Raw genomic sequence first — 56,590 nt, 5'->3', positions numbered from 1 at the left:
GAGCGTGCCGAGGCAACAACACGCGTGTCAGTCGTCTTGTTCGAGTTCCGCGAGCACTTCGTCGCTGATGTCGACGTTGGAGTAGACCTCTTGCACGTCGTCGGAGTCCTCGAGGGCGTCGATCAGGCGGAACACCTTGCGCGCTCCGTCTGCGTCGACCGCGACCTCGACAGATGCGCGGAAACTCGCGTCCGCGGACTCGTAGTCGATGCCGGCCTCCTGCAGGGCGGTCCGAACGGCCACGAGATCCGTTGGCTCACTGAGGATCTCGAAGGTGTCACCGAGATCGGTGACGTCTTCGGCGCCGGCGTCGAGGACTGCCATCAGGATGTCGTCCTCGGTCTGGCCGGCCTTTTCGAGGGTCACGACACCCTTGCGGTGGAACAGGTACGACACCGAACCCGGATCGGCCATGTTGCCGCCGTTGCGGCTCATCGCGGTGCGCACCTCGGTGGCCGCGCGGTTGCGGTTGTCGGTGAGGCACTCGATCAGGATCGCGACACCGTTCGGGCCATAGCCCTCGTAGGTGATGTTCTGCCAGTCGGCACCGCCGGCCTCTTCGCCGCCGCCACGTTTCCGGGCGCGTTCGATGTTGTCGTTGGGCACCGACGACTTCTTTGCCTTCTGAATGGCGTCGTACAACGTGGGGTTACCAACCGGGTCGCCGCCACCGGTGCGTGCGGCAACCTCGATGTTCTTGACGAGCTTGGCAAACATCTTGCCGCGCTTGGCATCGACCACCGCCTTCTTGTGCTTGGTGGTCGCCCATTTGGAGTGGCCGCTCATTGGCGCAAGCCCCTTTCGTACAACTCTGGTCATCTGGCATGAAGGTGCGGATCGATCCTACTCGCAGTGCTACCGGGCAGATCTGACCATCTCGGCAAAGTATTCGTGGACCCGTAGATCGCCCGTCACCTCGGGATGGAAGGACGTCGCGAGGACGTTGCCCTCACGCACCGCCACCACCCGGCCGGCGGCCGGACCGTCGGGCACCGTTCCGAGCACCTGCACGTCCGGCCCAGTCGACTCCACCCACGGTGCGCGGATGAAGACCGCCCGCATCGGGCCACCGGCGACGCCCTCGAGTTCGAGGTCGGTCTCGAATGAGGCCACCTGGCGTCCGAATGCGTTGCGGCGCACCGTTATATCGAGTGCATCTAGATGCTGGGCATCGGGCCGGGTGTCGAGGATGTTGCTGGCCAGCATGATCATCCCGGCGCAGGACCCGTAGGCCGGCAGGCCTTCGGCAAGTGCCTTGCGCAGCGGGTCGAGGAGATCGAGGATCACCAGCAGCTTGCTCATCGTCGTCGACTCGCCGCCCGGGATGACGATCCCGTCGATCTCGTCGAGTTCACTCGGACGGCGGATCGAGCAGGCCTCGGCCCCGGCCTTGGTCAGCGCATGGTGATGTTCACGAACATCACCTTGTAGTGCGAGGATGCCGATCCGTGGCGCCCTGCTCAACTCGGCCGCTTCGCGTGCTGATCTTTCGGAACCGGACGTCCGGTGCGGGTCAGACCCTCCTGGGTCACGGCGGCCACCATCACGCCATTCTGGTCGTAGATCCGGCCTTGGGTCAGCGACCGACCGCCACCGGCCGACGGCGAGGTCTGGTCGTACAGCAGCCACTCGTCGGCGCGGAACGGACGCAGGAACCACATCGCATGATCGAGGGAGGCGAATTGTGCATCCTCGTCGGGATGCGGGACCTTGGCCGAACCGAGCAGCGTCATGTCGCTCATGTACGCGAGCGTGCAGACGTGGAATACCTGGTCATCGGGCAACCGGGTGCGGTACTTGAACCACACCTGCTGCTGGGCGGCGAGGACCTTGCTGCCGATCATCTCGTCCTGCGGCACGATCCGGACATCGAAGTTCTGCCATTCCCGATATGGCGCCTTGAGTTCGGGGTCCTCTTCGGTCAGCAGGTCGACGAGCTCATCGGGTTGCTTGACCTTCGGCATCGTGTCCTGATGCTCGTACCCTTGGTCGTCGACGTGGAAGGACGCCGACATCGTGAAGATCGGAAGCCCGTCCTGCACGGCGGTCACCCGGCGGGTGCAGAACGACCGTCCGTCGCGGATCCGATCGACGAGATACACGGTCGGTTCCGTCGGATTGCCGCCCCGCAAGAAGTAGCCGTGAAGGGAGTGGACGCGGAAATCGTCGTCCACGCTCCTCGTGGCCGATACCAGCGCCTGCCCGGCGACCTGCCCGCCAAAGGTGCGTTCGAGAAAGCTCGGGTACACCTTGCCCCGGTAGATGTCCTTCTCGATCTGCTCGAGTTGGAGGATCTCTTCGATCATCGCCATGAGGTTGACCCCTTTCTGACGACGATTATTGCCCACGTGTCGTCAGGGGCCGATCCCAACACCCGGTCGTGGTGTTCTACAGGTCGTCGATGGAGACGATCCCGTCCTGGATGGCGCGCGCGACCAGTGCCGCCTTGGTGGAGGCTCCGCGCCCGACCTCGTTGTACTTCACGCGGATTCGCGCGAGGTGCGTGTTGACGGTGCCCAGCGAGATGAAGAGTGACTCGGCCACAGCGGATTTCGAGTCGAGGTTCAGCCAGGCCCGCAGGACCTCGACCTCGCGCTGCGACAGCTTCGGCTTCGGGTATGACCGCGTCACAACCGAATCAACCGGGGCCGAGACCGACGGCCGGGGTGACGTCGGAGCGCCGGGTGTGGTGCAGACCCCTACCGGCCGGCCGGGAAGTGGCATCGTGCGCTGAGCCAGCCGGGCCAACGCCTCTTCACGGGTCATCCTCGCCGGAGGAGCCTGGCGATAGCCGCCGCGGGAACGGGTCGGCGCGTGAAAGGTGTTGTGCAGTACGGTCATCACGGTCTCCTACTAAGTGTTGGGCCAACTCGCTGCGCTGCGGCGTGCTGTGGAATGTCACAACACTAAAACCGCCGCGAACCGGTGTCGATGGGGAGAACTACCCACCCCATCTGCGCAGGTAAGACCACTTTTTCACGGGAGCACACAAATATCGTGCCCCATCGGGCACACTTGCGGACTTTCAGTTGCTCGCAGCACCATTCAGACGGGCCTCGGCGTCGATCATCGGAAGATCGGCGCGGGTCACCACGCGCGAGGCGACGGCGTATTCGACGAGTTTGACCCGACGGTTGCTGGCGAGACGACCTGATCCGCCCCGCATTCCGGTGACACCGATCTGATCGAACTTGTCGCAGACGTTGTCGAGTTTGCGATTGAACTTCGTGATCGACCAGCCCAGCCTGGCCGCGGCCTGCGCGGACGACGGAATGGAACTCGCACCGGTGCCGCTGCGTCGCAGCACCTCTTCGGCCAGCACCACGATGAGTAGCTTCTGACTCTCGGTCAGCGACACCACACCGATGGTGGCCTCCCCGCCGGCCGTCGGTTCGCCCGGCGGATCGAGGGCGACCAAAGGTGCTGTGCTCGAATGGATGTCGAGTTCATAAGTGGTGGGTCCCGCGGAGAAGACCACCGCGGTCACACCGGATATCAACGGAATGCTCGCGCCGGGTGCCAGCGTCGCCTGAAACCCGGCGTCGCCGGCCACCACACCCGCCGACAGGTGGGACCCGACGTTGGACAGCCACCACAGATCCTTTTCGAAATGGATCATCAGGAACTTGCGGTGCAGATACGGGTTGTCGTCGACATCCAGATCGGCGTCACGACCGATGTGAAAGGGCTTCTCCGGGTCGAGCGGGTATCGCTCACCGCAGTAGTCGACGAACGACTGCTGCGGCGCAACCATCGGCACGCTCACCGAACGGGGGGTTCGACAAGTTCCGGAACCGCCGTGACATCGGCGATCGCGACGGTCACGTTGTCGCGGCCGCCCGCTTCCAACGCGGCCGCGACCAGCGTCGTGGCAGCTTGCGTCGGATCGGCGTATTCGGCGAGGATCTGGGCGATCACGATGTCGGCGAGTTCCCCGGTCAAACCATCCGAACACACCAGGATGCGGTCGCCGACGGCCACCGGGAAGGTGAAAAAGTCGGCTTCTTGTTCCATGCCGGCGCCCAGCGCCCGCGTGATCACGTTGCGCCGGGGGTCGACCCGGGCCTGCTCGGCGGTCAGATAGCCGGCATCGACGAGCTCCTGCACCTGCGAATGGTCCACGGTGACCTGTTCGAGGCGGCCCGCGGCAAACCGATAAGTGCGCGAATCGCCGATGTTCAGCACCAGCCAGTGCGGCACGCCGTCGTTGTCGGCCAGCAGTGCACCGGTGATGGTTGTGCCCGCATGTCGTGAGGACTCGGTGTCGATGCGTTCGATCTGCTGCTGCGCTTCGTTGAGCAATTCGACCACGGAATCACGGGTTCGGTTGATTCCACTGATCGCGGTCGCCGACAAAGCCATCAGCGCGGCCTCACTGGCGAGCTCGCCACAGTCGTGACCACCCATACCGTCGGCGACGAGGATCATCCCGGGCGCGACCAGCGCCGCATCCTCATTGGTCTCACGCAAGAGGCCGACATCACTGACGAGTGCCCAGGCGATCGAGACCTGACCGAACTCACCTGTACCGCTGCGGGTTTCATTCCGAACCGCCCCGGTTGTCTCCATGCTCATCGAGCTCCGCCTTCAGGTCTTTTGGTCAAGTGCGCCAACAAGTATCAATCTGCCACGTCAAAGCTCGTCTGCGCGGCCCAGAAACGTGCTGGTCTGATCATCCACAATCGACCCGCGTCACGCAGTGAATTGGTACGCGTGTCGGCAGAAACAGGTGCCACCGGGCCGCCGTGTGGCGGACCGGTGGCACCTGGTCCGGTACTCGATCGAACTGATGCAGTGGCTACCAGCCGCGCTCGGCGAGGCGGTGCGGCTCCGGGATGTCGTCGACGTTGATGCCGACCATCGCCTCACCCAGTCCGCGCGAGACCTTGGCCAGCACGTCGGGATCGTCGAAGAAGGTGGTGGCCTGCACGATGGCCGCCGCACGCTGGACCGGGTTGCCGGACTTGAAGATGCCCGAACCGACGAACACACCCTCGGCACCGAGCTGCATCATCATCGCGGCGTCGGCCGGGGTGGCGATACCGCCGGCGGTGAACAGGGTGACCGGCAACTTGCCGGCCTCGGCGATCTCGACAACGAGGTCGTACGGTGCCTGCAACTCCTTGGCCGCCACGAACAGTTCGTCCTTGGGCAGCGAAGTCAGCCAACGGATCTGATCGCGGAGCTTGCGCATGTGGGTGGTGGCGTTCGAGACATCGCCGGTTCCGGCCTCACCCTTGGACCGGATCATCCCGGCCCCCTCGGTGATACGGCGAAGCGCCTCACCCAGATTGGTGGCACCACAGACGAACGGGACGGTGAACTGCCACTTGTCGATGTGGTTGGCGTAGTCGGCCGGGGTGAGCACCTCGGACTCGTCGATGTAGTCGACACCGAGGCTCTGCAGGATCTGTGCCTCGACGAAGTGTCCGATGCGGGCCTTGGCCATCACCGGGATGGACACGGCCGCGATGATCTCGTCGATCATGTCCGGGTCGCTCATCCGGGAGACGCCACCCTGGGCGCGGATGTCGGCGGGCACGCGCTCGAGTGCCATGACTGCGACAGCACCGGCATCCTCGGCGATCTTGGCCTGCTCAGCATTGACCACATCCATGATCACGCCGCCTTTGAGCATCTCGGCCATCCCGCGCTTCACCCGCGCGGTGCCGGTGCCGGAAGCTTCCGGGCTCACCGCGGAACCAAGGTCTGGGGCACTGCTCACGTCAAATACTCCTACATTGCTAGTAGCTACACAGTCACAAATAATCCTGGACTTCCAGTCTAGGCTTCGTCGGGTCCAGGTGGACTTTCGGTCTGTCGATCAGACCGCTGCGCGCTCCACGATCTCGAAGTACATCGGGACCGGTGCGGTACCACCGAGGTGAAGCCATCGCACCGGGCGGCGATTGCGCAGGGCGAGGGTATCGCGGACGGCATCGTTGTGGAATCGACGGGCGATCATCACCCGGGTCTCGGCGTCGGCGAGTTCGGTGACCAGTTGCGAGCGCAGCGAACCGCTGTCGACCTGCGCCAATGCTGCCGACACCACGTTCTCGGCATCCTCGCGCTCGGCCGGCGGTGCACCTTCGGCCCGGTCGGCCGCCGCGATCAGGGTCTTGCCGTCGCCGCCCAGACCGGCACCGATCGACCGTGCCACGACGGCCCGACGAGCCAATGCCGCGTCGAGGCTCTGCCAGGAGAGGTCGACCCGCACGTGCAGGCGATCGAGCCGGTTGGCAGTCTTGTAGGCCCAGCCGAGACCGGCGAGCACCACCACTGCGACGATCCCCAGGATCAGGACTGTCAGTGCTGAAATGGTCATTCTTCGACTACCACCTTGCCCGCCGCCACTGTGACCGCGTCGTAGACCCGCAGGATCTGATCGGCCACCTGCGACCAGTCGTATCGCGCAGCACGCTGCTCGGCCCGCTCGACCATGGCGCAGCGACTGGCATCGTCACCGAGCGCCGCGATGATCCCGAAGGCAAGCTCTTCCGAATCGCCGATTTCGACCAGGACTCCCGAACGCCCGTCGTCCAGGACCCGGCGGAACGCGTCGAGTTTGCTCGCGACGACGGCCGCACCGGCGGCCATCGCCTCGACCAGGACGATGCCGAAACTCTCGCCGCCCAGGTTGGGTGCGCAGTACACATCCGCCGACCGCAGTGCGCGCGCCTTGGTCTCGTCGTCGACCTGACCGAGGAACACCAGATGCTTCGCGAGTTTCCCGGCCTTGCCGCGCAGGGTGCGTTCGTGACCGCCGCCGACCACCAGGACCTGGACGTCGGGGTACCGGGCGACCACCGCGGGAAGGGCACCGATCAGGACATCCATCCCCTTTCGGGGTTCGTCGTACCGGCCGAGGAACAGGACCGTCTTACCCCGGCGCGGGTAGCCCTCGAATGGTTCGGCGTCGGAGAAAGACCGGACGTGAACCCCGTTCGGGATCTCCACCGCATCGGAGCCGAGCGATTCCATCTGCCATCGGCGAGCGAGTTCGGACACGGCGATCTTGCCGGCGATACGCTCGTGATAGGGCCGCAGAATTCCCTGGAAAAGGCTGAGCCACAACGACTTTGTGGTCGCCGCGTGGAATGTGGTGACGATCGGACCCTGCGCGACCATGAGGGAGAGCATCGAGATACTGGGCGAATTGGGTTCGTGGACGTGCAGGACGTCGAACTCCTCTTCCCGCAACCAGCGCCGCAGGCGCCCGTAGGCATGGGGGCTGAAGTTCAGGCGGGCGACAGAGCCGTTGTACGGGATCGCCAGCGCCTCACCGACCGAGACGACGTAGTCGGGCAGTTCGGTCCCCTTGCCCGCCGGAGCGAGCACGCTGACGGTGTGGCCACGGTTGATGAACACCTGCGCGAGTTCCATCACGTGGGCCTGCACACCGCCGGGGATATCGAACGAATACGGGCAGATCATGCCGATCTTCATTGGCTTCCACCCTCCTCGATGAGGCGACGTCGGCTCTGCGACCAGTCTGCCTCCCACAGCGGCTGAAGCATGTGCCAGTCCGATGGGTGCGCGGCGATGTTGGTCTCGAACACATCTGCCAGTGCCTGTGTGGTCGCCTCGATGCCGCCGGAGGTGTCGAGAGGCTCGCCGCACGAGATCTGAGAAGTCTCGGGGCCGGTGAACCAGTGATGCACCGGGATCAGCGCGGCACCGGTCTCGATGGCCAGTTTGGCCGGCCCGGCGGGCATCCGGGTCTGTTCTCCGAAGAACGTCACCGGGACACCGTGTTTGGCGAGATCGCGCTCACCCAGCAAGCACACCACACCTCCGGACCGAAGGCGCGCCGTCAGCTGTTGGTAGGGCGGCGTCTGGCCACCGCTGAGCGGGAAGATCTCGAAGCCCAGGCTCTCCCGGTAGCGGACGAAACGCTCGAACAACGTGTCCGGCTTCAGGCGTTCGGCAACAGTCGAGAACTCCCCCACGTTCTGGACGAGCCACACGCCCGCCGCATCCCAGTTGCCGGAATGGGGCAACGCGAAGATCAGTCCCTTGCCCTTGTCGAGGGCCGTCCGGAAACGGTCCTGGTCGGCATCGGGCATGCATACGCGCGACGCCGCGGTGGCCATGTCCATCGACGGCAGGCGAAACGCCTCCCGCCAGTAGCGGGCATACGAACGCATCGCCTCACGCATCAAGTCGTCGGGCACCTCGGCGGGATCGCAGCGCAGGACCCGGGCCAGATTCTTCCGGAGCTGGTCAGGACCGCCGCCGCGGCTACCCGCCACGGTGCCGACGCCATCGAAGATCCCGCGGGCGAGGCCTTCGGGCAGATGCCGGACCAGCGACCAGCCGGCGGCGTAGCCGACATCGGCCAGCCGTTCGACGGCACCGCTCACTCCGTCGGCCCGCCGGTTTTCGGAGCCGGGGCCGGGATCGGAATCAGATCGGTGGCACCGGGCGACTTGTACACCGACCACATCCGCTGGAAGACGGTGATCACGCTGCCGACGGCCAGTGCCCACATCGCGATGTGAATGGCCCACGGCAGTCCGAGGCCGGTCAGCCCGGTACCGACCAGGACGATGACCAGACGGTCGGGACGCTCGATGAGGCCACCGTCGCCGTTGAGGCCAATGGCCTCGGCGCGCGCTTTGGCATACGAGATCACCTGCGAGGTGACCAGGCAGATCATCGTCGCGATGAACAGCGGTTTGCTCGGTTCCTCCACGAGGCACCACCAGCCCAGGCCGGCGAAGATAGCGCCGTCCGCGAGACGGTCGCAGGTCGAGTCGAGCACGGCACCGAACTTCGTGCCGCCGCCCCGGGCCCGTGCCATCGCGCCGTCGAGCATGTCGAACATCACGAAGAACCAGATCACCAACGTGCCGACGAACAGGTAACCCATCGGCATCAGCGTGACCGCGGCCGCGATGGTCGCGGCGGTACCGAACATCGTCATGGCATCGGGCGTCAGGCCGGTCTTGATCAGCGCCCGGCCCAGCGGAAGGGTGACCTTCGACACCGACGCGCGTCCCAGCACACTCAACATAAACTCTGCACGCTCTCCATCTGAAAGTTCTTCATCGGATTCCGGCCGTCAATCCTGCAGCTTCAGCCAGGCTTCCGCCAGCAGCGCCCTGGTGTCGCGGAGCAGCTGCGGCATCACCTTGGTCTCACCGATCACGGTGATGAAGTTGGCGTCGCCACCCCACCGGGGCACCACGTGCTGATGCAGGTGTTCGGCGAGCGAACCGCCTGCGGCGGTCCCGAGATTGAGGCCGACGTTGAACGCATCGGGATTGGAGACCGACTTGATGGCGCGAATCATCTTCTGGGTGAAGACCATCAGCTCGCGGCTCTCGGCCTCGGTGAGATCCTCGAGGTCGGCGACCTGCCGGTACGGCACGATCATCGCGTGTCCGGGGTTGTACGGATAAAGGTTCAGGACCGCGTACACCGTATCGCCGCGGGCGACCATGAGACCGGCCTCGTCCGACATCCGGGGGATGTCGATGAACGGATGCACCGACTTCGCCGAGGATTCGGAGTCGTCACCGCTGCCGGACGCGGCGCGCGGTGCCGCGGTGATGTAGGACATGCGGTGTGGGCTCCACAGCCGCTGCAGGCGATCGGGTTGCCCCGGCCCTTCGTCGCGGATCACGCGGGCGCCTCGCTGCGCCCTGAATCGTCGATCAGAGCTGCGGTCGGTGACTCGTTGCGACGGGCACGGACCCACTCGGTGATGGTGCGGACCGCATCGGCCACCGGTATGCCGTTGACCTGGGTGCCGTCGCGGAAGCGGAAACTCACCGCATCCGCCTCGACGTCGCGCTCGCCGGCCAGCAGCATGAACGGGACCTTGCCCGTGGTGTGGTTGCGGATCTTCTTCTGCATCCGGTCGTCGGAGTCATCGACCTCGGCCCTGATACCATTCGACTTGAGCTGTCCCACAACATCTTCCAGATGCGGAACGAAGGCGTCGGCCACCGGGATCCCGACGACCTGCACGGGCGACAGCCAGGCCGGGAAGGCACCCGCGTAGTGCTCGGTCAGCACCCCGAAGAACCGTTCGATGGATCCGAACAGTGCACGGTGGATCATCACCGGGCGGTGCTTGGAACCGTCGGATCCGGTGTACTCCATCTCGAACCGCTCGGGCAGGTTGAAGTCGAGCTGAATCGTCGACATCTGCCAGTTGCGGCCGAGCGCGTCCTTGACCTGGACGGAGATCTTCGGGCCGTAGAAGGCGGCGCCGCCCGGGTCGGGCACCAGACGCAGTCCGGAGGCTTCGCCGACCTCGGCGAGGGTGGCTGTCGCCTCGTCCCAGATCTCATCCGAACCGACGAACTTGTCGGGGTTGCGGGTCGAGAGTTCGAGGTAGAAGTCGTCGAGGCCGTAGTCCTTGAGCAGACCGAGTACGAAGTTCAGCGTGGAGGTCAGCTCGCCGCGCATCTGCTCTTTGGTGCAGTAGATGTGGGCGTCGTCCTGCGTCATGCCGCGCACACGGGTCAGGCCGTGGACGACACCCGACTTCTCGTAGCGGTACACCGAACCGAACTCGAACAGCCGCAACGGCAGTTCCCGGTAGGAGCGACCCCGCGCGTTGAAGATCAGGTTGTGCATCGGGCAGTTCATCGGCTTCAGGTAGTAATCCTGGCCGGGTTTGCGCACCTCACCGTTCTCGTCGAGCTCGGCGTCGAGGTGCATCGCCGGGTACATCCCGTCGCGGTACCAGTCGAGGTGGCCGGAGATCTCGTAGAGGTGGCTCTTGGTGATGTGCGGCGTGTTGACGAACTCGTAGCCCTCATCGGTGTGACGCTGCCGGGAGTAATCCTCGAGTTCCTTGCGGATGATGCCGCCCTTGGGGTGGAACACCGGCAGGCCGGAACCGAGCGCGTCGGGGAAGCTGAAGAGATCGAGTTCGGCACCCAGCCGGCGGTGGTCGCGCTTCTCGGCCTCGGCGAGCAGTTCGAGATAGGCGTCCTGCGCCTCGGCGGACTCCCAGGCGGTGCCGTAGACACGCTGCAGGTCGGCGTTGTCCTGGCTGCCGCGCCAGTAGGCGGCCGAGCTGCGGGTCAGTTTGAAGGCGGTGATGTATTTGGTGGTCGGCACATGCGGGCCGCGGCACAGATCGCCCCAGATCTTTTCGCCGGTCCGCGGGTTGAGGTTGTCGTAGGCGGTGAGTTCTCCCCCGCCGACCTCCATGATCTCGGGGTCGTCGGCCGAACCCTTGTCGTCGACCAGTTCGAGCTTGTACGGCTCGTCGGCGAGCTCTTCCTTGGCCTGGTCCAGCGAGTCGTACACCCGACGCGAGAAGCGCTGACCGGACTTGATGATCTGCTTCATCTTCTTCTCGAGCGCCGTCAGGTTCTCGGGCGTGAAGGGCTCCTCGACGTCGAAGTCGTAGTAGAAGCCGTTCTCGATCGGTGGGCCGATGCCCAGCTTGGCCTTCGGGTTCAGGTCCTGCACGGCCTGGGCCAGCACGTGGGCCGCCGAATGCCGGATGACACTGCGGCCGTCTTCGGTGTTGGCGGCAACGGGTTCGACCACGGCGTCGGCCTCGGGAGCCCAGGACAGGTCACGCAGGGTGCCGTCGGCATCACGCACGACGACAATGGCGTCGGGACCCTTGTTGGGGTGTCCACTGTCGCGCAGTGCCGCACCCGCAGTGGTCCCGGCCGCCACTGTGATCGTGGCTGATGGACCGGCAACGGGAATTTCTGGCACCTGGACACTCCTTGTCGAATCAAACCCCACCCGGCCGATTCGAACCGGGTTCCATGTCAATCCATGATCGTAATGCCGACCACCCGGCGGACCCACCTCCGGTGCCGGGAGGCGGAAGATGTGTCACAGAATCGGGCTCTGCAACCACGCCCACTCGATACCGACCCAGCCGGCGGCCAACTCCAGGGCACCGAGCAACCACATGGTGCCGAGGACGATCGCAAAGGTCGCCAGCGCCAGTAGTGCCTGGACCGACCAGTGCTGCTCCTTGACCCAGACCATCCACGCGTCGTACTTGCCCTTGGCGAACGTCAGCAACCGGTGCGCCCACGCGAACTCTGTTGCCAGGATGCCCAGGCCGGCGAACACGATCAGCCAGCCCGGCCCCGGATATGGAATCGCCAGGATCCCCACGGCCAGCACCAGGGTCCCGACGACGCCGACAATGATGCGGTAGGTCAGGTTGAGTGTGCGCCGGTGCCGAATCTCGTTGCGCTTGTTCGAAATCGCGTGCAGGATTCCGCCACGTTCGGCTTCACCTTGATCCACATTGCCTCCACTTCGGGATCGCTGGTGACAACCTTACGGAATCCGGCAACCGCGGTCTCAGCTTCCGGATCGGCCTCTCGGAACATCCCGGAACGCCAGGTTCACGTCGTGGGTGTGCTCACGCGGCATCCCCAGCAGACGTTCACTGATCGCGTTGCGCGCCATCTCGGTGGTTCCGCCGGCGATCGTGGAGACCTGACGCATCAAGTTGTCCACGGCGCGGTCGGCCACCGCACCGTCGTCGCTGTCCCAGGCGGCGCCGTTGGCTTCGGTGAGCTCGTAGCCGATCGACGTCCAGCGGACGGCGGCGACCCCGGCCATCAATCGCGCGAGGCTGGCCGCCTGGTCGGAGATGGTCCTCTTGGCGATGCCCTGCGAAACACGCTGCTGAAGTGCGTCTTTCACGATGTCGAACATCCGGGCCTCACCGATCAGGTCACGGCCGATCGGATCGTCGGTCCGACCGGAATCGCCGAGCACCTCGATCAGTTCGGGCACACGTGAACCACCGCGGGCCGAACCCGCCGGCATCGTCGTATACGGCGAGTGATGGGCCATCCGTTCATGGAACATCCAGCCGGTGCCGACCTTCCAGCCGTTGTCGATCTCACCGACCCGATCGCTGTCCGGAACCCGCACGTCGGTCATGTATTCCTGGCAGAACTCCCGTGAACCGTTGAGGAGTTCGATGCGATGCACCTCGATGCCGGGCTGGCGCAGCGGCAGCATGAACACCGTGAGGCCGCGATGCTTCGGCACATCCCAGTTGGTGCGGGCCAGGCACAACGCCCAGTCCGACCACCAGGCGCCGGTGGTCCAGATCTTCGATCCGTTGAGCACCCACTCGTCGCCGTCCCTCACCGCGGTGGTGAGAGCGCCGGCCACGTCGGAACCACCGCTGGGCTCGGAGAGGAACTGCATCCAGATCTCCTCGCCCTTCAAGATGGCGGGAATGTGCTGCTTCTTCTGCTCTTCGGTGCCATAGTCGAGCAGCACTCCCACGCAGGGGGCAAAAGTCGGCGACTGCAGTCGGGCAGGATATTCGTAACCGCCGAGCGCATCGTCGAACGCTTTGAGGTGCGCCCGGGTCAGGCCCTGGCCGCCGTACTCGCGCGGGATGCAGATACCGGCGAATCCGGCGTCGTAGAACATCCGCTGGACCTCGCGCTCGCGAGCGACGAGCGCGACTTCCTCCTCGTCACTGCCCTCGATACGCATCACACCGATGTGCGCCTTGGGGTCGGACCGTTTCAGGTTGTCCTGGACCCAGGCGCGGGCGCGGGCGCCGAAGGCCTCGACGGATTCGATGTCGTTGTCGGTACTGGACTTCGGGGCGGTCATACCGTGGCCTCCTGGCGCAGGGCGATATCGGCAAGGCGTTGCCGGTGATCGGCAGGTGTTCCAAAGGTGGATCGATTGGCGCTCGCGCGCCGGCTGTACAGGTGCAGGTCGTGTTCGAACGTGACACCGATTCCACCGTGGATCTGCACGCAGTCCTGCATGAGCTCTTCGCCGTAGTGACCGATGTAAGCCTTTGCGGCACTGACGACTTCGGCGGAGTTCGGCGTTTGCGCAGCGACCGCCGCAGCGGCGGCGTCGGCGGCGGCATGGCTGGCTTCGAGCCACATCTTCATGTCGGCGAAACGATGCTTGATCTCCTGGTAGGAGGCCAGCGCGCGCCCGAAGGAGTAGCGGTCGAACGCCCACTCGAGGGTCATGTCGAACGCCGATTGCATGGCGCCCACCGACTCGGCAAGGCTGATCACGATCGCGAGTTCGCATCCGCGGGTGACATCGGCGCGAGCCTGGCCCGGTTCACCGACCAGCGCCGAGAGCGGCAGCCGAACGTTGTCGAAGTCGACGGCGGCGTAGCGACGGGTGAGGTCGACCGACTGCAGGGGCTTGACCGTCACTCCGGCGGTGCTGCGCGGGACGAGCACCTGCGACAGACCTTCTCCGGTACGGCCGACCACCAGCAGATAGTCCGCGGACGCGGCGGCTTCGACGGGTCGCTTGGTCCCGTGGACGACCACCTCGTCACCGTCGATGGTGATCTCGACGGCCGGCACGGCCAGCAGTGACTTGGGGTTCGGCCGGGCCAGCGCCCAGGCCGCGGTCGCGGTGCCCGCCAAGAGTTCTTCGAGCACCGCGTCGTGCTCGGCGGAACCGTAGGTGTTCAGCAGCGAGGCGACAACGTTGGTGGGTAGCAACGGTCCGGGCGCGGCGTGCCGACCGAACTCGAATGCCACCAGTGTGAGATCGGCGAGGCCGGACCCGCTGATGGATCCACCGCCATGTGCTTCGTCGACCAGCAAGCTGGTCCAGCCGAGCTCGGCGCCCTGACGCCAGTAGTCCGACGGATACCCGGTCGGGTCATCCCGAAGACGACGGAGTTCGGCAACCGGCACCTTGGCCGAGAGGAACCGGTCCGTGGTGTCCCGGAAGAACTCTTGATCGTCAGTCAGCTCCAACAACATGGGCGTGCACGTCCTTACCTCGGTCGCACCCTGCGAATACATAAATCTCTTTCAGCGAGAACGCGATTCTCGCCAGAATTCAATTAGTAGCCTCTCAGGGCCTGTGGAGGCAAGTGAAACCGACCACGCGACCCCCGTAACATCTGGTGATGAGCTTTCAGGGATTCCCCGAGGCCGCGCTGGACTTCTACGACGACTTGGAGCAGGACAACTCCAGAACGTTCTGGGATGCGCACAAAGAGCAGTACCAGCAGGCCGTCGCAGGCCCGATGAACCAGCTCGCCGAAGCCCTGAGCGACGAATTCGGTCAGCCCAAGGTGTTCCGCCCCCACCGGGATGTTCGATTCGCCAAGGACAAGACCCCGTACAAGACACATCAGGGCTTGTTTGTCGCCGTCGGACCGGCGACCGGCTACTACGTGCAGATCAGCGCGCCCGGCGTGAAGGTCGCCGTCGGCTACTACGACGCCTCGCCCGAACGACTGGCGAATCTGCGCGCCGCGATCGACCACGACCTCCACGGCCCCGAACTGGAGGAAATCATCGACACACTGCAGGCGGACGGATGGGAGATCGGCGGCAGTGCACTCAAGACCGCGCCCCGCGGGTGGGACGTCAACCATCCACGGATCGCGTTGCTGCGGCACAAAACCCTCACCGCGACCCGCGACTTCGGGTTTGCCGACTTCATCCACACACCAGAACTCGTCGATCGCGTGCGCACCGAGTGGAGAGCGGGTACACCCCTCATCGAGTGGGCGATTCGTCACGGATGAGCCGGTCGCTCCAGCTCGTCAGTTGAACGAACCCACCCCCGGCCACGCGGTGTCCCGGCGACAATATTCAGGTGAACATGCTGATCCGAACCGCACTACGGGTCCTGGCCGTCCTGGTCGTCGCGATGATGGGATCCGCCACCGCAGATGCCGCGCCGACACCACCGGGCACCGCGCCCGGTCCGGTGTGCGCATGGCAGTTCATGACCGATTCCTCCGTGCGCAATGTGGCGTTCCCAGACGTCAACGCCACGTACTGGGTGATGCCGTACGTCCTCGGAGCCGGCGATTCCCTGACCCTGACCGGGCAGTATCCCGAGGCCAGATACTTCTCCCTGAACACCTACGGCACCAACCTCGACACCGTCGACACATTGCGAGATGACCAGATCAGACCGGATCCCGGGAGTTCGAACCCCTACGTCGCCGGCGGGCCGTCGTCGCCCGGCCGGAGCTGGCAGGCGACGGTGGTCAATCGGGAGGCCGATCACTCACGCAACGAGATCCGCGGCCTGCCGCCGGCCGGTGGGCAGCGAGTTCCCGTGGGCTTCATCATCATCCGCATCTATGTCCCCGACGATCCGGGCTCACCCAACGGGAGCGTGGCACTCCCCACCGTGACGATGCATCTCGGTGGCGCGACGATCCCGCTGAGCCCGTGCGCCGTCCCCGACGGCTCGAGGAACGACTCCCGGCCGGGGGCCGGGATCTTGAATCGGGTGTTCGAGGGTGCTGCCGCAGACGCAGTTCCGCCCGGAACGCCGGAGGCAACCTTCGTCAACCCGACCACAACGGCCGGTCTCTTCCCGAACGGCGACACCAAGTACTTGACCGCGGGGCTGACCTACCGCCCGGGCCGGGTTGCCGTGATCCGCGGAAAAGCACCGTCGTTCCCGAACACGCGCGCAGGCGTCGCGCCCGGTGAACCCGGTGCGGCGCTGCGGTATTGGTCGATGTGCCAGAACGACAAAGTGGCGCCTTTTCCAGTGGTCGCCTGCGCTGCCGACTACCGGACCGGCCTCGACGCCGACGGTTACTACACCTATGTCATCGCCGCGCCGTCCGACTTGGCCGCGACCGCCGACCCGGCGGTGACCGTCATCCCCTGGGGCGACACCGCGGTGCCGAACAAGGTGGTCATCCTGCGGAACATGCTGCCGTCACCGGCCTTCTACCCGTACTCGGTGCAGGCCTCCCAGGATGCGGACACCGATCCGGCAGCGACGATGGGTGCGTACTACCCGCGGGCGATCTACTGCGAGGTGTCCGTGCTGGAGAATCTCGGCTGGCAGGGTTGCTACCACCACAAATAAAACCGAGCCCGCGTGTGCGGGCTCGGTTCCAGGGATTGATTGTGGTCCCGGCTGGGATCGAACCAGCGACCTTCCCGGTGTGAACGGGACGCTCTTCCACTGAGCCACGGGACCAGATTGTCTTGACCGGAATCCTTCGGTCGCGACCGGACGACATTAACACGATCACCCCGGCGTGACCCAAATCGGCCCACTCAACCCCAACTCCCCCATCGGCACCACGCGAAACGTGGACTTCTGACGGCTCTACACCGCAAATATCGCCCTGACCAGACGATTTGTGACTTTGCGGGCACGTCCGATAATGTTCACATCGTTGCCAGAGCGGATCGCCCCGAGCGGGAGATTCCGAGACTGGTGGCGAAATGCGGATGTAGCGCAGCTGGTAGCGCATCACCTTGCCAAGGTGAGGGTCGCGGGTTCGAATCCCGTCATCCGCTCGGAGATAGTTTTCACTGTGGCGGTGTGGCCGAGTGGTGAGGCAACGGCCTGCAAAGCCGTGCACACGGGTTCGATTCCCGTCGCCGCCTCCACGAAGTTCAAGGCTTACAACTCAACAAGATCTAGCGCGATTAGCTCAGCGGGAGAGCGCTTCCCTGACACGGAAGAGGTCACAGGTTCAATCCCTGTATCGCGCACCATAGTTCGACAGGAACAACCCGGCCCAGGCTGGGTTTTTTCTGTGTCCGGGTCGATCCACCAGCATCAGGAAGCACCATGAACGACACTCGCGATCGCGACGCCCTCCGCTACACGCTCGACTGGGTCAGCAGTAACCACTACCCGCTGAGCGGCAGCGACGTGCTGATCGCGCTTCTCCCGATCACGCGCCAAATCAGCGATCTGTCACAGCGCGAGCAGGCCCTGCACGACGCAGCACGGCGGATCAGCATCGGTTCGCCGGTCCTGGTCTGACGGGAGACCCCCGAACACCTTCCCAAAACACTTCCCCACACCGAGCCGCCGATGCGGCTCGGTCTTTTTGTGCATTCATCGGCTGAATTCACTTGACTGCCGCTCAAACCAGTGTTTGAGTGATAGTCAAATGAAAACGACCCGCACCTACATCCAATCCGGCCGCGCCGAGACAAAGGTCGCCACGCGAGCCCGGATCATCGCCGCCGCGAAGGACCTCTTCCTGGAAAAGGCTTTCGAGGATGTGACGCTCGTCTCGATCGCCAAGGCGTCCGGCGTCTCACACCAGACCGTGCTCAACCACTTCGAATCCAAGACCGGTGTGGTTCTCGGTGTCGCCGAGCTGATGGCCGAGCAGACCACCGCTGCCCGTTACGCCGCGCAGCCCGGAGACGTCAGCGGCACCATCTGCGCGCTGGTCGGCGAGTACGAGGTGATGGGCGATGCCAACGTCCGCTGGGCGATGTCCGCAGATCGCTTTCCCGAGCTGGCAGCCGAGATGGACAAGGCACGTGCCTTTCACCAGGAATGGTTGGCGGCGATGTTCGGCGATGAGCTGCCCACCGAAAGATCGGATCGCGAACAGATGGTGCATGCGCTGCACGCGGCCACCGACGTCTACGTCTGGAAGCTGCTCCGGCGAGATCTTCGGCTCAGCCGTGCCGAAACCGAGAAGACCATGACCGACCTGGTGGTCGGTGTACTGAAAGGACCCCGGACATGAATGCTCGCACGTATCTTTTTGCGCTGGTCGACGGCGGCGGCACCGTGCCGCCGGAACTCGGTGCGGCCCGACGGCTCCTCGAACGTGGCCATCACGTCACGATTCTCGGCGAGGACTCGATGGAATTGGACGTCCGGGCGACCGGTGCCGCCTTTGTGCCGTGGACCACCGCACCCAACCGCGCCTCCCGGCGCCCCGAGGACGATCCGTACCGGGACTGGGAATGCTCCAATCCCCTGGCGCTGTTCGCCCGGCTCCTCGATCGGCAACTGGTCGGCCCGGCGCCGGGCTATGCGAAGGACATGACCGCCGCCATCGACACGGTGAAACCAGACCTGGCGGTCTGCTCGTTCTTTGCGATCGGAGCGATGGTCGCGGCGCAGGCCCGCGAGGTTCCGTTCGACGTGTTCTTCCCCAACATGTATCTACTGCCCGCCGACGGGATGCCGCCGATCGGCCTGGGCCTGAAGCCGGCGCGCAATCCGCTGGCCCGGGTGCGCGATCGCGCTGTCCGCTCACTGACGCAGCGTCAGTGGAACAAGGGTGTTCCGGCGCTGAACGCCTTGCGCGCGTCGTATGGCCTGGCTCCGGTACGGGAACTCTTCGATCAACTGAGGTCGGCCCGCAAGCATCTAGTCCTCACCTCGGCCGAGTTCGATTTCCCTGCCAGGCTTCCGAATCACGTCCGTTATGTCGGGGCCGTCCTCGACGATCCGGCGTGGGCCACCGGCACCGCCTGGACGCCTCCCCCCGGCGAGGATCCCCTGGTCCTGGTGGCCCTGTCATCGACATTTCAGGATCAGGTGGCCTGTCTACAGCGGGTCATCGACGCGCTCGCGCAGATGCCGGTTCGTGGCTATGTGACCACCGGACCCGCGATCGATCCCGCGGCGCTCGATGCACCCGACAACGTCACCGTGGTCGCGGCCGCACCACATTCGCAGGTTCTGCCGCACGCTCACGCCGTGATCACCCACGCCGGCCACGGAACGGTTGTCCGGGCGCTGGCCGCAGGAATACCGATCCTGAGCCTGCCCCACGGACGGGACCAGGCCGACAACGCCGTCCGCGTCAGCACCCGAGGGGCCGGAATCACGCTGTCCCGCAACGCAACACCACAGAAGATCGTCGCCGCCACAGCGCGCCTCCTCGACGATCCCACCTACGCCGCGGCGGCCACCGAACTCGGCGCGATCATCAACCGCGATGCCGCGTCCGGCGCACTCGTCCACGAGCTCGAGGAGATCGGCGTCACCGGAACCGTCGACTCCGGGACGCGGCGTGATGAACTGAAGGTATGCCCGAGACCGATGCGGCAGCGATCCTGACCGCACTTGCATCAGATGCCGAGGAGCTCGCGGCCGTGGCGGCCGTGACCTTCCCTCTCGCCTGCCCGCCGGAACTCACCATCGCCGACATCGAGCACTTCGTGGCCGACAACCTCACCGCCGACCATTTCCGGGCCTTCATCGCGAATCCCACACATCACGTGTTCAAGGCGGTCGACCCGGCGACGTCGTCGATCGCCGGCTACGCGCTGGTGATCGACGAAGAACCCACCGATCCCGATGTGCTCGCCGCGATCACCACGCGCCCGCTCACGATGGTGTCGAAAATGTATGTGCTGCCCGGCTTTCACGGCCGGCACGCCTCGACCGGGCTCATGTCCGCGGCACTGGGCCATGCCGCAGGGGTGGGTAGCGAACTGGTCTGGCTCGGCGTCAACCAGAAGAACCCACGCGCCCAGCGGTTCTACCAGAAGATGGGCTTTGAGGTAGTGGGCCACAAGACGTTTCAGGTCAACGACTCGGTGTGCAACGACTTCATCTACGCGCGGACACCCAGAGACGACACGACCAGAGACGATACGACCTGAGCGTCAGGGCCGTTCACCTCGGGCCGCCTTCTCGACGATCGAGGTGATGCGCTTCGTCTTGGTCTCGGGTTGTTTGGCCATTGCGATCTGCGTCAGCCCGAACTTCCGCACGCTGGGCGGGAACCCGTCCCAGTTGCGGCGCGCCGCCGGATCGGCATCGAGCGCGGTCGCCAGTTCCGCCGACTCGATGAGCGCCTCGGCGTCGTCGAGAAGGTTCCACAGGCCCCTGGCCTTGGCATCGTCGATCACGGTCTGGCCCGGCGGCCGCATCCGGCCCTCCTCGATGAGATCGGCGACCCGCGCCTTGTTCGATGCCGCCCACATGCTGTTGCGTCCCCTGCGGGTGAACCACATTCCACGACGGTCGTCGTCGATGGCTCGTGTGTGGCCATCGATCCACCCCCAGCAGAGTGCCTCTCGGACGGCACCGTCGTAGTCGAGGGGCGTTTTGCCGGAGTCCTTGCGCCAGAACACAAGCCACACCCCAGTTGAGGTGTCGTGGTTGGCCGCGAGCCACCGGCTCCACTCTTCCAGATCAGTGGGATGCAGGTGTGGCGCGTCGGGATCAGCCATCCGACCAGCCTACGGCCGCGGCGATCCAGCCCGGATCGACTCGCTGACAGCTATCTGGTTTCGGCGAACCGCGACAGTGCCAGCAGACGTGAGGTCGCCCGGAGATACTTCTTGCGGTAACCGCCGTGGAGCATCTCCTCGGTGAAGATCTCATCGAGCTTCGAGCCCGAGACCATCAGCGGCGTGCCCGCGTCGTACAGACGGTCGGCAAGCACGACGATCCGCAGCGCCACCGTTTGATCGGCGGCCGGATGGACACCGGAGACACAGGCGAGGCTGACACCTTCGACCAGTGCCTTGTACTTCGACGGATGCAGCTTGGCCAGATGGGCACACAGCTCGTCGAAGTCGTCGAGGGTGGCGTTCGGGGTGTTGGCCGCCAGCGTCTCGAGTTCGGCAAGGGTGTTCGGATCGGGCGCCGGCGGCAGGTCGCGATGCCGGTAGTCGGGGCCGTCGACGCGGACGGCCTCGAAGACCGCCGACAGCTTCTTGATCTCGCGGAGGAAGTCCTGGGCGGCGAAGCGGCCCTCACCGAGCTGACCCGGCAGAGTGTTCGAGGTGGCGACGATCGAGACGCCCTTGGCGGACAGCTCGGTCAACAGCCGCGAGACGAGCATCGTGTCGCCGGGATCGTCGAGCTCGAACTCGTCGATACAGAGAACCGAATGCTCCGACAACCGTTCGAGGGCGCTGACAAATCCCAGCGCACCGACCACGTGCGTCACCTCGACGAAGGTCGCGAACGCCTTGGGTTCGGGCATCGAGTGATAGATCGACGCCAACAGGTGGGTCTTGCCGACACCGAATCCGCCGTCGAGGTAGAGGCCGAGACCGGCCTGCGGCGCGGATTTGCGGCCGAACAAGCCTTTCTTGCCACCCTTGACCTTCTTGGCGCGCTCCACGAAGTTGCGGGCAGCGGCGACCGCCTGAGCCTGGCTGGGCTCGTTCGGGTCGGGGATGTAGGAGTCGAAACTGACCTCGTCGAACATCGACGGCGGGACCATCTCACCGATGAGGGCCTCGGATGCCACCTGCGGCGTACGGTCGCTCAGACGTGCTTGCATGTCGAGAGCCTAGCCAGCGGATAAGAATGGTTTCGTGCACCCATTGACGAAAGCGACCCAGCTCACAGGCCGGGCCTCGACGACAGACCTCGACAACGGTGCTCTCGCGGACCTGTACGCCTATCCCCCGGCCCCTGCCGGCGGTGTGGTGTTGCGTGCGAACATGGTCGGTTCGATCGACGGTGCGGCGACCGTCGACGGCCTGTCCGGAGGGCTGGGCGGCGACGGCGACCACCGGGTGTTCATGGTTCTGCGCGGGTTGGCCGACGTGGTGCTGGTGGGGGCGCGAACCGCGATCGCCGAGGGTTATGGGCCGGTGCGGCCCAACTCCGACCTCGCCGGCCATCGCGCCGCACTGGGTCAATCTCCGACCGCGTCGCTGGCATTGGTGAGCAGTTCGCTCAACATCCCCGCCGGCAACCCGCTCATCACCGACGCCGGCACAGAGATCCTCACCTGCCGAAATTCTCCGGCCGAGGCGCGGGCCCGCCTGCTCGACGCCGGTGCCACGCTGGTCGACTGCGGTACCGACAGCGTTGATCTGGCGATGGTCGGCGTCCACCTGGCCGGCAGCGGCCGATCGCGTGTGCTCTGCGAAGGCGGGCCATCGCTGCTCGGGACACTGCTCGAACACGACCTGCTCGACGAACTGTGCGTCACGGTCGCACCAATGCTCACAGCCGGGGATGCCAAGCACCTGACCGCGGGCGCCTCGACCGCACGGCGGATGCGACGGGCACACATCCTCGCCGACGACGAGGACTACCTGTACGTGCGCTGGGTGCGCGATCAGCGATGACTCCGCGCGCCAGTACCCTCGCCATCATGCGCCGTCCCACCGTGATCCGCTGCCGGTTCCACCTGTGCGCGCTTGCCATGGCGGTGACGATCGGCACCCTCGCCGGTTGTACCGCCGGCCCGGACCCGGGCCCCGATCTGGTGATCAAGCAGGACGGTGCCGGCGGGCAGCCACCGTCCACCGCCGCCGCCCCGCCACCGCTGGAAGTACCGGCCACCGACCTCGAGTGGTCCGACTGCACCGACGAGACCGTCGCCCGCTTCGGTGTCGCCGCGCTGCCCGCCGGGATCACGCTCGATTGCGCCGAGTACGCGAACTCGGTCACGCCGGGTGTGCAGGCCGTCGAAACAATCACGGTGTCGGCAGTTCGGGCACGATCGTCGGCAACACCGGCCGGCGCGCCGCCGCTGGTCCTGACGTCGGGCACCGACCTCGCCTCGGCCCGAACCCTGGTCTCGCTGGCCTCCGGTGGCGGCGCGGCTCTGCTGGCCGGCAATCCGGTGGTCTCCATCGACCGGCGAGGTACCGGCGAGTCGACGCCGCTCGACTGCATGACCACCCTCGAACGCAACACTTTGCTGTCGAACGGTTTCGGTCAGGCGGCAAACGACAATGCCGAACGCGAACGCCGCATCGTCGCGGCGGGCGCCTCGGCATCCGACGGCTGCACCGAGACGCTGAGCCCCCACCAGGTGCAGTTCACCACCAACAACGCCGCCGCCGACCTCGAGGAACTACGGGTTCTGTGGGGCGTCGAGCACCTCGGGATCATCGGAGTCGGCAACGGTGCCGCCGTGGCCCTGGCCTACGCGGGTCTCTACACGGACCATGTCGCCCGCCTGATCCTCGACACACCCGCGCCCTACGGCGCCAACGCGCAAACCTCCGCGCAGCAGATCGCGGACGGAACCAATGCCGCCCTGCGCACCTTCTCCGACCAGTGCCGGGCGCTGAGTTGCTCACTCGGCGCCGATCCCGCGGCCACCATCGCCGGATTGCTCGAGCGCGCCCGGGCCGGCGACGTCGGCGGGCTCTCCGACACCGACATCCTCCTCGCGCTGACGACCACCATCGCGCTGACATCCGGTGACCGGCCGGACGTCATCCGGACCACCGCGGACATGCTGAGCAAAGCCGACGACGGCACCCTCGGCCCGTTGCGGGCGGCGATCGAGCAGGCCCGGCTCCTGCGCGGCAGCGATGGCCAGCTGCTGTCCCGCTGCAACGACACCACCGAACCGGTCGGGCAGAACCAGGTCGCTGACCTGGTCACCCAGTGGAGTCAGCAGTACCCGCTGACCGGGAGCAATGCGGCGCTCGGCCTCCTGCGGTGCAGTGGTTTCCCGTCCGGAGACGCCACCCCCACTCTCGGAGAGCTACCGGTACCCGTTCTGGTGCTGCGAGGTGGCGGTGACCCGATCAACGGACCCGTCGCAACCGACGGCGTCAACGGCGCCCTGGTGGGCGCCGGCGCGGAGTTCTCGATGCTGACCTGGGAAGGACTCGGATACTCGGTGCTCTCCCATTCCGACTGCGCAGGCAAGGCGGCAATTGCGTACAGCCTCTCCGGAGAGCCCCCGACGACAGGCGCATGTCCGGCTTGAGCGCTGTGTCGGCCACCGCCACCCACAGTCGTCGTAGTACGGTTCGGCAGTGCCGACTTATGACACCCGCGCCGAGGACCACGTGACGACCAGCCCTGCGGCGATCCGTGATCGGCTTCTGTTCCCGCAGGTCGACATGGGTCGCATCCTCACGATGGTGCTCTGGCCGGCGTCCATCCTGATGATCATCCAGCGGTCGTTGATCCTGGGTGTCAACGGCGACCGGACCGACGACTTCTCGCCGGTGTACCGGGCCGCGCTGGCATTCCTGCGCAACGAGCCCGTCTACACCGAGAACTACAACACGGTCGATCCGCACTACCTGTATCCCCCGTCCGGCACCATGCTGATGGCACCGCTGGGATACCTCGACCCGGAGAGCGCCCGATGGTTGTTCATCTTCGTCTCGGTGGTCGTGCTGGTGGTCTGCGCCCTCCTGATCACCCGGATGTTCGGGTATTCGTGGCGTTCACCGGTGATGCCGGTCGTGCTGTTCGTGTTCTTCCTGTCCGAGAGCGTCGCCCACACACTCATCTTCGTGAACTTCAATTCCTTTGTGCTGCTCGGAGAATTGCTGTTCATGACGTGGGCACTCAAGCGCAAGGATCTGTGGGCCGGCATCCCGCTGGGAATCACCATCGCGGTGAAACCGGTTCTGGCCGTGCTGCTTCTGCTGCCCCTGCTGAATCGTCAGTGGAAGGTGTTCGTCGGTGCGATCGGCATGCCGATCCTGCTGACCGCCATGGCGTGGCCGTTGTCGGCGGATCCGATGGACTTCTTCACCCGCACGGCGCCGTACCTGTTCGAAGCCCGTGACTACTACAACAGTTCGATCGTCGGCAATGGCGCCTACTTCGGATTGCAGACCTGGCTGGTCGTGCTGATGCGGATCGCCTTCGTGGCGATGGCGGCCTTCAGTCTGTGGTTCCTGTACCGCTACTACCGCAAGACCGATGAACTGCTGTGGCTGGCAACGTCATCCGGCGTCCTGCTGTGCACGTCGTGGCTGGTCGGTTCCCTCGGTCAGGGGTACTACTCGATGCTGCTGTTCCCGCTGGTGATGACCGTGTTCCTGAGCGGTTCGACCATCCGGAACTGGCCGGCCTGGCTGGGCATCTACGGCTGCTTCACCTTCGACGTGTACTACTCGGTCCGATGGGAAGCGTTCGGCCGTGCCGTCGAATACGGCAAGGTCACCTGGGGCTGGTCGTTGCTGATGATCGCCGTGTTCTGTTCACTGCTCTTCCGGTACCTCGACATCCGGAAGAGAGATCAACCAGTCAAGGCAGAACTGCCCGGCTGACGCACTCGCATCAAACGAGCCGGATATACGAAGACGAGCCGCGAATATGTGGCTCGTCTTCGTATATCCGGCTCGTTTGGGTGTGCCGTCCGATCAGGGCAGGGAGGCGATGAGCTTGTCGACCTCGACCCGCGGTCCGGTGTAGAACGGGGTCTCCTCGCGCACATGCATGCGCGCCTCGGTGGCCCGCAGATCACGCATCAGGTCGACGATCCGGTGCAATTCGGGTGCCTCGAACGCCAGCAGCCACTCGTAGTCGCCGAGGGCGAACGACGACACCGTGTTGGCGCGTACATCCTTGTAGCCGCGGGCTTCCTTGCCGTGATCGGCGAGCATCTTGCGGCGCTCGGCGTCGGGCAGCAGGTACCACTCATACGACCGCACAAACGGGTATACGCAGATGTACTTGCCCGGCTCCTCGCCGGCGAGGAACGCCGGGACGTGACTCTTGTTGAACTCGGCCGGACGGTGCAATGCCACATTGCTCCACACCGCGGTGCTGGCCTTGCCCAGGATGGTGGTGCGACGGAAGTCGGCGTAGGCCGACTGGATCTGCTCCACCTCTTCCGAATGCCACCAGATCATGAAGTCGGCATCAGCCCGCAGGCCGGCGACGTCATAGAGACCGCGCACGACCACGCCGCGCTCGGTCAGCGAATCGAAGAACTTCGTGGCGTCTGCGATCGCCTCGGTGCGGTCGTCGCCCAGTTCCCCGGGACGAACCGAAAAGACCGAGAACATCAGATAGCGGACAGTGGCATTGATTTCGGCGTAATCCAGACGGGTCATGGATCTCATACTGCCACCCACCGGCGGCGTCGCTGCAGCCCAGGGGGCCGATGCCGGAGGTCAGTCGGTCAGGTCGGCGACGAGCTGGCGGGCAGCACGCTCGGCCCGGCCGACACAGGCCGGAACGCCCACCCCGTTGTACGTCGCGCCGGCCAGCGCGAGTCCCCGCGGGCGTCCGGAATCCAGCTCGGCGACCAGGTCGGCGTGCCCGGTGCCATACCGCGGCAGGCCCGCAGGCCACCGCTGCACCACCGCGTCGACCGGTGTGAGGCCGCCGCGACCACCCCAGATCCCGATGACGGTGGACAGGTCGCTGGTTGCCCAGTCGATCAGCTGATCGTCGTCGATGTCGGAGACCGGCGCACCGAACCGGCCAAATGACGCGCGGACGAGCGCACCGTTGCCGGCCAGGTGCGGCCACTTCTGACTGCTGAACGTGAAGGCCTTGGCCCGCACCACGGTCTCGTCACTGGCGACGAGCACCCCGGACAACTCCGGAAGTACCACGTCCGGGCCGAATGCCATTGCCACGACCGCAGATCCGGAGATGTCGACGCCGGACAGCGGCCGGGCGACGCCGGGTTCGGAGTCCAGCACGCGGGCGGCAGCGGGTGCGGTGAGCGCACAGACCACGCCGTCGTAGGCGGTGCCGTCGACCAGCCACCCCTCGTCACCGCGACGGATGTCGGTGACGATCGTCCCGGTGTGCGTCGTGGCGGCGGACCGTTCGACGAGCGTGTCGACGAGTTCCTGATATCCCCCGGCCATCGCACCGAAGATCGGCCCGTCACCCGACGCGGCTCCGATCAGGTCGGCCACCGCAGCGGTGAGACTGGAAGACCCGACGTCGAGCCGCGCGGCCAGCGCGGGTAGTACCGCCCGCAGGCCCAGGTCGTCGGCGCGCGCCGAGTAGACGCCGGAGAGCATCGGATCGACACTGCGGTCGACGACCGAACGGCCGAATCGCTCGGCGACCAGACCGCCGATGGACACGTCCTGACCGGGGATCCATTCGAGTGGCCGCCGGGGTTCATCGGTCATCAACGCCAGATCGGCGGGTTCGGCGAGATGCGCGACCACGGCCGGATCCGCGGGAATGCCCATGAGTGTGGGCCGGGCCATCGGTTCCAGAGCCCCGCGGGCGAGGATCCGGGGACCCAATGTGCCCGGGTGCACCATGCGCGATGCGATGCCGAGCTCGGTCAGCAACGCGGGGACCTCGGGGCGACGAACCAGGAACGCCTCGGCGCCGACATCGAGCTGCGTGCCCGCCAGGTCGACGCCCTTGAGGGTGCCGCCGAGGCGGTCGGTGGCCTCATAGAGGTCGATGACAGCGGTCTGACCGAGCAATGCCCGCAGGCGATACGCGGCACTCAGTCCCGAGATACCGCCACCGATCACCGCCAGCCGCAGTGCATTCACAGCGAATGCACCAGCTCCACCACCCGCGTCAGCATCGTCGGATCAGTCGTCGGCAGCACACCGTGGCCGAGGTTGAAGATGTGGCCGATGGCCCCGGCCGCCACCGCGGCGTCGGCTTCGGCGGCGATACGACGGACATGGGTCGCCACCACCTCCCAGGGCGCGAACAGCAACGCCGGATCGAGGTTGCCCTGCAGTGCTTTGCCCGGGCCGACCCGGCGGGCGGCCTCGTCGAGCGGGATCCGCCAGTCGACGCCGACCACGTCGGCGCCGGCCGTGCCCATGTCGTGCAGCAACTCACCGGTTCCGACACCGAAGTGGATACGCGGCACGTCGTATGACGCCAGTTCGGCGAACACCCGAGCCGAATGCGGACGGGCAAACGTGCGGTAGTCGGTGACCGACAGTGCTCCGGCCCAGGAGTCGAACAGCTGAATCGCGTCGACACCGGCCTCGAGCTGCACCTTCAGGAAGGCGATCGTGATGTCGGCGAGCTTGCCCACCAGTTCGTGCCAGACCTCGGGTGCCGAATACATCAGCGCCTTGGTGTTCTCGTAATTGCGGCTCGGTCCACCCTCGACCAGGTACGACGCCAGGGTGAACGGCGCTCCGGCGAAACCGATCAGAGCGGTGTCACCGAGCTCGGCCTTGAGGAGTTTGACCGCGGTCGACACCGCACCCACCGCCTCCGGCGTGAGCATCGGCAACGCCTGCACATCGGCGTGGGTCCGCACCGGATTGGCGATCACCGGACCGACACCGGCCACGATGTCGAGGTCGACGCCGGCGGCCTTGAGCGGAACCACGATGTCGGAGAACAGGATCGCCCCGTCGACGCCATGACGGCGGACCGGTTGCATCGTGATCTCGCAGACGAGCTCCGGATCGAAGCAGGCCTCGAGCATCCCGCGTCCGGCGCGGATCTCACGGTATTCGGGTAGCGAGCGACCGGCTTGGCGCATGAACCACACGGGACGGTGATCCGGGACCTGCCCACGGGCAGCTGCTACCAGCGGAGAGACTGTGCGAGCATCATGTTCAGACATCACCTCCACATGCTGCCATGTGATGCTCGGCGCGCCTCCGCTGCGTCCGACCTGATCGGCCCTACGGTCGAGCAGTGACCACATCCGGAGCCTCGACCGAGCCTGCGGTCTTCCGCAGCGCAATCGAATCGATGCATGCGGCCAAGGTCCGGTCGGAGATCGAACTCGGCAGCATACGGCCACCACAGCGACTTGCGCCCTACAGCTACGCCGTCGGTGCAGAAGTGACCCAGCCCGACGACGGCGACATCGCAACAGATTCCGACGGGACCGCATTCGGCCGATTGATCCTGCTCTACGACCCCGACGGCCATGAGGCCTGGAACGGCACGATGCGTCTGGTGGCATTCATCCAGGCCGAGGTCGAAGCCGTACTGGCCAGCGATCCCCTGCTGCCGGAGGTCGCCTGGAGCTGGCTGACCGAATCGCTCGAGAAGTCCGACACCGTGGCAGTGACTGCACTGGGTGGCACCGTCACCTCGACGACATCGGTGCGCTACGGCGACATCGCCGGACCGCCGCGGGCGCATCAACTCGAGTTGCGCGCATCGTGGACGGCCACCAACGACACCCTCAGCGGCCACGTCGAAGCATTCTGCAATGTGCTGTCACACGCCGCGGGCCTCCCGCCGACCGGTGTGACACGGCTCGGGTTCGCCGAAGCGTGACCGATCCCGAAACCCCCGAGCCGCCGTCACCCGACCCGGCGGCCGAACCCGAGCGACCCCCGGCGATTCCGCTGACATCACCGGCCGACGGTGTACCACCGGTCCTGACAACGCCGCAGGAGTTCGCCGACGCCGCGCGCCGGCTCTCCGAGGGGACCGGACCGATCGCACTCGACACCGAGCGCGCGTCGGGCTTTCGCTACTCGGGCCGCGCCTATCTGATCCAGATCCGGCGGACCGGTAGTGGTTCCATGCTGATCGATCCGATCGACCATCCCGAGGCACTCGGCCCGGTGACCGACGTCCTCGACGGGCCCGAGTGGATCCTGCATGCCGCCGATCAGGATCTGCCGTGCCTGAAGGAGCTGAACTTCCGGTGTGCGGCGCTCTACGACACCGAACTCGCCGGACGACTCGCGGGCATCCCCAAGGTGAACCTGGCCGCCATGGTCGAGCACTTCCTCGGCCTCGGTCTGGTCAAAGGTCATGGCGCCGCGGATTGGTCCAGCCGCCCACTGCCCGCCGAATGGCTGAACTACGCGGCACTCGATGTCGAAGTCCTGATCGAGCTACGCGACGCGGTGCAGGCAACGCTGGTCGAGGCCGGTAAAGACACCTGGGCCGCACAGGAATTCGCGGCCATCCTGGCTCGTCCCGAACCCGCACCCCGACAGGATCGCTGGCGGCGGGTCTCGAAGATCCACACGATCAAGTCGCCGCGGACACTGGCCGCGGTGCAGCAACTCTGGAACACGCGAGAGGAACTGGCCCGCAAACGCGATGTCGCGCCCGGGCGGATCCTTCCGGACTCGGCGATCGTCGCGGCCGCGGTCGCGGACCCGAAAACGCTGGACGAGTTGTACAAACTGCCGGTCTTCGGTGGGCCCCGCCAGCGCCGGCAGGCCGGCCGGTGGATGGCGGCCCTCGACACCGCACGCAATCTCCCCGACAGCGAGCTCCCCTCGCGGCGTCCACCGACCACGGGCCTCCCGCCGGTCAACCGGTGGGAAGGCAAAGAGCCCGAGGCCGCGGCCCGCTACACGGCCGTCCGCGCCGGATTGACCGCGCTGTCGGAGCAGGTGACCGTGCCGGTGGAGAACCTGTTGCTCCCCGAGTTGGTACGCCAACTGTGTTGGGAGGGACTGGATTCCCCGTCGACCGACGCGGTGGCGGAGCGATTGACCGCCGGTGGTGCACGTCCGTGGCAGGTCGAGCTGACGTCGCCGGTGATCGCCGAGGCGCTCAGTCAGATCCCGCCCGAATAGGTTCGCGCTAGCTGACGTCGTTGAAGTCTTCTTCGTCGGCGCTCGACAACGGCGCCTGCATGCTCGAGACCATGGCGGTGATGGCACGTGCGACGTCTTGTGCGGTCAAGCCGAGCTCGTCGAGCAACTGACCCCGGGACGCATGTGCCAGGAAGCGCTGCTCGATGCCCACATCGCGCACCGGTGTCGAAATACCTTCGGCTCGAAGCTTTTCCGACACCGACGAGCCGATACCGCCGTGCACTCCGCCGTCTTCGATCGTCACAACCAGTCGGTGTGTCTGTGCCAGTTCGGCAATCGACGCGGGGACCGGGAGCACCCAGCGCGGGTCCACCACGGTGGTGCCGATTCCCTGCTGTGCCAGCCGGGCAGCGGTGTCCAACGCCAACGACGCAAAGGGCCCGACCGCGACGATCAGCACATCGCAGGTCTCACCGCGGGCGGGGCGGCCCAGCACATCGGTGCCGTCGGCCAGTCGTTCCACAGCCCGGATATCTTCCGGGACTGCGCCTTTCGGGAACCGTAGCGCGGTGGGTCCGTCGTTGATCTCCAGCGCCTCGGCGAGTTCTTCACGCAACCGCACCGAATCGCGCGGCGCGGCCACCCGCATGCCGGGCACGATCGCCATCAGCGACAGATCCCACATGCCGTTGTGGCTCGGACCATCGGGGCCGGTCACACCGGCCCGGTCGAGAACCAGCGTCACCGGCTGCTTCAGCAGTGCGACATCCATGAGCAACTGGTCGAAAGCCCGGTTGAGGAAGGTCGAGTAGATGGCGACCACGGGGTGCAGGCCACCGAGCGCAAGACCGGCGGCCGAGGTCAGCGCATGCTGTTCGGCGATACCGACATCGAACATCCGGTCCGGGAATCGGTCCCCGAACGCGGACAGTCCGGTGGGACCCGGCATGGCCGCGGTGATCGCGACGATGTCCTCGCGGTTGCTGCCCGCCTCCACCAGTGCGGCCGAGAAGACCGAGGTCCAGTCCGGCGCCGACACGCTGGTCGACTTGCCGGTCTCGGGATCGATGATGCCGGTCGCGTGCATCCGGTCGGCGATGTTGTTCTCGGCGTGGTGATAGCCGTTGCCCTTGCGGGTGACGGTGTGCACGATGACCGAACCACCGAACGACTTCGCCCGGCGGAGCGCATTTTCCAGCGCTTCCTGGTCGTGTCCGTCGACCGGGCCGACGTACTTGATACCGAGGTCGGTGAACATCGCCTGCGGTGACAGTGCGTCTTTGATGCCGGTCTTCAGACCGTGCAGCGCGGCATAGGCGATCTGGCCGAGCAGCGGAAGTTTCAGTACCGCGCGACGACTCTCGTCGAGCACCCGCTCGTAGCCCGGCTGCAATCGCAGCCCGGTCAGGTGCCGGGCGAAGCCGCCGATGGTCGGCGCATAGGACCGGCCGTTGTCGTTGACGACGATGACCACGGGACGATCGCCCGCGGCGATGTTGTTGAGGGCCTCCCAGCACATGCCGCCGGTGAGTGCCCCGTCGCCGACCACGGCCACGACGTGGCGGTCCTGCTTGCTCAATTCGAAGGCCTTGGCCAGGCCGTCGGCATAGGACAGCGCTGCCGACGCGTGTGACGACTCGATCCAGTCGTGCTCGCTCTCGGCACGTTCCTGGTAGCCGGTCAGTCCGCCGCGCTGCCGCAGGGTGTCGAAGCCGTCTTTGCGGCCGGTGACGATCTTGTGGACGTAGCACTGATGGCCGGTGTCGAAGAGCACAGCGTCGTGGGGTGAGTCGAAGACCCGGTGGATCGCCAGGGTGGTCTCGACGACACCGAGGTTGGGTCCGAGATGGCCACCGGTGGCCGAGACCTTCGCAATCAGGAACCCACGGATCTCCGCGGCCAGATCATGCGCCTGCGCAACGGACAGTTCGCGCAGGTCTGCAGGCGAATTGACCGAATCCAGCACGCTCATCCAACATCCTTTCGATGGCCACTCACAGCGGGATCACACGCTCCGCCGACCCGTGTCACCGGGCTGCGGCGACACGTGACTTACCAGTCTACGGATTCTTCGAGACCGCCAGCAGTAGGGATTGGTGCGACGGCAGGGTTTGGTTACGACGCCGCCGGTGTTCCGGGGCGCAACAACGCCACCGCTTCGAGGTGGTGGGTCAAGGGGAACGCGTCGAAGCCGAGCAGGGTGTCGACCTCGTATCCCCCACGCCGGTAATCCGCGAGATCACGGGCGAAGGTTGCCGGGTCGCAGCCGACCGCGATGACGGCCGACGGCTCGGCCGCCGTGATCCGTTCGACGACTTCCCGGCCGGCACCCGATCGCGGCGGGTCGACGATCACGACGTCGGGCGACGGCAGATCGGCAACTGCTGCCATCACGCTCGCGTGATGGACGTGGACGCGGTGGTCGTCGGCGAAGGTGAGGTCGGCAGCGGCCGTCGCGCCGCGGTCTGCCTCGACGATGTGTACGCGGGCGGTACCCCACGACTCGTCGTTCTCGTCCAGCACGGCCCCGGCGAGCACACCGGCCCCGCCGTACAGATCCCACGCCACCATCGAGCGCGGCAGGTCCGCGGACCGCAGCAGCGTCCGCACGGTGTCGCTGTAGCCCGATGCCGCGAAGCGATGGGCCTGCCAGAAGCCGGTCACGGGCACTTCCCACGTGCGTCCACCGACCGTGCGACGGACTGTCTGTTCGCCCGCGAGCAACACCTCACGGCGCGGCGTCGAACGCTGGGCCCGCTGTTGCTGCGTCCGGCGCCGGCCGGAATGGGGTCGCTTGCCGCGCCCACCCCGATGCGGTTCTGCCGCGGCGGCGATGTGGACGATGTGCCGACGGCCGTCGTCGCCGACGGTGAGCATCAGTTCGGAGCCCGGTTCGAGATCGCCGAACTCGTCGAGGCCGTCGACCATCCCCGCAACCGGCTGCGCACAGTCCAGGCGTGGGAGCACCGAATGTGATTGGTATCCCCGAACTCCGGGACGCCCCCGGGCATCGACGAAGAGGCGTTCACGGACGCGCCAGCCGGTCTCGGGAGCAGCCGTGGCGTCGGGGTCGAGTGAGACCACCTCGCCGTCCCACTCGATGCCGCCCATCCTGCCGAGCAGTTCGGTGAGCACCTGCGATTTCAGCTCGCGGGCGTGAGCGCCGGTGGTGTGTGAGAGATCGCAGCACCCGGCTCCGGCACCGCCGGCGAACACCGGGGCACCCACCGGGCAGACCGCGTCGATGCGGTGCGGTGAGGCCTGCAGGATCTCGCGGATCTCGGCGCGGCAGAAGCCCTTACCCCGGTCCTCGGTCACCACCACCCGCAGCGTCTCGCCCGGCAGCGCGTGGCGGATGAACACGACCCGGCCGTCGTGACGACCGACCCCGATACCGCCGTGACCGAAACGGTCCACGGTGATCTCGAATTCGTTTCCCAGCCAACCGTTTCCGGCTCCCTCTGAGTCTTGAGTGGGTGCTGAGCCGGTCACTACGAACCTGTTTTCTCTGGAGGGGTCGAGCTGGTGGGCATCGAGCCGACGCCGCGACGGGTGTCGCCCGGTGCGACGTACGTGCGGTCGCGTTTGCGCCGATCGGAGGAACTGAGCTGCCAGGGCACAGAGGTCACCATCACACCGGGTTCGAACAGCAGACGGCCCTTGAGTCGCAGCGCCGACTGGTTGTGCAAGATCTGTTCCCACCAGTGACCGACCACGTATTCGGGGATGAACACGGTCACCACATCGCGGGGTGATTCACGCCGCAGGCGGCGGACGTATTCGATGACCGGACGGGTCACCTCACGGTAGGGCGAGGCGATCACCTTGAGCGGAACGGTGATATCACTGTCGTCCCACTGCACCACGAGCTTTCGGGTGTCCCGGTCGTCCACGTTCACCGTGATGGCCTCGAGGGTGTCGGGACGGGTGGCGCGGGCGAAGGCCAGGGCCCGACGGGTCGGCAGATGCAGCGTCGAGACAAGCACGATCGAGTGGGTGCGGCTCGGCAGCACGGCCTCATAGTCGGAATTGTCCAGCTCGGCCTGCACCGACGCATAGTGCCGGTGGATGAGCTTCATGAGCCCGAAGATCGCCAGCATCGCCAGGATCGCAATCCAGGCTCCGGCAAGGAACTTGGTGATGAGCACGATGACCAGGACCGATCCGGTCATCGCCAGCCCGATGGCGTTGATGAACCGCGAACGGACCATCCGGGTCCGGGCGCGGGGATCCTTTTCGGACTTGAGGTGCCGGGTCCAGTGCCGCACCATGCCGATCTGGCTGAGGGTGAACGACACGAAGACACCGACGATGTAGAGCTGGATCAGTGTGGTGACCTCGGCTCCGAAGGCAACGATGAAGGCGAGGGCGGCCACGGCCAGGAACACGATGCCGTTGGAGAACGCCAGTCGATCACCGCGAGTGTGCAGCTGCCGGGGCAAGTACCTGTCCTGGGCGAGCACCGATCCGAGGACCGGGAACCCGTTGAATGCAGTGTTGGCGGCCAGCACCAAGATCAGCGCGGTGACCACCGTCACGAAGTAAAAGCCCAGACTGAATCCGCCGAACACCGCGTGGGCCAATTGGGCGACAAGCGTTTTCTGCTCGTAGCCCGCGGGGGCGCCGATCAGATCCTTGGCCGGATCGGACACGTACTTCACACCGATTTCATTGGCCAGCAGGATGATCCCCATCAGCATGGCGATCGAGATCGAGCCCAGCAGCAGCAGTGTCGTGGCCGCGTTTCGTGACTTCGGCTTCTGGAAAGCGGGCACACCGTTGGAGATGGCCTCGACGCCGGTCAGTGCGGCACAGCCGGACGAAAAAGCGCGTGCGACAAGGAATACGAAGGCCAGCCCGACGAGGTGGCTGTCCTCGGCCTTGATCTCATAGCCCGCCGTCTCCGACTGGAGATCGTCACCGAAGATGAAGATGCGGATGAATCCCCAGATCAGCATCGCAATGATGCCGAAGATGAATGCATAGGTCGGAATCGCGAAGGCCGTGCCCGATTCCCGGAGACCACGCAGGTTGATCGCCGTCAATATGATGACGGCGATCACACAGAACCACACCTTGTGTTGGTGGACGATCGGCACCGCAGATCCGACGTTCTCGGCAGCCGAGGCAATCGATACTGCAACGGTGAGTACGTAATCGACCAGCAGGGCACTGCCGACGGTCAGGCCCGCGGTGGGCCCGAGGTTGGTGGTGGCGACCTCGTAGTCACCGCCTCCGGACGGATAGGCGTGCACATTCTGCCGGTAACTCGCGACCACGACGGCCATCACGACCGCCACGGCGAGCCCGATCCACGGCGTGTATGTATAGGCCGACAGCCCGGCGACCGACAGCACCAGGAAGATCTCTTGCGGCGCATAGGCAACCGACGACATCGCGTCCGAGGCGAACACGGGTAGCGCGATCCGCTTGGGCAACAGCGTGTGACCGAGTTTGTCGCTGCGGAATGGACGCCCGAGCAAAAGCCGCTTTGTCGCCGTTGAGGCCTTTGACACGTTGGACACCAGGCAACAATAGGGCCTGCGATGGCGTAAGGCCACGGCGGTCGGGGTACCGTTCCGGTGAGCATCTGCTCGGGTGAGTCCAGCAAGGAGTTGGCATGCGCGTTGTGGTGATGGGATGCGGTCGAGTCGGGGCTTCCCTTGCCGGCCAGTTGCAGTCCGCCGGGCACGAGGTGGCGATCATCGACCGAGATGAAACCGCATTTCGGCGTCTGGCCGAAGGCTTCACCGGCACCACGGTCAAGGGCGTCGGATTCGACCAGGACGTGCTGCGGCGAGCCGGTATAGCCGGTGCTGACGCCTTCGCAGCGGTGTCGTCGGGAGACAACTCCAACATCATCGCCGCGCGCGTCGCGCGAGAGACCTTCAACGTGCCCAAAGTCGTCGCCCGGATCTACGACGCCAAACGCGCGGCCGTCTACGAGCGCCTCGGCATCCCGACCGTCGCCACCGTGCCGTGGACCACGGATCGGTTCTTGTCGGCACTCGGCGGCTCCGATGCCGGCGTCGTCGCCTGGACCGAGCCTTCCGGCCAGGTCGGAATCGTCCAGCTCAGCATCCACGAGTCATGGGTCGGCAACTCGGTAACGTTTTTCCAGGAACAGACCGGATCCCGGATCAGCTTCGTCAACCGACTCGGCAAACCGCTGCTTCCCGGGCCCAAATCAGTACTGCAACAAGATGATCAGGTCTTCGTTGCCGCCTTGCTCGAAAATCTCGACAAGGTGCGCGCGGTAGCTTCCGATGTTGCCCCGGAAGCGGATTGACGTGAGCTCGCAGACCGGAAGGAAGACAGTATGAAGGTCGCGATAGCCGGTGCCGGTGCCGTCGGACGGTCGATCGCCCGCGAACTGCTCGCCAGCTCGCATGAGGTGATGCTGCTCGAACGCAACCCCGACCACATCGACGAAGAGGCGGTGGTCGGCGCCCGGTGGGTCGGCGGCGACGCCTGCGAACTCGACAATCTCGAAAAGGTCGAACTGCACAAGTTCGACGTGGTCATCGCCGCAACGGGCGACGACAAGGCGAACCTGGTGGTGAGTCTGCTGGCCAAAACCGAATTCGCGGTGCAACGTGTCGTCGCCCGGGTGAACGATCCGCGCAACGAGTGGCTGTTCGACGAGGACTGGGGTGTCGACGTCGCGGTCTCCACCCCACGAATGCTCGCCTCACTGGTCGAAGAAGCGGTGTCGGTCGGCGATCTCGTGCGGCTGATGACCTTCCGGCGCGGTCAGGCCAACCTGGTGGAGATGACCCTGCCCGACAACACGCCGCTGGCGGGCAAGCCGATCCGGAAACTCAAGCTGCCGCGGGACGCCGCACTCGTCACGATCCTGCGCGGGGGCCGCGTCATCGTGCCGCAGCCCGACGACACCGTCGAAGGCGGCGACGAACTGGTGTTCATCGTGCCGGCCGAAGCCGAAGCCGAACTTCAGGCCGCGATCATCGAGCCGGCGGCGCCTGCTCTGTAGTCCCGCCGGGACCGTCTGCGTCAGGTCCTTCTGACGCGGCGGCCATGGCATCGGACTCTTCTGCCGCCTCTTCTTCGTGTTCGGTCTTCTGCGCCCAGCGGACCAGCAGCACCGTGGCGAGCGCGGCTGCGGCCGTCAAGGGCCAGCCCATCCCGATTCGCGCCGCGGCCAGACCACCGGTCTGGTCGTTGTCGTAGAGGAACGACTGCACCAGATAGCGGACACCGAACAGGGCCGCCCACACGGCTGTGGCGATGTCGTAGGCCAGCAGTGTGCGGCGATGCTGACGCCAGTGCGTCCCGTTCCCGTTCACGCCGTTCCAGATCACCCCGACCAGCGGCCATCGGACCAGGATCGATGCGGCGAACACCCCCGCGTAGACCAGGGTGGTCCAGATTCCGACGAGGAAGAATCCCTTCGCGTCGCCGGTTCGGTGGGCGATGAACGCACACACCGCCACTCCGATGACACCGGAGATCGCGGGCTGAATGGGCTCACGCCGGATCAGCCGGAGCAAGAAGATCACAACGGCCACACCGAGAGCCGCGTAGATCGCCACCGTCAGATTCCACAGCGAATTCGCCGGCACGAATACCACAATGGGCACCGACGAATAGATGAGTCCGGAGACCCCACCCATCTGTTCGAGAACGGTCAGGGCCTTCGGGTCGTCGCCCTGCGCCGTTCCTGGTCGATGCCCGTCGTGCTCAGCTCTCACCGAGCAACTCGTAGTAGGGGTTGAACATGACCTTGCGGCCGTCGTGCTCACCTATCCGGCCTCGGACGATCACCGTGCGACCGGGTTCGATCCCGGGGATCCGATTGCGTCCGATGAACTTGAGCGTGACCACGTCGGTGCCATCGAAGAATTCTGCGGTGACACCCGATTTCATCGTCTTCGCGCAGGTCTGCACCGATCGCAGTTCGCCCTGCATGGTGACCTCGTCACCAGCCGAACAATCACAGGCGCGCTGGGCGCCGGTTTGCCGAGACTGTTCGGAGATGGTCTCGGCGTCGAGTTGCTCGAGGTCTTCCGTGAGTCTGCGCGTGAGGCGTTTGAGATATCCGCCTGCAGTCATGGCGCTACGCACCCTTTCGCCAAGTCAATCGAGCCAAATCAGTTGAGCCGCCGTATCGGTGAATCCGATGACGACCGTGGGCTGTTGCTCTCGCCAGGGTAGACCCCGCTACCGGTGAGTACCACTCGCCGCGGCAAGATCATCACATGCCGCGCACCCCCGTGTCGAAATCCCCTCCCGCAAACCGCGATCTGGTGATCGTGGCACTGCCCGGAACAGGTTCGGACGGGTACTTCGCCGGTCGGGCTTTTGCCGACGAGACGATCCCGGTGATTGCAGTGGATCCCACGGAAAACGGCTTGATCAGCACTTATCTGCAGGCACTCGACGACACTGCGGCCGACGGGCACCAGGTACTGGCGGCCGGCGTGTCGATCGGGGCGTGTGTGGCCCTGCGATGGGCGCTCGACAATCCCACCCGTTGCTCCGGTGTGCTGGCAGCGTTGCCGCCGTGGCTCGGTGATCCGGCCACCGCACCAGCCGCGCACAGCGCGCGGTTGACGCTCGACCAGCTCGCCCGAACCGGCCTGGAAGCGACCATCGAACAGATGACCGCGGGTACACCGCCATGGCTGGCCACCGAACTCGCCCGATCATGGCGGGCCACCGCACCGGTCTTGGATGCGATGCTCACCGAGGCGGCGGGCTATCACGCCCCGACCGCAGGCGACATCGCCGAACTGTCGGTACCACTGTCGATCACCGCGACGATCGATGACCCGGTGCACCCGTTCGAGGTGGCACAAACATGGCATGACGCGGCGCCGAACGCACTGCTGCAAACGATCACGCTCGACGATCTGGGCGCCGACCCGTCAGTGCTGGGCCGACGATGCCTCGACGGCTGGCGCCGGCTCACCCGCTGACGCCCGCCATCCGATCCCTACCGTTTCGGGCGGTTGCCCAACTGCTGCATCGCGGAGCCGCGTGAACCGCTCCCCGGTGCCGGGGTGTCGACTTCTTCCTCCGCAGGCTCAGGCGCGGCCGGCTGCGGCTGACCCTGAACCCGGACCGTCGCCTGGGCCGATTGCGCCTGCGCGTTGGCGGCCGGCGCGGTGGGCGCTGCATTCGCGTCCATCTTTCCGGAGTTCACCATCTCCTGTTGCGCGGCCGCGACCTGCTCGGCGAGAACCGGCGGCAACACGATCGGCAAGGGAGTACGAGGCGGATGCGGGTCGTCGCCACGGCGAACCACAGTTTCGCTGACGACGGCACGCGCCACCTTGGACAGGTTCTCGGCGCCCTCGGTCGGCGAACTGGCCACAGCGCGGATCATCCACCGCGGGCCATCGACGCCGATGAAGCGATGCACCCCACCGGGGACCGTCGCCACGACCTCGCGGCCCCAGAAGCCGGTTTCGATGGCTGTCGTGGCTCCCTCGGTCTTCAGGGATTCGGTGAGTTCGGTCACCACGTCGCGCCACTGACCACTCGATTTGGGTGCGGCGAACGCTGCGACCGTGATCCGCCCGTGAGGCGTCACCAGGAACACCGACTGCGGCTGATGATCCACCGACATCTCGACGGTGACCTGTCCGCCCTCGACCACCGGCACCAGGACCGATCCGAGATCGAGATGTGAGTTGTCGAACGTGGCATCCTTCGCCAGATCATCGATGTCGTACGGACCCTGACCACTGCCGATCTGCTTGGGTCCGACATTCGTGTCGGGGGTCTGCTCCTCGGTGGGGCGTCCCCGGCGGCTGCCCCGAATTCGCTTTTCGCGTGCCATTTTCAGCTGCTTTCCGACGCGTGTGCGTCCAACCTCGCGTGACCGCCACTCGAACCGTGACCACCTGCGCCACGGCTTGTTTCGTCCAGTTCGTCCACTTCCACGAAGTCGACGAGCTCGACCCGCTGAACCAGCAACTGTGCGATGCGGTCACCTCGCGCAATGGCAATCGGTTCGTGTGGGTCCAAGTTGATGAGGGACACCTTGATCTCGCCGCGGTATCCCGCGTCGACGGTTCCCGGGGTGTTGACGATCGACAGACCCGCGCGCGCGGCGAGTCCCGACCGCGGATGGATCAGACCCACCGTTCCGACGGGAAGTGCAATTGAGATCCCCGTCGGCACCAGCGCCCGGTGTCCGGGCGCCAGTTCGATGTCGATCGTGCTCGACAGGTCCACGCCGGCATCACCGGGGTGAGCCCGCCGAGGCAATGCGATGCCCGGATCGAGTCGCCTGACGGCGACCTGTCCCACCGGTTGGACAGCGGGGAACGGTGCGTCGGCAGGGGTGCTGCCAGGATCGTTTGCCACACGGGAAGACTACGCTGGCGCCGTGCCTCCATTCCCATCACCCGACACGGCCGGAGACCCCTCCCAGACCCACGGAGACGGTGCACGGATTGTTCACGACGAACGCCTGCACGTACCGCTGTGGTGGTGGCCGGTCGCCGCGATTGTCATCGGCCTACTCGGCTACGAGATCCAACTCGCCATGCACGGCAGCGAGTTCAGCCCGATCGTCTATGCGGTGCTCGCGCCGCTGGCCGCATGGCTCCTCTGGTCGATGGGCCGGACGCGCGTCTGGGTCGCCGACGGCGAATTGTGGGCGGGCAAGGCCCATCTCCCGATAACTTTGATCGATCGCGCCGCGAGCATCCCGGCCAGTGCAAAGAGCGCGGCCATGGGTCGCCAGCTCGATCCGGCGGCATTCCTCGCCCACAAGTTCTGGATCAAGACCATGGTTCTGCTCGTCCTGGACGATCCCGACGACCCGACCCCCTACTGGCTGGTCAGTACCCGGCACCCCGCCGAGTTGATCGCCGCCCTCGGGATGGCCGACGCGGCCGCGGAGTCCACCGACTGACGCTGACCGCGAGGTCCACGACCACCAGACGGAACAACACCGCGCCGATGGTGTCCCAGGCGGGGGCCCGGCGACACCATCGGCGCGGTGTTGTTTGTCTGTGTGTGTCTATCGGTTACTACGCGCAATCGACGCAGATGCGCGAGTTTCCGTTCTCCGTTGCCAGTCGGCTGCGGTGGTAAACGAGGAAGCAGCTGGTGCAGGTGAACTCGTCAGCCTGCTTCGGGATCACCCGAACCGACAGTTCCTCGCCGGACAGATCAGCGCCCGGGAGTTCAAAGGACTCCGCGGTATCGCCTTCGTCCACATCGACCGAGGCCGCCTGCGCTTCACTGCGACGTGCCTTCAGTTCCTCGAGTGAGTCCTCGGAGACCTCGTCGGATTCAGTGCGCCGGGGCGCATCGTAATCAGTTGCCATATTTCCGCCTTAGGTAGAAGCACCTGCGACCCGCGATACCCGATGTCAGCAGGTCCCGCGAGTCCCAACAAGCCGCGCACGTCATTCGTCTGCAATGTCCGCGACAGCGCCCTTGGAACAACGACGCCCGTGAAGGGATTCGTTGCTCGTCCAGACAAGTATTTTGTGATTTTCGCCACAGTTGATCAGAGGCCCGAGTTTCGAGTTATCCAATCTGAGACGGCCGAATCCTAGCCCAGCCGTTGCTCAGAGTCAACAACACTTGGGAGCGCAAAACATTCCCGTCGTCGCTGCCGAGCACAAATTGCACGACAGTTTAGAGTTGACACGCTCGACCACACTCCCGGCGGAAGGCATCGACAGCCCATGGTTTCGCAGATCACCTATGGCTATCCCACCGACGACCACGGTCGTCCGTTCCGTCGGCGGCGCTACCTGCCCGCGATCATCCTTGCCGTGGTGCTGGCACTGATCACGGCGATCGTCTGGGTCGGGGCCCTGTCATCGAACACCACCGAGGCCAAGCCGGTGGACTGCCCACAGCCCCCGGCACCGTCCGCGACACCCGATTCGCCGGCCCCGGTGGTCGGCACACCCGCTGATCGCGAAGAAATGCTCCGGATCTCGCCGGCGGCACTGGCCGGCTTCCAGATCAGGGTCCTCAATGCGACCGACGAGCAGGGCAAGGCACAAACAGTGCTCGACGACATGACGTCCCTGGGATTTCAGGGAACCCCCCAGGCCGCCTACGGCGATGATCCGCTCTATCCCGATCAGAACCTGGAATGCTTCGGGCAGATCCGCTTCGGCGACGCCGGCAAGGCCGCTGCCGCCGCGCTGTGGATCGCTGCACCCTGCACCCAGCTGATCAACGACGGACGCGCCGACAGCGTTGTCGACCTCGCGATCGGCGAGTACTTCAGCGACAGCAGTCAGAGCCAGGATGCCCTGGCAGTCCTCGACACCCTCCGCAGCGCCAACCCACAGGACCCCAACACCGGTGCAGACCCGGCCGTGGTCTCAGCGGTTCACGAAGCATCCTGCTGAACCGGGATCGGCGCCAGCGCACCGATTCCGGCAAGCAGCGCCCGCAGGTCGTCGGCGATACCCGGCGCCATCGCCAGCGTCACGTCGCCGTCGCCACCGCGTGATGTCGGGGAAGGTATCTGGACGATCGCGCCCGCCTCCTCGGCGATCAACGAACCGGCGGCCCAGTCCCACGGACTGAGTCCGTGCTCGTAGTGTGCGTCGACGGCCCCGCTGGCCACCATGCACAGATCCAGGGCCGCCGACCCCACCCGGCGGAGATCCCGGATCCGGGGCAACAGGCGGGCGATCAGGGCGCCCTGGACTTCACGTCGCGACGCGGCGTAGCCGAATCCGGTGGCCACCAACGCCAACGCCACCTCGTCGACGGCGTTGCAGCGCAACCGGACCGGCCCCGAACCGTCGTCGGAGAACGCACCGCCGCCGCGGGTCGCCCAATACGTCACACCCCGCGCGACATCGACCACCGCACCGGCGACCGTCGTGCCGTCGACCTGCGCGCCGATCGACACCGAATACGCCGGGATCCCATAGAGAAAGTTCACGGTCCCGTCGATCGGATCAACCACCCAGCGCACCCCGCTCGGGACCGCGACCGATCCGCCTTCTTCCTCGCCGAGTACCGAATCACCGGGACGCCGTGTCGCCAGCAACCCCCGGATCAGCTTTTCCGATTCGGTGTCGACGATCGTCACCGGATCGGTATCGGTACTCTTTGTCGAGACTGCTTGCGGCACAGAGTCATTCGAGACACCGACCCCGAACACCTCCGGTCGCCTGGTTCGGACGTGGCGGGCAGCCTCCTGCGCCACCGCGACGGCAACAGCGGTCAACTCATCGGGATCGAAACGGGTATCTGTATCGAGTTGTGGCACACATACATGTGAGCACACCTCCGCCCTCCGCCGCCGGACCGGCTCGATACCGGTACAAGCGAAATGTTCTTCCGCGACAGCGCGCAGAACCCGCCCGCGCTGACTAGCCTGAACAACGGCGGGCCGAGGCGCACCATCCCGCACCAGTCGAGCGAAGGAGCCACATCCGTGTCCACTGAATCCGCAGGCGGCGATCCCACATCCTCACTCGGCCCCAACCAGGCCGTCGGGGTCGATGTCGGCGGTTCGGGGATCAAAGGCGGCCTCGTCGACCTCGACACCGGTCAGCTCATCGGTGAGCGTTTCAAGGTCCTGACCCCTCAACCGGCCACACCGCAGGCCGTTGCCGCCGGAATCCGTGAGGTCGTCGAACACTTCGAATGGTCCGGTCCGGTCGGGGTGGCACTCCCCGTCGTCGTCACCGCCGGCATCGCGCGGACCGCGGCCAACATAGACAAGGCCTGGATCGGTACGGACATCTACGAACTGCTCGGTGCCGAACTCGGTGACCGCCAGCTGTCGGTCCTCAACGACGCCGACGCCGCCGGTATGGCCGAGGATCGGTATGGCGCCGGCAAGGACTACAAGGGTGTTGTCATGCTGCTGACATTCGGCACCGGTATCGGTTCGGCGATCCTGTTCAACGGCGTGCTCATCCCCAACACCGAACTCGGTCACATGCAGGTCGGCGAGATGGAGGCCGAGCACCAGGCGTCCTCCAAGGTCAGGGATGACAACGACCTGTCGTTCCCGAAATGGGCCGAGGACGTGTCCCGGGTGCTGATCGCCTACGAAGCGCTGTTCTGGCCCGAGGTGTTCATCGCGGGCGGTGGAGTCAGCCGCAAAGCGCACAAGTGGATCCCGCATCTGACGAACCGAACACCGGTTGTACCGGCGACTTTGCAGAACTCGGCCGGGATTGTCGGGGCCGCAATGGCGGTGGCGGCGGGGTTGCGGCCGTGAGTGCCGTTACAATGGCACACAGGCTGGCTTCGAGCCGGTTCCCCCAAGCCCCAGCTTCGCCGAGTTCCGTCTCGGCCTGACACCGCCGTCGCGACGCACATCCCCGCGGCACGGCGTCATGTAGATAGCCCGAAAGGTAGTACGTGGCAGCCACGAAGACCCGCCAAACTGAACCAGATGCCGAGCAGTCGGAATCGGAGTCGGTGACCGCGCCGCGGGCACGCAAGGCGCCCGCAAAGAAAGCAGCCGCCAAAAAGGCCCCGGCCAAAAAGGCCGCCAAGAAAGCACCTGCGAAGAAGGCCGCCGCGAAGCGGGCTCCCAAGGACGCCGACGGCATCGAGACCGACGGTATCGAGAACGAAGCCTCGATCGACGACATCGACGTCAACGAGGATGAACTCGAAGACGTCACCGTCGACGATGATGACGACGACGACACCACCACTGTCGCGGTCACCGCTCCCGGCAAGGCTGCCGCCAAGACCAAGAAGGCCGACGACGAACCGTCCGAAGCCGACAAGGCATCCGGCGACTTCGTATGGGACGAGGACGAGTCGGAGGCGCTTCGCCAGGCCCGTAAGGATGCCGAGCTCACAGCTTCGGCCGACTCGGTCCGTGCGTACCTGAAGCAGATCGGCAAGGTCGCACTGCTCAACGCCGAAGAAGAGGTCGAGCTCGCCAAGCGCATCGAGGCCGGACTCTTCGCCACCGAGCGGATGCGCAGGCTCGCAGCGGCCGGCGAGAAGCTCACCGTTGCACAGCGTCGCGATCTGTCGTGGGTCTCCCGTGACGGTGGCCGCGCCAAGAACCACCTCCTCGAGGCGAACCTTCGACTGGTGGTCTCGTTGGCCAAGCGTTACACCGGCCGCGGCATGGCCTTCCTCGACCTCATCCAGGAAGGCAACCTCGGTCTGATCCGTGCGGTCGAGAAGTTCGACTACACCAAGGGCTACAAGTTCTCGACCTACGCCACGTGGTGGATCCGTCAGGCGATCACCCGCGCGATGGCCGACCAGGCGCGCACCATCCGTATCCCGGTGCACATGGTCGAGGTCATCAACAAGCTCGGTCGTATCCAGCGTGAGCTGCTCCAGGATCTGGGCCGTGAGCCCACTCCGGAAGAGCTCGCGAAGGAAATGGACATCACGCCGGAGAAGGTGCTGGAGATCCAGCAGTACGCGCGTGAGCCCATCTCGCTGGATCAGACCATCGGCGACGAAGGCGACAGCCAGCTCGGTGACTTCATCGAGGACTCCGAAGCGGTCGTCGCCGTCGACGCGGTCTCGTTCACGCTCCTCCAGGATCAGCTGCAGTCGGTCCTCGAGACGTTGTCCGAACGTGAGGCCGGCGTTGTCCGGCTCCGCTTCGGACTCACCGATGGACAGCCGCGGACCCTCGACGAGATCGGCCAGGTCTACGGCGTGACCCGCGAGCGGATCCGTCAGATCGAATCGAAGACCATGTCGAAGCTGCGGCACCCGTCGCGCTCGCAGGTCCTGCGCGACTACCTCGACTAGTCACGCTCGTAGCAATGACTGATGGCCGGCCCCCTTAGGGACCGGCCATCAGTCATTTGCGCTCTCTTGTCATTCGACCTGTTCGACGACCTCGGCAAGCCAATCGAGGATCTCGCCGCGCACCAGCGTCCGGTTGGTTTCGTTGAGGATCTCGTGGCGGGCGCCGGGGAAGACCCGAACGCTGACGTCCTCGAGACCGCCGTTACGGTAATGCGCCACAAGCAGATCCACCAGCGCTCCCCCGCCGTTCACCGGATCCTTGTCGCCCACCGCGATGAGGATCGGCAGGTGCGGCCTGATCGCGGCGACCGCCGATCGTTCTGCGATCCGGCGGGCACCGATGAACATTGCCTTGGCCGAGTCGACGTCGATCCCGAACCCGCACAGGGGGTCGGCGATGTACTCGTCGACGACGGAGTTGTCGCGTGAGAGCCAGTCGAAATCCGTTCTGGCGGGGGCAAATGGGGCGTTGAACATCGCCAGGTCGAGTTCTGCGTCGAGATCGAGTGCGGGTTCGAGGCCGTCCAGGGCCGCAGTCCCGCTCAGGACCACCGCATCCACCTGGTTGCTGTCGTCGAGCAGGTATTGCTGTGTCGCAAACGAACCCATACTGTGGGCGATCAGTACCAGGGGCAGATCGGGCTGCTGCGTGTGAACCATCGCCACCACCCGTCCGATGTCCGCGACCAGTTGCCGCCAGCCGTCCGGGCCGAGGTCACCGAGCTCGCGGTCTGCCAGTCTGGATCGGCCGTGTCCACGATGGTCGTAGCCGAACACCACGTAACCGTCATCGGCAAGCGCCTCGGCGGTCTCGGAATATCGCCGGATGTGTTCGCCCATGCCGTGGATCAGGAGAACCGCCGCCACCGGTTCATCGGTGGGATCCCACCGAACACCCGAAATCGTTGTGCCGCGACTCGACTCGACCGTGAACTCGGAAGGCATGTATCCCTTTCGGCTGCGATGTTGCGGCGATCATCTGCCGGAAAATCGATTGATTCCACCTGGATTTGTATTCTGATCGATCAAACGTAGTACTTCCCGCTTTCCAACAAGACCATATGTCCGTGTCGTGTTTCGATGACTGCATGTTCGGCATACTTCGTCCCTGCATGACGCACCTCGATTCCGAATTGGCAGATCTGTGGCGTGCCCACATGTGCGGCGTCTGTCTGACCCTGCGATCGGGTCACGGTCAGCTGTCCCGATTGACGACCAACACCGATGCCGTGGTGGTCTCGATACTTGTTGATGCGCAACGCGACTCTGCGTCCGGCACGGTCACCGCCGGACCTTGCGCGCTGCGTGGGATGCGTACGGCCCAGGTCATCGCCCCCGGCGAACTGAGTGTGCGGCTCGGTGCCACCACCTCATTGACGTTGGCCTCCGCCAAGACCACCGATGTCCTCGCCGAGCAGGTGTCCGGACTTGCGGCCCCGTCGAGGCTCCGCACCCGCAGCGCGCGCATGGCCGGACCACGGCTGCGGCACAAAGCGCTTGCCGACGCCACGGTCTCGTCCGCCATCGGGTGCCCGGAACTGCTCGACGACCTGTCCCATCAGGCCGAGGTGGAGATGCGGGCGAGCACCCTCGACGAGATCACCGGTGGTTCGGCCCGGGCGGCCGCCGCGGTCTTCGCCGCGACCGCCGAACTCGCCGGGGTACCGGAGAATCGGGAGGTTTTGACGCGGATCGGTGCCGACTTCGGTCGCTGTGCCCATCTCCTCGACGCCGTTGCCGATCTCGAAAAAGACAGCAAGACCGGCGATTTCAACCCACTGTCGGCCACCGGAACGAGTATCGAGGCAGCCTGGGACGACTGTCTGCGACTGCTGGCCGCGATCAGGACCGGGCTCGGTACGCTGCGTCTGCGTGATGACCGGTTGGTGACCAAGTTGCTGGTCGGCGGGCTCAACCACGCGATCACCGAGGTCTTCGGTCGCCGGCCGGAGGCGGTGTTCACCTCACCCGGGTCCCCGTCGCAACGTCAGCCGTTGCCCCCGATCCACAAGCGGATACTGCCGTGGATCGGTGTCTACTGCACCGGATACGCCTGCTGCGCGGACCACACCAATCCCTGCAACGGCAAACATCATCAGTCCGGATGCCAGAACGTCGATTGCGACGGTTGCGAATGTTGCTCTTGTTGTGAATGCTGCGACTTCTAGGTCAGTGCAACTGCGGGTACCGGCCGGACTCGTCTACGTCGTACCGCTCGACCGCGGTCACCGCGCCGGTCGGCAGGGAACCGTACAGATGCGGGAACTGCATTCCCGACGGATCCGGCGGATCGCCGTCCTCCCAGACGATTTCGGCCCCGACCCGCAACGGGTCGATGGTCAGCAACACCAGATCTGATTGATCCAGATAGAGCAGATTGGCCGGAATGTGAACCTGATTGCGTTCGGACAGGTGCACAAAGCCCTGGTCGGCCAGCGACGTGGGCTCGATCGATCCCGTTGTCCGGGCCTCGAGCCAGTCGGAGATCGAACAGAGATGGACCAGGTGTGTTCCGGTGCTCACCCCATCAGCCTGCCGTATCAGCCGGTAGATGCGCCAGGGGCAATATCGTTGCGGATGTCCGGGGCGACGCCGTCGCGGGCTGTGAAAACGATGGCGGCGACCACCAAGGCCATGCCACACAACTCTGCGGCAGAGGGTATCTGGGAGAGCATCACCGCTCCGACGACTGCTGCCGTCACCGGAAGCAACGCCAGCAGCAGAGCGAATCGCGCTCGGGTCAGGCGCACCAACACGATCTGGTCGAGCAGATACGGGATGGCACTGGACAGCACACCAACCGCGACGCCGAGCGCCAGGATCCGCCAGTCCCACAGCGCTCCCGGGTCGATGGTGGTGGTCACGCCGATCACCAGGGGCGCGCAGATCGCCCCGGCCATCGACAAACCGATCGCCAGGTCGTCGATCCCGTCCCGCCAGGGCAACGTCGATGTGCCGTTGCCGGACACCACTTTGCCGATCAGGATGTAGCCGGCCCACATCGCGGCGGCGAGCAGGGCGAACACCACGCCGATCGGTGACCCCGACAAGCTGGCACCACTGAGCAGTACAACCCCGACCAGGACGGCGAGCACGGCCATCCCGTCCGCCATCCGCCGCGAGCCCGCCGCCGCGACCACGATCGGCCCGAGGAACTCGATGGCCACTGCCACACCGAGATCGATGTGGTCGATCGCCAGATAGAACGCAACGTTCATGCCCAGGGTGACCAAGCCGAATGCCGAGGCGATCAGCAGGCGTCTGCGTCCGAACGACACGCCGGTTCGCGGCCAGCGCCACCCGGCCAGCGGCCACCAGATCGCGAGCAACACACCTCCGGCGCCCAACGTCCGCAACCACGCCACCGCAGCGGGGTTGAGTTCGTCGAACATCGGCACGGCGATCGAGGCACCGACGTACTGACAGATCGCCCCGATCACAAACAGTGCGGGCACCAGCGAGACGAGTCCGCCGGATCGCGTGGCAGATTCGGCGGCGGGCGGCATTGACACACTGTAGGTGTGGGGGTTGTGCGAGATGCGTCACACCGTCCCTGTTACAAATGTTGCAGATCGCAGGTCAGCTGTTACGGGTGAGTGACGACACACCCGGCGGGCCTCGGGAACAAAGACGATTCGCAAATCGTCTGAAAGAGTGAGAGCTGGATACACCACCCCGGTGTGTTAGCTCGCGAAGGGACCGCGCCACGCAGGCCCGGGACGGAGGAAAAATGTCAGACACCATCACCACGCCCCCGATCGCCATGCCATTGACCACTGCTGACCGCTGTGATCGTTGCGGCGCCGCAGCACGAGTGCGCGCCACGCTCCCCACCGGTGGAGAGCTCCTGTTCTGCCGTCACCACTTCAACGCCCACGAAGCACGACTTGTAGACCTGGGTGCCACTGTGACCGCGTCCGAGGACGAGCTCGTCTAGATTTCTTCAATCAACAACTCTGCCGCGGTTCACGTCACGTGAACCGCGGCAGAGTTGTATCCGGGGCTTGATCGCGGGATCACCGCCACTTACGCAGGGCATCGATGCGCTCCTGCAGTTGCTCGGCTGTGGCCATCGCGGTGGGCGGACCGCCGAGGCGTTCGCGAAGTTCGTTGTGCACCTGGCCATGCGGCCTTCCGGTGCGATGGTGATGCATGGCGACCAGGCTGTTCAGCTCGCGGCGCATGGCGGTCAGTTGCTTACCCACCGACGGGGCCCGGTCGACCGGCGGCGCCGGAGCCGTGTCGCCGCTGCGGTTCTCGACCTGATCGGACTGACGTTTGCGAAGCAGGTCCCGGACCTGATCGGCGTCGAGAAGGCCTGGCAGACCGAGATAGTCGGCTTCCTCATCGCTTCCGGAAAACGTTGCGGTACCGAAGGACGACCCGTCGAAGATGACCTGATCTAGTTCGGCGTCGGCGTGGAGGGACTCAAATCCCTTCTCGTCCTCACCGGCTTCGTCTTTTTGCTTGTTGGCCTCGTTGAGCAGTGCATCTTCGAGGCCGTCGGATTCCCGATGCGGCTTGCCCAGCACGTGATCGCGCTGCGCCTCGAGCTGACTGGCCAACTGCAGCAGGACCGGAACCGACGGCAGGAACACACTCGCGTTCTCCCCCGGTCGCCGCGAGCGCACAAAACGGCCGATGGCCTGGGCGAAATACAGCGGCGTCGACGCACTCGTCGCATAGACGCCCACCGCCAGTCGCGGAACGTCGACGCCTTCGGACACCATTCGGACGGCGACCATCCACTCGTCCTTGGATTCGCTGAACTCGGCGATCCGGCCGGACGATTTCGGGTCGTCCGAGAGCACCAGCGTGGGCATCTTGCCGGTGATCGCCTGCAGCAGTTCGGCGTAGTCGCGTGCCACGGTCTGATCGGTCGCGATCACCAGGCCGCCCGCATCCGGCATCCCGGTGCTGCGCAGCTGTCGCAGGCGGGTGTGGGCCGCCTGCAGGACGGCCGGGATCCAGTCACCGTGTGGGTCGAGCGCCGTGCGCCAGGCACGGGCGGTGTGTTCGGCCGACAACGGCTCGCCGAGCCGGGCGGTGAACTCCTCGCCCGCACTGTTGCGCCAGCTCGCCTCACCCGAATAGGCGAGGAACACCACCGGGCGCACCACGCCGTCGGCGAGTGCTTCGGCATAGCCGTAGGTGTAGTCGGCGACCGATCGGGCACCGCCGCCGGGCTCCGGCTCGTAGGTGATGAACGGGATCCGGCTGTCGTCGGACCGGAATGGGGTTCCGGTCAGCGACAGCCGCCGGGTGGCATCGGAGAAGGCCTCGCGGATCGCATCACCCCAGCTTTTCGCGTCACCGCCGTGGTGGATCTCGTCGAGGATCACCAGTGTCCGGCGGTTCTCCGTCCGGACCCGATGGCGGGTGGGATGGGCGGCGACCTGTGCGTAGGTCAGCACCACACCGTCGAAGTCGGAGCTGGTCTGGCCCGCGGAGTTGCTGAAGTTCGAGTCGAGCGCGATGCCCGCACGGGCCGCCGACGCGGCCCACTGGTGCTTGAGGTGTTCGGTGGGGGCAACCACCGTGATCGCGTCCACCGTGCGGTCGGCCAGCAGTTCGGCGGCGATACGCAGGCCGAAGGTGGTCTTGCCCGCACCGGGGGTGGCCACCGCCAGGAAATCCTTCGGCGCTCCCGACAGGTACTTGGTCAGCGCCCGTCGCTGCCAGGTCCGCAGCGACGACGCTGCCGGCGCCGGGGCCGGGCTGGTTGTCGATGGCTCGGAAACGGCTGTGGGTCGGGTCACGACAGAGCACAACTCCCTTGACGCAGTTGATGTTTGAACAGTGGTGCACCGTTCGACGAGGTCGAGACGGGGTGCCTGGCGGTCGGTATCGGCGGCGATGCGCTCCGGTGGCCGGGCACCCGGAATGCTACCGCGAACCAATGACAATCGGCGCAGTGGACCGGATGCAACCAGAAGCGGCGCGTCGCGGCGCGGGATCAAGCATCCCACCCGAACTTCGGTAATGCTTGACACCATCAGCGTTCCAACCGGGCCGGCCCCCGACTCTGGCCCAGACCCCACGCCGTCGACGCCGACCGGTGGCGATGATGCAGATAAGCCCACATTTTCCGGTGTCACAAAGCTCCTGCCCTCGATGCTCTGGCGGACCGTCACGAAGTCCTGGGACGACTCGATCTTCGCGTTGTCGGCGCAGGCCGCGTTCTGGCAGACACTGTCGCTCCCCCCGCTGCTCCTGGGATTGCTGGGCACTGTGGGGTTCATCGCAGATTGGTTCGGCCCGAACACCGAACAGATCATCTCCGACAAGATCATCAGTTTTTCGGATCGGACCTTCAGCGACAACGTGGTCGACGAGATCATCCGGCCGACGGTCGACAACGTCGTGGTCAGCGGCCGTGCCGACCTGATCTCACTCGGCTTTTTGCTGTCCCTGTGGGCGGGCTCGTCGGCCATGGCGAGCTTTGTCGACTCGATCGTCGCTGCTCACGGTCAACACAATGTCCGGCATCCGGTCACCCAGCGACTGTTCGCTCTCTGGCTGTACATCTGTTTCCTGGTGCTGGCGGTCCTGACGCTGCCTCTCGTCGCTCTGGGACCCACCTATGTCCGGGACGTCATCCCGAAGTCGTGGCATCCGGCGAGCACCGTTGCCATCGATTACGGCTACTTCCCGGCGGTCGCGTTGCTGTTGATCGTCGGCCTGACAACTCTGTACCGGGTGGCGCTGGCCAACCCGCTGCCATGGCACCGACTGGTCTGCGGCGCGCTGCTGGCCGGCTTGGTGTTCTGGTGCGCCAGCGCGGTGTTGCGCTGGTATCTGACGGTCATCACCGGGACCGGATACAGCTACGGCGCGCTGGCGACACCGATCGCGTTCTTGCTGTTCACGTTCTTCCTCGGTTTCGCGATCGTCGTGGGCGCCGAGTTCAACTCGATCGTGCAGGACCTGTGGCCGGCGAACCCCACCAAGATCGACCAGATGCGCGGCTGGGTGTCCCAGCAGACCAGCGACATCACCGATCAGCTCCTGGGTTCACCACCCCGGCTGCAGACGGGTCCGATCCAGAAAAAGGCCGGCCCGGTCGAGAAGGAGGATCAGGCCGACGACCAGGGCCCCCCATCGTCGCAGGACTGAAGGTCAGTCGCCTTTTTTCATCTTCGAGTAGATCTTCTTGCACTTCGGGCAGACCGGCGATCCCGGCTTGGCCGAGCGCGTGACCGGGAAGGTCTCGCCGCACAGCGCGACCACGATGTTGCCCATCACGGCGCTCTCCACGATCTTGTCCTTCTTCACGTAGTGAAAGAACTTCGGTGTGTCGTCCTCGGTGGTTTCGTCGGGGGTGACGTCCGGCTTGTCGAGAGTCTGGGTATCCATGGGGTCAATTCTGCATCGCCCCGGCCCGCCGGGCCAATATCGACCCGAGGTGGCCGCTGCCGGGCGAAGAGAGCATAGTGGACGGCGTGGGTTCGAAAGATCACGCGCCCGAATCGTTTCTCATCACCGAGGCACAGACCTCCCTGGAAGAACAACATCGCGCACGCGTACGCAGATACCTGACCTTGATGGCGTTCCGGATCCCGGCACTCGTCATCGCGGGAATCGTCTATGCGACCACTGAGAACGGCCTGCTCGCACTCGGAGTGATCGTGTTGTCCATCCCGATCCCCTGGGTCGCGGTCCTGATGGCCAACGACCGGCCACCACGCCCAAAAGATGAAGTGCTCCATTACAAATACAGCGGACCGTACTCACGACAGCTGACCGACGGCAACGATTTCCACGGAATCGATCGACGCGAAGAGTGACCATTTCAGAACCAACGGCCGACCTGTACACCCAGGCTGACGGCCTACATGAGGCATTCCTGCGCGCCGGTTACACCACCGACGGTGTACTGCGTCTACTCGGCGACCAGGCTCACGATGCCCTCGGACGCGGCGAACCGGTCCCGGCGCGCCGTATCTGCGCCGGCGGCGGCGAACTCGGGGTCCTGATCCGCCTGCTCCTGCTCGGGGACACCTGTTCGGAGTCCGAGGTCGCGGCCGCGCTGCGTCCGGTGTCGGTCGACGACGCCGTCCGCCACGGCATCGTGGCGCGCGACGGCCGCGGTCTCTACGCCGCGATCGACCTGCGCCCCCTCGACTTCGGCGCGGGCAACCGGTGGCTGTTCTCCGACCTCGACGGCTCCTTGCGACGCCACAGCATCACTGAAGACCACGTCCTCGGTGTCGGGCACGCCTCACTGTCGCTGCTCCGCGCCACCACCACCGAGCCGGTCGGCCGCCTCCTCGACGTCGGCACGGGCTGCGGTGTTCAGGCTGTGCACGCCGCAGATTTCGCCGGACACGTCACTGCCACCGACATCACCGACCGTTCGCTGGCCCTCACGCGCGCCGGTATGGCCATCAACGGCATCGACGCCTCTCGGTACTCGCTGCTCAAAGGCCCGTGGTTCGGCCCGGTGGGCGGCCAGAAGTTCGATCGGATCGTCGCGAACCCACCGTTTGTGGTGGGCCCACCGAAGGTCACCCACACCTATCGCGACTCCGGGCTCGACCTCGACGGCGCGAGCGAACTGATGTGCCGCACCGCGCCAAAGTTCCTGAACGAGGGCGGAACCGCCTCGATGCTCGCTTCCTGGGTGATCACCGGTGACGACTGGCGTGAGCGGATCGCTCAGTGGATCCCCGACGACGGCGTCGACGCCTGGGTGGTGCAACGTGATGTGGCCGATCCCGCGCTGTACGTCGGCACCTGGTTGCGCGATGCCGGTCACGATCCCCGAGATCCGGCCTCGGCGGAGATGGCCGATCGCTGGCTGACCCACCTTCAGAAAGCGGGCGTCCGCGGTATCGGCTTCGGATTCGTGTTCCTGCGCCGCACCGATGAGCCCACCGACCTGCTGGCCGAAGAGCTCAGCCACACCTTCGAGGACCCGCTCGGCGCCGAGGCCGCGGATTACCTGCGCCGGGTCGCATGGCTGCGGAACCACGATGTGGGCGACGAACGGTTCTCCGTCGCCGAAGGTGTCGCGCTCGAGCAGGTGTCGACCCTGGCGGAGGAAGGCGGATGGGAGGGCGTTGTCACGCGTATCCATCGCCCCGACGGTCCTCGCTGGAGCCACGAGATCGACCAGCTCGGGCAATCGTTGCTCGCCGGACTCAACCCCGACGGACTGTGCCTCGACGAGGTGACCGAATTGCTGGCCGTCGCGACCGGCGATGAGCGCATCGACCCCGCTGCCGTGCGGGAATTGGTCGAGGGTCTGATCCGCCATGGCATCGTCCTTCCGGCCCGCTGGGATCAGTCCAGCCGGAAAACCTCAGTACACTCTCAGTAACTTCTCAGAAGCCTTCTCGATAGTTGCAGGTCACAGAGCTCACCTCGGGGAACGCGTGCGGAACTATCTGCACGGTCCCCTCCGTTGAACACTGTGAAAGCAACCGCACTTGAGGAGGCCGACATGTCCAGCCCCACCACAACAATCCGTCCGCCGATGACCGAGCAGGACCTGGATGCGCAAAGCCCCGCAGCGGACCTGGTCAGGGTTTATCTGAACGGCATCGGCCGCACCGCACTTCTCAATGCCGAACAAGAAGTTGAACTGGCCAAGCAGATCGAGGTCGGTCTGTACGCCAAGCACGTACTCGCAACCCGCAAGCGTCTGTCGGCGGTGAAGAAGAAGGACCTGGCCCAGCTCGTCCGCGAGGGCGAGTCGGCCCGCGCCCACCTCCTCGAGGCCAACCTTCGGCTCGTCGTGTCGCTGGCCAAGCGCTACACCGGCCGCGGGATGCCGCTGCTCGACCTCATCCAGGAGGGCAACCTCGGACTGATCCGCGCGATGGAGAAGTTCGACTACGCCAAAGGCTTCAAGTTCTCGACCTACGCCACCTGGTGGATCCGTCAGGCGATCACCCGCGGCATGGCTGATCAGAGCCGCACGATCCGGCTCCCTGTCCACCTGGTCGAGCAGGTCAACAAGCTGGCCCGGATCAAGCGTGAGCTGCACCAGCAGCTCGGCCGCGAAGCCACTGACGACGAGTTGTCGTCGGAGTCGGGTATCCCAGCGGCAAAGATCGCCG

At 65.6% G+C, this 56,590-nt stretch carries 58 protein-coding genes, 4 tRNA genes and 1 pseudogene (1 of these 63 cut by a window edge); 27 read left to right on the top strand and 36 right to left on the bottom strand.

Annotated features, from left to right (window positions below):
• Positions 1-27 precede the first annotated feature (27 nt).
• The 16 genes and pseudogenes from H290_RS0114205 to H290_RS0114130 all read right to left on the bottom strand — a co-directional run bounded on the left by H290_RS0114205 (position 28) and on the right by H290_RS0114130 (position 14,720).
• Positions 28-786: a YebC/PmpR family DNA-binding transcriptional regulator gene (locus H290_RS0114205; protein WP_020107476.1), complete on the bottom strand. Its 759-nt coding sequence runs from the start codon at positions 784-786 to the stop codon at positions 28-30.
• Positions 787-855: 69 nt separating this feature from the next.
• Positions 856-1,464, bottom strand: coding sequence for a pyridoxal 5'-phosphate synthase glutaminase subunit PdxT (gene pdxT, locus H290_RS0114200; RefSeq protein WP_020107475.1), 609 nt, complete (start codon positions 1,462-1,464; stop codon positions 856-858).
• Positions 1,461-2,312 carry an acyl-CoA thioesterase II gene (locus H290_RS0114195; RefSeq protein ID WP_020107474.1) on the bottom strand — a complete coding sequence of 284 codons (852 nt, stop codon included), beginning with the start codon at positions 2,310-2,312 and terminating at the stop codon, positions 1,461-1,463. The genes pdxT and H290_RS0114195 overlap by 4 nt, the downstream gene beginning before the upstream one ends.
• A gap of 76 nt (positions 2,313-2,388) precedes the next feature.
• Entirely contained in the window at positions 2,389-2,841 is a 453-nt protein-coding gene (locus H290_RS0114190) for a LuxR C-terminal-related transcriptional regulator (protein ID WP_020107473.1), read from the bottom strand.
• A 184-nt stretch (positions 2,842-3,025) separates the two neighbouring features.
• Positions 3,026-3,754 (bottom strand): FHA domain-containing protein, encoded by a 729-nt coding sequence (locus tag H290_RS0114185; protein WP_036519040.1) that lies wholly within the window; start codon positions 3,752-3,754, stop codon positions 3,026-3,028.
• 8 nt (positions 3,755-3,762) lie between these two features.
• On the bottom strand, positions 3,763-4,575 hold the full coding sequence (locus H290_RS0114180; RefSeq protein WP_231373642.1) for a PP2C family serine/threonine-protein phosphatase: 813 nt from the start codon (positions 4,573-4,575) through the stop codon (positions 3,763-3,765).
• A 223-nt stretch (positions 4,576-4,798) separates the two neighbouring features.
• Positions 4,799-5,725 carry a pyridoxal 5'-phosphate synthase lyase subunit PdxS gene (gene pdxS, locus H290_RS0114175; protein WP_051122010.1) on the bottom strand — a complete coding sequence of 309 codons (927 nt, stop codon included), beginning with the start codon at positions 5,723-5,725 and terminating at the stop codon, positions 4,799-4,801.
• A 108-nt stretch (positions 5,726-5,833) separates the two neighbouring features.
• A pseudogene (locus H290_RS0114170) lies at positions 5,834-6,325 on the bottom strand (exopolyphosphatase); the annotation flags it as partial.
• Positions 6,322-7,446 (bottom strand): glycosyltransferase family 4 protein, encoded by a 1,125-nt coding sequence (locus H290_RS0114165; protein ID WP_020107468.1) that lies wholly within the window; start codon positions 7,444-7,446, stop codon positions 6,322-6,324. The pseudogene H290_RS0114170 and the gene H290_RS0114165, both read right to left, overlap by 4 nt.
• Positions 7,443-8,363 carry a phosphatidylinositol mannoside acyltransferase gene (locus H290_RS0114160; protein ID WP_020107467.1) on the bottom strand — a complete coding sequence of 307 codons (921 nt, stop codon included), beginning with the start codon at positions 8,361-8,363 and terminating at the stop codon, positions 7,443-7,445. The genes H290_RS0114165 and H290_RS0114160 overlap by 4 nt, the downstream gene beginning before the upstream one ends.
• On the bottom strand, positions 8,360-9,016 hold the full coding sequence (gene pgsA / locus H290_RS0114155; protein WP_020107466.1) for a phosphatidylinositol phosphate synthase: 657 nt from the start codon (positions 9,014-9,016) through the stop codon (positions 8,360-8,362). The genes H290_RS0114160 and pgsA overlap by 4 nt, the downstream gene beginning before the upstream one ends.
• A gap of 48 nt (positions 9,017-9,064) precedes the next feature.
• Positions 9,065-9,628 (bottom strand): HIT domain-containing protein, encoded by a 564-nt coding sequence (locus tag H290_RS0114150; protein WP_020107465.1) that lies wholly within the window; start codon positions 9,626-9,628, stop codon positions 9,065-9,067.
• A complete protein-coding gene (gene thrS, locus H290_RS0114145; protein ID WP_020107464.1) occupies positions 9,625-11,694 on the bottom strand; it encodes a threonine--tRNA ligase in 2,070 nt (689 codons plus the stop codon). The genes H290_RS0114150 and thrS overlap by 4 nt, the downstream gene beginning before the upstream one ends.
• 123 nt (positions 11,695-11,817) lie before the next feature.
• Positions 11,818-12,243: a TIGR02611 family protein gene (locus H290_RS0114140; protein WP_020107463.1), complete on the bottom strand. Its 426-nt coding sequence runs from the start codon at positions 12,241-12,243 to the stop codon at positions 11,818-11,820.
• Positions 12,244-12,300: 57 nt separating this feature from the next.
• Positions 12,301-13,584, bottom strand: a complete 1,284-nt coding sequence (locus H290_RS0114135) for an acyl-CoA dehydrogenase family protein (protein ID WP_020107462.1) — start codon at positions 13,582-13,584, stop codon at positions 12,301-12,303.
• On the bottom strand, positions 13,581-14,720 hold the full coding sequence (locus tag H290_RS0114130) for an acyl-CoA dehydrogenase family protein (protein ID WP_020107461.1): 1,140 nt from the start codon (positions 14,718-14,720) through the stop codon (positions 13,581-13,583). The genes H290_RS0114135 and H290_RS0114130 overlap by 4 nt, the downstream gene beginning before the upstream one ends.
• 149 nt (positions 14,721-14,869) lie before the next feature.
• Between H290_RS0114130 and H290_RS0114125 the strand changes: the two genes are divergently transcribed.
• Positions 14,870-15,496 (top strand): DUF2461 domain-containing protein, encoded by a 627-nt coding sequence (locus H290_RS0114125; RefSeq protein ID WP_020107460.1) that lies wholly within the window; start codon positions 14,870-14,872, stop codon positions 15,494-15,496.
• Between the two features lie 77 nt (positions 15,497-15,573).
• A complete protein-coding gene (locus H290_RS0114120) occupies positions 15,574-16,809 on the top strand; it encodes a hypothetical protein (protein ID WP_020107459.1) in 1,236 nt (411 codons plus the stop codon).
• Between the two features lie 42 nt (positions 16,810-16,851).
• On the opposite strand, the gene H290_RS0114115 is transcribed toward H290_RS0114120, so the two are convergent.
• Positions 16,852-16,923 (bottom strand) — tRNA-Val (locus H290_RS0114115).
• A 253-nt stretch (positions 16,924-17,176) separates the two neighbouring features.
• On the opposite strand from H290_RS0114115, the gene H290_RS0114110 reads away from it, so the two are divergent.
• From H290_RS0114110 to H290_RS0114080, 7 genes are all read left to right on the top strand, one after another.
• Positions 17,177-17,249 (top strand) — tRNA-Gly (locus tag H290_RS0114110).
• A gap of 19 nt (positions 17,250-17,268) precedes the next feature.
• Positions 17,269-17,342, top strand: a tRNA-Cys gene (locus H290_RS0114105).
• Between the two features lie 33 nt (positions 17,343-17,375).
• A tRNA-Val gene (locus tag H290_RS0114100) sits at positions 17,376-17,450 on the top strand.
• Between the two features lie 76 nt (positions 17,451-17,526).
• Positions 17,527-17,724: a hypothetical protein gene (locus H290_RS0114095; RefSeq protein WP_020107458.1), complete on the top strand. Its 198-nt coding sequence runs from the start codon at positions 17,527-17,529 to the stop codon at positions 17,722-17,724.
• 130 nt (positions 17,725-17,854) lie between these two features.
• Entirely contained in the window at positions 17,855-18,448 is a 594-nt protein-coding gene (locus H290_RS0114090) for a TetR/AcrR family transcriptional regulator (protein WP_020107457.1), read from the top strand.
• Positions 18,445-19,776 carry a glycosyltransferase gene (locus H290_RS0114085; protein ID WP_020107456.1) on the top strand — a complete coding sequence of 444 codons (1,332 nt, stop codon included), beginning with the start codon at positions 18,445-18,447 and terminating at the stop codon, positions 19,774-19,776. Before H290_RS0114090 ends, H290_RS0114085 begins: the two co-directional genes overlap by 4 nt.
• Positions 19,746-20,324, top strand: a complete 579-nt coding sequence (locus tag H290_RS0114080; RefSeq protein WP_020107455.1) for a GNAT family N-acetyltransferase — start codon at positions 19,746-19,748, stop codon at positions 20,322-20,324. The genes H290_RS0114085 and H290_RS0114080 overlap by 31 nt, the downstream gene beginning before the upstream one ends.
• Before the next feature lie 3 nt (positions 20,325-20,327).
• On the opposite strand, the gene H290_RS0114075 is transcribed toward H290_RS0114080, so the two are convergent.
• Together H290_RS0114075 and zapE are read right to left on the bottom strand one after the other, a co-directional pair.
• Positions 20,328-20,897, bottom strand: a complete 570-nt coding sequence (locus tag H290_RS0114075; protein WP_020107454.1) for a YdeI family protein — start codon at positions 20,895-20,897, stop codon at positions 20,328-20,330.
• A 50-nt stretch (positions 20,898-20,947) separates the two neighbouring features.
• Complete coding sequence (zapE, locus tag H290_RS0114070; protein ID WP_020107453.1) at positions 20,948-21,961, bottom strand: cell division protein ZapE; 1,014 nt, start codon at positions 21,959-21,961, stop codon at positions 20,948-20,950.
• A gap of 34 nt (positions 21,962-21,995) precedes the next feature.
• On the opposite strand from zapE, the gene H290_RS0114065 reads away from it, so the two are divergent.
• The 3 genes from H290_RS0114065 to H290_RS0114055 all read left to right on the top strand — a co-directional run bounded on the left by H290_RS0114065 (position 21,996) and on the right by H290_RS0114055 (position 25,667).
• Complete coding sequence (locus H290_RS0114065) at positions 21,996-22,760, top strand: dihydrofolate reductase family protein (RefSeq protein WP_020107452.1); 765 nt, start codon at positions 21,996-21,998, stop codon at positions 22,758-22,760.
• 26 nt (positions 22,761-22,786) lie between these two features.
• Positions 22,787-24,364, top strand: a complete 1,578-nt coding sequence (locus H290_RS0114060) for an alpha/beta hydrolase (protein ID WP_051122008.1) — start codon at positions 22,787-22,789, stop codon at positions 24,362-24,364.
• Between the two features lie 136 nt (positions 24,365-24,500).
• Positions 24,501-25,667, top strand: coding sequence for a glycosyltransferase family 87 protein (locus H290_RS0114055; RefSeq protein WP_051122049.1), 1,167 nt, complete (start codon positions 24,501-24,503; stop codon positions 25,665-25,667).
• Positions 25,668-25,760: 93 nt separating this feature from the next.
• Here the strand turns inward: H290_RS0114055 and hemQ are convergent, their stop codons facing one another.
• Genes hemQ through hemE form a run of 3 tightly spaced genes read right to left on the bottom strand, consistent with a single transcriptional unit; the run spans position 25,761 to position 28,924 of the window.
• Positions 25,761-26,456 (bottom strand): hydrogen peroxide-dependent heme synthase, encoded by a 696-nt coding sequence (gene hemQ / locus H290_RS0114050; protein ID WP_020107449.1) that lies wholly within the window; start codon positions 26,454-26,456, stop codon positions 25,761-25,763.
• Between the two features lie 60 nt (positions 26,457-26,516).
• Positions 26,517-27,878 carry a protoporphyrinogen oxidase gene (gene hemG / locus H290_RS0114045; RefSeq protein ID WP_020107448.1) on the bottom strand — a complete coding sequence of 454 codons (1,362 nt, stop codon included), beginning with the start codon at positions 27,876-27,878 and terminating at the stop codon, positions 26,517-26,519.
• Positions 27,875-28,924: a uroporphyrinogen decarboxylase gene (gene hemE, locus H290_RS0114040; protein ID WP_028463179.1), complete on the bottom strand. Its 1,050-nt coding sequence runs from the start codon at positions 28,922-28,924 to the stop codon at positions 27,875-27,877. The genes hemG and hemE overlap by 4 nt, the downstream gene beginning before the upstream one ends.
• 74 nt (positions 28,925-28,998) lie before the next feature.
• On the opposite strand from hemE, the gene H290_RS0114035 reads away from it, so the two are divergent.
• Both H290_RS0114035 and H290_RS0114030 read left to right on the top strand, forming a co-directional pair.
• Entirely contained in the window at positions 28,999-29,592 is a 594-nt protein-coding gene (locus H290_RS0114035) for a DUF3000 domain-containing protein (protein ID WP_020107446.1), read from the top strand.
• Positions 29,589-30,857 (top strand): HRDC domain-containing protein, encoded by a 1,269-nt coding sequence (locus tag H290_RS0114030; RefSeq protein WP_020107445.1) that lies wholly within the window; start codon positions 29,589-29,591, stop codon positions 30,855-30,857. The genes H290_RS0114035 and H290_RS0114030 overlap by 4 nt, the downstream gene beginning before the upstream one ends.
• A 7-nt stretch (positions 30,858-30,864) precedes the next feature.
• On the opposite strand, the gene dxs is transcribed toward H290_RS0114030, so the two are convergent.
• The 3 genes from dxs to H290_RS28605 form a co-directional block, all read right to left on the bottom strand.
• On the bottom strand, positions 30,865-32,790 hold the full coding sequence (gene dxs, locus H290_RS0114025) for a 1-deoxy-D-xylulose-5-phosphate synthase (RefSeq protein ID WP_020107444.1): 1,926 nt from the start codon (positions 32,788-32,790) through the stop codon (positions 30,865-30,867).
• Positions 32,791-32,933: 143 nt separating this feature from the next.
• Positions 32,934-34,310: a class I SAM-dependent RNA methyltransferase gene (locus H290_RS0114020; protein ID WP_020107443.1), complete on the bottom strand. Its 1,377-nt coding sequence runs from the start codon at positions 34,308-34,310 to the stop codon at positions 32,934-32,936.
• On the bottom strand, positions 34,310-36,343 hold the full coding sequence (locus tag H290_RS28605; RefSeq protein WP_020107442.1) for an APC family permease: 2,034 nt from the start codon (positions 36,341-36,343) through the stop codon (positions 34,310-34,312). The genes H290_RS0114020 and H290_RS28605 overlap by 1 nt, the downstream gene beginning before the upstream one ends.
• Positions 36,344-36,438: 95 nt before the next feature.
• Here H290_RS28605 and H290_RS0114010 point away from each other — a divergent pair, with 95 nt between their 5' ends.
• Complete coding sequence (locus tag H290_RS0114010) at positions 36,439-37,107, top strand: TrkA family potassium uptake protein (RefSeq protein ID WP_020107441.1); 669 nt, start codon at positions 36,439-36,441, stop codon at positions 37,105-37,107.
• A 30-nt stretch (positions 37,108-37,137) separates the two neighbouring features.
• A complete protein-coding gene (locus H290_RS0114005) occupies positions 37,138-37,812 on the top strand; it encodes a TrkA family potassium uptake protein (RefSeq protein ID WP_020107440.1) in 675 nt (224 codons plus the stop codon).
• Here H290_RS0114005 and H290_RS0114000 read toward each other — a convergent pair.
• Positions 37,784-38,530: a DUF3159 domain-containing protein gene (locus H290_RS0114000; protein WP_020107439.1), complete on the bottom strand. Its 747-nt coding sequence runs from the start codon at positions 38,528-38,530 to the stop codon at positions 37,784-37,786. The two genes, H290_RS0114005 and H290_RS0114000, sit on opposite strands and share 29 nt — an antisense overlap.
• On the bottom strand, positions 38,520-38,891 hold the full coding sequence (locus tag H290_RS0113995; RefSeq protein ID WP_020107438.1) for an OB-fold nucleic acid binding domain-containing protein: 372 nt from the start codon (positions 38,889-38,891) through the stop codon (positions 38,520-38,522). The genes H290_RS0114000 and H290_RS0113995 overlap by 11 nt, the downstream gene beginning before the upstream one ends.
• Before the next feature lie 146 nt (positions 38,892-39,037).
• On the opposite strand from H290_RS0113995, the gene H290_RS0113990 reads away from it, so the two are divergent.
• Entirely contained in the window at positions 39,038-39,757 is a 720-nt protein-coding gene (locus tag H290_RS0113990; protein WP_020107437.1) for an alpha/beta hydrolase, read from the top strand.
• Between the two features lie 17 nt (positions 39,758-39,774).
• On the opposite strand, the gene H290_RS0113985 is transcribed toward H290_RS0113990, so the two are convergent.
• Together H290_RS0113985 and dut are read right to left on the bottom strand one after the other, a co-directional pair.
• Positions 39,775-40,623: a DUF3710 domain-containing protein gene (locus H290_RS0113985; protein ID WP_020107436.1), complete on the bottom strand. Its 849-nt coding sequence runs from the start codon at positions 40,621-40,623 to the stop codon at positions 39,775-39,777.
• Between the two features lie 2 nt (positions 40,624-40,625).
• Positions 40,626-41,096: a dUTP diphosphatase gene (gene dut, locus H290_RS0113980; protein WP_020107435.1), complete on the bottom strand. Its 471-nt coding sequence runs from the start codon at positions 41,094-41,096 to the stop codon at positions 40,626-40,628.
• A 79-nt stretch (positions 41,097-41,175) separates the two neighbouring features.
• On the opposite strand from dut, the gene H290_RS0113975 reads away from it, so the two are divergent.
• On the top strand, positions 41,176-41,706 hold the full coding sequence (locus tag H290_RS0113975; RefSeq protein WP_231373636.1) for a DUF3093 domain-containing protein: 531 nt from the start codon (positions 41,176-41,178) through the stop codon (positions 41,704-41,706).
• Positions 41,707-41,824: 118 nt separating this feature from the next.
• Here H290_RS0113975 and H290_RS0113970 read toward each other — a convergent pair whose 3' ends face one another.
• Positions 41,825-42,124, bottom strand: a complete 300-nt coding sequence (locus tag H290_RS0113970; RefSeq protein ID WP_020107433.1) for a DUF4193 domain-containing protein — start codon at positions 42,122-42,124, stop codon at positions 41,825-41,827.
• Positions 42,125-42,490: 366 nt separating this feature from the next.
• On the opposite strand from H290_RS0113970, the gene cei reads away from it, so the two are divergent.
• Positions 42,491-43,171, top strand: coding sequence for an envelope integrity protein Cei (gene cei / locus H290_RS0113965; RefSeq protein WP_020107432.1), 681 nt, complete (start codon positions 42,491-42,493; stop codon positions 43,169-43,171).
• Here the strand turns inward: cei and H290_RS0113960 are convergent.
• Positions 43,153-44,046, bottom strand: a complete 894-nt coding sequence (locus H290_RS0113960) for an inositol monophosphatase family protein (protein ID WP_028463177.1) — start codon at positions 44,044-44,046, stop codon at positions 43,153-43,155. The genes cei and H290_RS0113960 overlap by 19 nt on opposite strands.
• A 63-nt stretch (positions 44,047-44,109) precedes the next feature.
• Here H290_RS0113960 and ppgK point away from each other — a divergent pair, with 63 nt between their 5' ends.
• Complete coding sequence (ppgK, locus tag H290_RS0113955) at positions 44,110-45,009, top strand: polyphosphate--glucose phosphotransferase (protein WP_020107429.1); 900 nt, start codon at positions 44,110-44,112, stop codon at positions 45,007-45,009.
• A 143-nt stretch (positions 45,010-45,152) separates the two neighbouring features.
• On the top strand, positions 45,153-46,526 hold the full coding sequence (locus H290_RS0113950) for an RNA polymerase sigma factor (RefSeq protein ID WP_020107428.1): 1,374 nt from the start codon (positions 45,153-45,155) through the stop codon (positions 46,524-46,526).
• A gap of 69 nt (positions 46,527-46,595) precedes the next feature.
• Here the strand turns inward: H290_RS0113950 and H290_RS0113945 are convergent, their stop codons facing one another.
• Positions 46,596-47,471, bottom strand: a complete 876-nt coding sequence (locus tag H290_RS0113945; protein ID WP_020107427.1) for an alpha/beta hydrolase — start codon at positions 47,469-47,471, stop codon at positions 46,596-46,598.
• 116 nt (positions 47,472-47,587) lie between these two features.
• Here H290_RS0113945 and H290_RS0113940 point away from each other — a divergent pair, with 116 nt between their 5' ends.
• A complete protein-coding gene (locus H290_RS0113940; protein ID WP_369758820.1) occupies positions 47,588-48,694 on the top strand; it encodes a DUF5685 family protein in 1,107 nt (368 codons plus the stop codon).
• A 1-nt stretch (position 48,695) separates the two neighbouring features.
• Here the strand turns inward: H290_RS0113940 and H290_RS0113935 are convergent, their stop codons facing one another.
• The gene (locus H290_RS0113935; protein WP_020107425.1) at positions 48,696-49,049 is read right to left on the bottom strand and encodes a DUF952 domain-containing protein; all 354 of its coding nucleotides are present in this window, start codon (positions 49,047-49,049) and stop codon (positions 48,696-48,698) included.
• A 17-nt stretch (positions 49,050-49,066) separates the two neighbouring features.
• Entirely contained in the window at positions 49,067-50,032 is a 966-nt protein-coding gene (locus H290_RS28600) for a DMT family transporter (RefSeq protein WP_020107424.1), read from the bottom strand.
• A 224-nt stretch (positions 50,033-50,256) separates the two neighbouring features.
• Here H290_RS28600 and H290_RS30670 point away from each other — a divergent pair, with 224 nt between their 5' ends.
• Complete coding sequence (locus H290_RS30670; RefSeq protein ID WP_028463175.1) at positions 50,257-50,463, top strand: hypothetical protein; 207 nt, start codon at positions 50,257-50,259, stop codon at positions 50,461-50,463.
• A 79-nt stretch (positions 50,464-50,542) separates the two neighbouring features.
• Here H290_RS30670 and H290_RS0113920 read toward each other — a convergent pair whose 3' ends face one another.
• Positions 50,543-52,522 (bottom strand): DEAD/DEAH box helicase, encoded by a 1,980-nt coding sequence (locus H290_RS0113920; RefSeq protein ID WP_369758819.1) that lies wholly within the window; start codon positions 52,520-52,522, stop codon positions 50,543-50,545.
• On the opposite strand from H290_RS0113920, the gene H290_RS0113915 reads away from it, so the two are divergent.
• Positions 52,509-53,642, top strand: a complete 1,134-nt coding sequence (locus tag H290_RS0113915) for a YihY/virulence factor BrkB family protein (RefSeq protein ID WP_020107422.1) — start codon at positions 52,509-52,511, stop codon at positions 53,640-53,642. The genes H290_RS0113920 and H290_RS0113915 overlap by 14 nt on opposite strands.
• Positions 53,643-53,645: 3 nt before the next feature.
• Here H290_RS0113915 and H290_RS0113910 read toward each other — a convergent pair whose 3' ends face one another.
• Positions 53,646-53,882: a DUF3039 domain-containing protein gene (locus H290_RS0113910; RefSeq protein ID WP_020107421.1), complete on the bottom strand. Its 237-nt coding sequence runs from the start codon at positions 53,880-53,882 to the stop codon at positions 53,646-53,648.
• A gap of 77 nt (positions 53,883-53,959) precedes the next feature.
• Here H290_RS0113910 and H290_RS0113905 point away from each other — a divergent pair, with 77 nt between their 5' ends.
• The 3 genes from H290_RS0113905 to H290_RS0113895 all read left to right on the top strand — a co-directional run.
• Positions 53,960-54,313 carry a DUF3099 domain-containing protein gene (locus tag H290_RS0113905; protein WP_020107420.1) on the top strand — a complete coding sequence of 118 codons (354 nt, stop codon included), beginning with the start codon at positions 53,960-53,962 and terminating at the stop codon, positions 54,311-54,313.
• Positions 54,310-55,848 (top strand): methyltransferase, encoded by a 1,539-nt coding sequence (locus H290_RS0113900; RefSeq protein ID WP_020107419.1) that lies wholly within the window; start codon positions 54,310-54,312, stop codon positions 55,846-55,848. Before H290_RS0113905 ends, H290_RS0113900 begins: the two co-directional genes overlap by 4 nt.
• Before the next feature lie 123 nt (positions 55,849-55,971).
• On the top strand, positions 55,972-56,590 hold the 5' portion of the coding sequence (locus H290_RS0113895; protein WP_051122039.1) for a sigma-70 family RNA polymerase sigma factor. 353 nt of this gene lie beyond the right edge of the window; 619 of the gene's 972 nt are visible here — the first part of the coding sequence; the start codon lies at positions 55,972-55,974; the stop codon falls past the right edge of the window.

This window comes from Nocardia sp. 348MFTsu5.1, assembly GCF_000383535.1.
Classification (GTDB): Bacteria; Actinomycetota; Actinomycetes; order Mycobacteriales; family Mycobacteriaceae; genus Williamsia; species Williamsia faeni.
This window is presented reverse-complemented; position numbering and strand designations above follow the sequence as displayed.

Coding starts and splice junctions, on each gene's coding strand:
- H290_RS0114205 (WP_020107476.1), bottom strand. CDS start 786: ATGAGCGGCCACTCCAAATGGGCGACCACCAAGCACAAGAAGGCGGTG.
- H290_RS0114195 (WP_020107474.1), bottom strand. CDS start 2,312: ATGGCGATGATCGAAGAGATCCTCCAACTCGAGCAGATCGAGAAGGAC.
- H290_RS0114190 (WP_020107473.1), bottom strand. CDS start 2,841: ATGACCGTACTGCACAACACCTTTCACGCGCCGACCCGTTCCCGCGGC.
- H290_RS0114185 (WP_036519040.1), bottom strand. CDS start 3,754: ATGGTTGCGCCGCAGCAGTCGTTCGTCGACTACTGCGGTGAGCGATAC.
- H290_RS0114180 (WP_231373642.1), bottom strand. CDS start 4,575: ATGAGCATGGAGACAACCGGGGCGGTTCGGAATGAAACCCGCAGCGGT.
- H290_RS0114165 (WP_020107468.1), bottom strand. CDS start 7,446: ATGAAGATCGGCATGATCTGCCCGTATTCGTTCGATATCCCCGGCGGT.
- pgsA (WP_020107466.1), bottom strand. CDS start 9,016: ATGTTGAGTGTGCTGGGACGCGCGTCGGTGTCGAAGGTCACCCTTCCG.
- H290_RS0114135 (WP_020107462.1), bottom strand. CDS start 13,584: ATGACCGCCCCGAAGTCCAGTACCGACAACGACATCGAATCCGTCGAG.
- H290_RS0114130 (WP_020107461.1), bottom strand. CDS start 14,720: ATGTTGTTGGAGCTGACTGACGATCAAGAGTTCTTCCGGGACACCACG.
- H290_RS0114125 (WP_020107460.1), top strand. CDS start 14,870: ATGAGCTTTCAGGGATTCCCCGAGGCCGCGCTGGACTTCTACGACGAC.
- H290_RS0114120 (WP_020107459.1), top strand. CDS start 15,574: ATGCTGATCCGAACCGCACTACGGGTCCTGGCCGTCCTGGTCGTCGCG.
- H290_RS0114095 (WP_020107458.1), top strand. CDS start 17,527: ATGAACGACACTCGCGATCGCGACGCCCTCCGCTACACGCTCGACTGG.
- H290_RS0114090 (WP_020107457.1), top strand. CDS start 17,855: ATGAAAACGACCCGCACCTACATCCAATCCGGCCGCGCCGAGACAAAG.
- H290_RS0114085 (WP_020107456.1), top strand. CDS start 18,445: ATGAATGCTCGCACGTATCTTTTTGCGCTGGTCGACGGCGGCGGCACC.
- H290_RS0114080 (WP_020107455.1), top strand. CDS start 19,746: ATGCCCGAGACCGATGCGGCAGCGATCCTGACCGCACTTGCATCAGAT.
- H290_RS0114075 (WP_020107454.1), bottom strand. CDS start 20,897: ATGGCTGATCCCGACGCGCCACACCTGCATCCCACTGATCTGGAAGAG.
- zapE (WP_020107453.1), bottom strand. CDS start 21,961: ATGCAAGCACGTCTGAGCGACCGTACGCCGCAGGTGGCATCCGAGGCC.
- H290_RS0114060 (WP_051122008.1), top strand. CDS start 22,787: ATGCGCCGTCCCACCGTGATCCGCTGCCGGTTCCACCTGTGCGCGCTT.
- H290_RS0114055 (WP_051122049.1), top strand. CDS start 24,501: ATGGGTCGCATCCTCACGATGGTGCTCTGGCCGGCGTCCATCCTGATG.
- hemQ (WP_020107449.1), bottom strand. CDS start 26,456: ATGACCCGTCTGGATTACGCCGAAATCAATGCCACTGTCCGCTATCTG.
- hemE (WP_028463179.1), bottom strand. CDS start 28,924: ATGTCTGAACATGATGCTCGCACAGTCTCTCCGCTGGTAGCAGCTGCC.
- dxs (WP_020107444.1), bottom strand. CDS start 32,790: ATGAGCGTGCTGGATTCGGTCAATTCGCCTGCAGACCTGCGCGAACTG.
- H290_RS0114010 (WP_020107441.1), top strand. CDS start 36,439: ATGCGCGTTGTGGTGATGGGATGCGGTCGAGTCGGGGCTTCCCTTGCC.
- H290_RS0114005 (WP_020107440.1), top strand. CDS start 37,138: ATGAAGGTCGCGATAGCCGGTGCCGGTGCCGTCGGACGGTCGATCGCC.
- H290_RS0113995 (WP_020107438.1), bottom strand. CDS start 38,891: ATGACTGCAGGCGGATATCTCAAACGCCTCACGCGCAGACTCACGGAA.
- H290_RS0113990 (WP_020107437.1), top strand. CDS start 39,038: ATGCCGCGCACCCCCGTGTCGAAATCCCCTCCCGCAAACCGCGATCTG.
- H290_RS0113985 (WP_020107436.1), bottom strand. CDS start 40,623: ATGGCACGCGAAAAGCGAATTCGGGGCAGCCGCCGGGGACGCCCCACC.
- H290_RS0113970 (WP_020107433.1), bottom strand. CDS start 42,124: ATGGCAACTGATTACGATGCGCCCCGGCGCACTGAATCCGACGAGGTC.
- cei (WP_020107432.1), top strand. CDS start 42,491: ATGGTTTCGCAGATCACCTATGGCTATCCCACCGACGACCACGGTCGT.
- ppgK (WP_020107429.1), top strand. CDS start 44,110: ATGTTCTTCCGCGACAGCGCGCAGAACCCGCCCGCGCTGACTAGCCTG.
- H290_RS0113945 (WP_020107427.1), bottom strand. CDS start 47,471: ATGCCTTCCGAGTTCACGGTCGAGTCGAGTCGCGGCACAACGATTTCG.
- H290_RS0113940 (WP_369758820.1), top strand. CDS start 47,588: ATGTCCGTGTCGTGTTTCGATGACTGCATGTTCGGCATACTTCGTCCC.
- H290_RS28600 (WP_020107424.1), bottom strand. CDS start 50,032: ATGCCGCCCGCCGCCGAATCTGCCACGCGATCCGGCGGACTCGTCTCG.
- H290_RS30670 (WP_028463175.1), top strand. CDS start 50,257: ATGTCAGACACCATCACCACGCCCCCGATCGCCATGCCATTGACCACT.
- H290_RS0113915 (WP_020107422.1), top strand. CDS start 52,509: ATGCTTGACACCATCAGCGTTCCAACCGGGCCGGCCCCCGACTCTGGC.
- H290_RS0113920 (WP_369758819.1), bottom strand. CDS start 52,522: ATGGTGTCAAGCATTACCGAAGTTCGGGTGGGATGCTTGATCCCGCGC.
- H290_RS0113910 (WP_020107421.1), bottom strand. CDS start 53,882: ATGGATACCCAGACTCTCGACAAGCCGGACGTCACCCCCGACGAAACC.